This window comes from Caballeronia sp. LZ019 (genome assembly GCF_031450825.1).
Lineage (GTDB): Bacteria > Pseudomonadota > Gammaproteobacteria > Burkholderiales > Burkholderiaceae > Caballeronia.
In genome coordinates, this window is record NZ_JARTVZ010000004.1 from 1 (window position 1) to 57,671 (window position 57,671).

General features: G+C 59.4%; 43 protein-coding genes, 5 pseudogenes and 1 other annotated feature (1 of these 49 running past the window's edge). Of the genes and pseudogenes, 13 read left to right on the top strand and 35 right to left on the bottom strand.

The window, feature by feature from the left end; translation table 11 throughout:
* Positions 1–118 precede the first annotated feature (118 nt).
* The 3 genes and pseudogenes from P9255_RS11850 to P9255_RS11860 all read right to left on the bottom strand — a co-directional run bounded on the left by P9255_RS11850 (position 119) and on the right by P9255_RS11860 (position 4,371).
* Positions 119–1,360 (bottom strand): annotated as a pseudogene (locus P9255_RS11850) (IS3 family transposase).
* Positions 942–1,058: a sequence feature (AL1L pseudoknot), on the bottom strand. It overlaps the preceding pseudogene by 117 nt.
* Before the next feature lie 387 nt (positions 1,361–1,747).
* Positions 1,748–2,740, bottom strand: a complete 993-nt coding sequence (locus P9255_RS11855) for a hypothetical protein (RefSeq protein WP_309789529.1) — start codon at positions 2,738–2,740, stop codon at positions 1,748–1,750.
* 686 nt (positions 2,741–3,426) lie between these two features.
* Entirely contained in the window at positions 3,427–4,371 is a 945-nt protein-coding gene (locus tag P9255_RS11860; RefSeq protein ID WP_309789531.1) for a LysR family transcriptional regulator, read from the bottom strand.
* Positions 4,372–4,475: 104 nt separating this feature from the next.
* On the opposite strand from P9255_RS11860, the gene P9255_RS11865 reads away from it, so the two are divergent.
* The 3 genes and pseudogenes from P9255_RS11865 to P9255_RS11875 all read left to right on the top strand — a co-directional run bounded on the left by P9255_RS11865 (position 4,476) and on the right by P9255_RS11875 (position 9,579).
* Positions 4,476–5,243 carry an SDR family oxidoreductase gene (locus P9255_RS11865; protein WP_309789532.1) on the top strand — a complete coding sequence of 256 codons (768 nt, stop codon included), beginning with the start codon at positions 4,476–4,478 and terminating at the stop codon, positions 5,241–5,243.
* A gap of 22 nt (positions 5,244–5,265) precedes the next feature.
* Positions 5,266–6,342: pseudogene (locus P9255_RS11870) on the top strand (alkene reductase).
* 1,743 nt (positions 6,343–8,085) lie between these two features.
* A complete protein-coding gene (locus P9255_RS11875) occupies positions 8,086–9,579 on the top strand; it encodes a diguanylate cyclase (protein ID WP_309789533.1) in 1,494 nt (497 codons plus the stop codon).
* Positions 9,580–9,650: 71 nt separating this feature from the next.
* Here the strand turns inward: P9255_RS11875 and P9255_RS11880 are convergent, their stop codons facing one another.
* Together P9255_RS11880 and P9255_RS11885 are read right to left on the bottom strand one after the other, a co-directional pair.
* Positions 9,651–10,031 carry a response regulator gene (locus tag P9255_RS11880; RefSeq protein ID WP_309789534.1) on the bottom strand — a complete coding sequence of 127 codons (381 nt, stop codon included), beginning with the start codon at positions 10,029–10,031 and terminating at the stop codon, positions 9,651–9,653.
* Between the two features lie 113 nt (positions 10,032–10,144).
* Positions 10,145–10,357, bottom strand: a complete 213-nt coding sequence (locus P9255_RS11885) for a hypothetical protein (protein WP_309789535.1) — start codon at positions 10,355–10,357, stop codon at positions 10,145–10,147.
* A gap of 468 nt (positions 10,358–10,825) precedes the next feature.
* Here P9255_RS11885 and P9255_RS11890 point away from each other — a divergent pair, with 468 nt between their 5' ends.
* The 3 genes from P9255_RS11890 (at position 10,826) to ligD (ending at position 14,013) form a co-directional block, all read left to right on the top strand.
* Positions 10,826–11,278 (top strand): response regulator, encoded by a 453-nt coding sequence (locus tag P9255_RS11890; RefSeq protein WP_309789536.1) that lies wholly within the window; start codon positions 10,826–10,828, stop codon positions 11,276–11,278.
* Positions 11,279–11,777: 499 nt separating this feature from the next.
* A complete protein-coding gene (locus P9255_RS11895; protein WP_309789537.1) occupies positions 11,778–12,047 on the top strand; it encodes a hypothetical protein in 270 nt (89 codons plus the stop codon).
* Position 12,048: 1 nt separating this feature from the next.
* Complete coding sequence (ligD, locus tag P9255_RS11900) at positions 12,049–14,013, top strand: DNA ligase D (RefSeq protein WP_309789784.1); 1,965 nt, start codon at positions 12,049–12,051, stop codon at positions 14,011–14,013.
* A 33-nt stretch (positions 14,014–14,046) separates the two neighbouring features.
* Here ligD and P9255_RS11905 read toward each other — a convergent pair whose 3' ends face one another.
* From P9255_RS11905 to P9255_RS11915, 3 genes are all read right to left on the bottom strand, one after another.
* A complete protein-coding gene (locus P9255_RS11905) occupies positions 14,047–14,268 on the bottom strand; it encodes a hypothetical protein (RefSeq protein ID WP_309789538.1) in 222 nt (73 codons plus the stop codon).
* 129 nt (positions 14,269–14,397) lie between these two features.
* Complete coding sequence (locus P9255_RS11910; protein WP_309789539.1) at positions 14,398–15,369, bottom strand: SOS response-associated peptidase family protein; 972 nt, start codon at positions 15,367–15,369, stop codon at positions 14,398–14,400.
* Positions 15,370–15,417: 48 nt separating this feature from the next.
* Positions 15,418–15,771 carry a hypothetical protein gene (locus P9255_RS11915; RefSeq protein WP_309789785.1) on the bottom strand — a complete coding sequence of 118 codons (354 nt, stop codon included), beginning with the start codon at positions 15,769–15,771 and terminating at the stop codon, positions 15,418–15,420.
* A 300-nt stretch (positions 15,772–16,071) separates the two neighbouring features.
* Here P9255_RS11915 and imuA point away from each other — a divergent pair, with 300 nt between their 5' ends.
* The 3 genes and pseudogenes from imuA (at position 16,072) to P9255_RS11930 (ending at position 21,412) form a co-directional block, all read left to right on the top strand.
* The gene (imuA, locus tag P9255_RS11920; protein WP_309789540.1) at positions 16,072–16,794 is read left to right on the top strand and encodes a translesion DNA synthesis-associated protein ImuA; all 723 of its coding nucleotides are present in this window, start codon (positions 16,072–16,074) and stop codon (positions 16,792–16,794) included.
* A complete protein-coding gene (locus P9255_RS11925; protein ID WP_309789541.1) occupies positions 16,718–18,208 on the top strand; it encodes a DNA polymerase Y family protein in 1,491 nt (496 codons plus the stop codon). Before imuA ends, P9255_RS11925 begins: the two co-directional genes overlap by 77 nt.
* A 20-nt stretch (positions 18,209–18,228) precedes the next feature.
* Positions 18,229–21,412, top strand: a pseudogene (locus P9255_RS11930) (error-prone DNA polymerase).
* Positions 21,413–21,689: 277 nt separating this feature from the next.
* On the opposite strand, the gene P9255_RS11935 reads toward P9255_RS11930, so the two are convergent.
* The 4 genes from P9255_RS11935 to P9255_RS11950 form a co-directional block, all read right to left on the bottom strand.
* Entirely contained in the window at positions 21,690–22,055 is a 366-nt protein-coding gene (locus P9255_RS11935) for a response regulator (protein WP_309789542.1), read from the bottom strand.
* Positions 22,056–22,105: 50 nt separating this feature from the next.
* Positions 22,106–22,741: a response regulator gene (locus P9255_RS11940; protein ID WP_309789543.1), complete on the bottom strand. Its 636-nt coding sequence runs from the start codon at positions 22,739–22,741 to the stop codon at positions 22,106–22,108.
* 304 nt (positions 22,742–23,045) lie between these two features.
* Positions 23,046–23,684: a hypothetical protein gene (locus P9255_RS11945; RefSeq protein ID WP_309789544.1), complete on the bottom strand. Its 639-nt coding sequence runs from the start codon at positions 23,682–23,684 to the stop codon at positions 23,046–23,048.
* A gap of 34 nt (positions 23,685–23,718) precedes the next feature.
* Positions 23,719–24,924, bottom strand: a complete 1,206-nt coding sequence (locus tag P9255_RS11950; protein WP_309789545.1) for a hypothetical protein — start codon at positions 24,922–24,924, stop codon at positions 23,719–23,721.
* 258 nt (positions 24,925–25,182) lie between these two features.
* Here P9255_RS11950 and P9255_RS11955 point away from each other — a divergent pair, with 258 nt between their 5' ends.
* The gene (locus tag P9255_RS11955) at positions 25,183–27,111 is read left to right on the top strand and encodes an alkyl sulfatase dimerization domain-containing protein (protein ID WP_309789546.1); all 1,929 of its coding nucleotides are present in this window, start codon (positions 25,183–25,185) and stop codon (positions 27,109–27,111) included.
* 30 nt (positions 27,112–27,141) lie between these two features.
* Here P9255_RS11955 and P9255_RS11960 read toward each other — a convergent pair whose 3' ends face one another.
* The 5 genes from P9255_RS11960 to P9255_RS11980 all read right to left on the bottom strand — a co-directional run bounded on the left by P9255_RS11960 (position 27,142) and on the right by P9255_RS11980 (position 35,243).
* A complete protein-coding gene (locus tag P9255_RS11960; protein WP_309789547.1) occupies positions 27,142–29,082 on the bottom strand; it encodes an ATP-binding protein in 1,941 nt (646 codons plus the stop codon).
* 454 nt (positions 29,083–29,536) lie between these two features.
* Entirely contained in the window at positions 29,537–29,899 is a 363-nt protein-coding gene (locus P9255_RS11965) for a response regulator (RefSeq protein WP_309789548.1), read from the bottom strand.
* Positions 29,900–29,914: 15 nt separating this feature from the next.
* Complete coding sequence (locus P9255_RS11970) at positions 29,915–31,372, bottom strand: ATPase domain-containing protein (protein ID WP_309789549.1); 1,458 nt, start codon at positions 31,370–31,372, stop codon at positions 29,915–29,917.
* 337 nt (positions 31,373–31,709) lie between these two features.
* A complete protein-coding gene (locus P9255_RS11975; protein WP_309789550.1) occupies positions 31,710–32,861 on the bottom strand; it encodes a PAS domain-containing sensor histidine kinase in 1,152 nt (383 codons plus the stop codon).
* A 555-nt stretch (positions 32,862–33,416) separates the two neighbouring features.
* Positions 33,417–35,243: an ATP-binding protein gene (locus P9255_RS11980; protein ID WP_309789551.1), complete on the bottom strand. Its 1,827-nt coding sequence runs from the start codon at positions 35,241–35,243 to the stop codon at positions 33,417–33,419.
* Between the two features lie 432 nt (positions 35,244–35,675).
* Here P9255_RS11980 and P9255_RS11985 point away from each other — a divergent pair, with 432 nt between their 5' ends.
* On the top strand, positions 35,676–36,701 hold the full coding sequence (locus P9255_RS11985) for a P63C domain-containing protein (RefSeq protein WP_309789552.1): 1,026 nt from the start codon (positions 35,676–35,678) through the stop codon (positions 36,699–36,701).
* Positions 36,702–36,795: 94 nt separating this feature from the next.
* Here the strand turns inward: P9255_RS11985 and P9255_RS11990 are convergent, their stop codons facing one another.
* From P9255_RS11990 to P9255_RS12050, 13 genes and pseudogenes are all read right to left on the bottom strand, one after another.
* A complete protein-coding gene (locus P9255_RS11990; RefSeq protein WP_309789553.1) occupies positions 36,796–37,719 on the bottom strand; it encodes a XamI family restriction endonuclease in 924 nt (307 codons plus the stop codon).
* Between the two features lie 165 nt (positions 37,720–37,884).
* The gene (locus tag P9255_RS11995; RefSeq protein WP_309789555.1) at positions 37,885–39,135 is read right to left on the bottom strand and encodes an Eco57I restriction-modification methylase domain-containing protein; all 1,251 of its coding nucleotides are present in this window, start codon (positions 39,133–39,135) and stop codon (positions 37,885–37,887) included.
* Positions 39,113–39,472 carry a hypothetical protein gene (locus tag P9255_RS12000; RefSeq protein ID WP_309789556.1) on the bottom strand — a complete coding sequence of 120 codons (360 nt, stop codon included), beginning with the start codon at positions 39,470–39,472 and terminating at the stop codon, positions 39,113–39,115. The genes P9255_RS11995 and P9255_RS12000 overlap by 23 nt, the downstream gene beginning before the upstream one ends.
* A complete protein-coding gene (locus P9255_RS12005; RefSeq protein ID WP_309789557.1) occupies positions 39,459–39,656 on the bottom strand; it encodes a hypothetical protein in 198 nt (65 codons plus the stop codon). The genes P9255_RS12000 and P9255_RS12005 overlap by 14 nt, the downstream gene beginning before the upstream one ends.
* Before the next feature lie 61 nt (positions 39,657–39,717).
* Complete coding sequence (locus P9255_RS12010; protein ID WP_309789558.1) at positions 39,718–40,806, bottom strand: hypothetical protein; 1,089 nt, start codon at positions 40,804–40,806, stop codon at positions 39,718–39,720.
* Positions 40,807–40,918: 112 nt separating this feature from the next.
* Positions 40,919–41,242, bottom strand: coding sequence for a hypothetical protein (locus tag P9255_RS12015; protein ID WP_309789559.1), 324 nt, complete (start codon positions 41,240–41,242; stop codon positions 40,919–40,921).
* 87 nt (positions 41,243–41,329) lie between these two features.
* A complete protein-coding gene (locus P9255_RS12020; RefSeq protein ID WP_309789560.1) occupies positions 41,330–41,593 on the bottom strand; it encodes a tyrosine-type recombinase/integrase in 264 nt (87 codons plus the stop codon).
* 87 nt (positions 41,594–41,680) lie between these two features.
* The gene (locus tag P9255_RS12025) at positions 41,681–43,060 is read right to left on the bottom strand and encodes a site-specific integrase (protein WP_309789562.1); all 1,380 of its coding nucleotides are present in this window, start codon (positions 43,058–43,060) and stop codon (positions 41,681–41,683) included.
* On the bottom strand, positions 43,057–43,413 hold the full coding sequence (locus P9255_RS12030) for a hypothetical protein (protein WP_309789563.1): 357 nt from the start codon (positions 43,411–43,413) through the stop codon (positions 43,057–43,059). Before P9255_RS12030 ends, P9255_RS12025 begins: the two co-directional genes overlap by 4 nt.
* A complete protein-coding gene (locus P9255_RS12035) occupies positions 43,406–43,906 on the bottom strand; it encodes a hypothetical protein (protein WP_309789564.1) in 501 nt (166 codons plus the stop codon). The genes P9255_RS12030 and P9255_RS12035 overlap by 8 nt, the downstream gene beginning before the upstream one ends.
* Before the next feature lie 721 nt (positions 43,907–44,627).
* Entirely contained in the window at positions 44,628–44,810 is a 183-nt protein-coding gene (locus P9255_RS12040; protein ID WP_309789786.1) for a PHB depolymerase family esterase, read from the bottom strand.
* A 16-nt stretch (positions 44,811–44,826) separates the two neighbouring features.
* A pseudogene (locus P9255_RS12045) lies at positions 44,827–45,327 on the bottom strand (alpha/beta hydrolase family esterase); the annotation flags it as partial.
* Between the two features lie 146 nt (positions 45,328–45,473).
* Entirely contained in the window at positions 45,474–45,866 is a 393-nt protein-coding gene (locus P9255_RS12050) for a transposase (RefSeq protein WP_309789565.1), read from the bottom strand.
* A 944-nt stretch (positions 45,867–46,810) separates the two neighbouring features.
* Between P9255_RS12050 and P9255_RS12055 the strand changes: the two are divergent.
* Positions 46,811–47,018: pseudogene (locus P9255_RS12055) on the top strand (integrase); the annotation flags it as partial.
* A 239-nt stretch (positions 47,019–47,257) separates the two neighbouring features.
* Here the strand turns inward: P9255_RS12055 and P9255_RS12060 are convergent.
* On the bottom strand, positions 47,258–49,966 hold the full coding sequence (locus tag P9255_RS12060) for a hypothetical protein (protein WP_309789566.1): 2,709 nt from the start codon (positions 49,964–49,966) through the stop codon (positions 47,258–47,260).
* 173 nt (positions 49,967–50,139) lie between these two features.
* Here P9255_RS12060 and P9255_RS12065 point away from each other — a divergent pair, with 173 nt between their 5' ends.
* Entirely contained in the window at positions 50,140–51,579 is a 1,440-nt protein-coding gene (locus P9255_RS12065; protein WP_309789567.1) for a hypothetical protein, read from the top strand.
* Positions 51,580–51,606: 27 nt separating this feature from the next.
* Here the strand turns inward: P9255_RS12065 and P9255_RS12070 are convergent, their stop codons facing one another.
* The 4 genes from P9255_RS12070 to P9255_RS12085 all read right to left on the bottom strand — a co-directional run.
* Positions 51,607–53,421, bottom strand: coding sequence for a hypothetical protein (locus tag P9255_RS12070; RefSeq protein ID WP_309789568.1), 1,815 nt, complete (start codon positions 53,419–53,421; stop codon positions 51,607–51,609).
* A 1,071-nt stretch (positions 53,422–54,492) separates the two neighbouring features.
* Complete coding sequence (locus P9255_RS12075; RefSeq protein WP_309789569.1) at positions 54,493–55,296, bottom strand: alpha/beta hydrolase; 804 nt, start codon at positions 55,294–55,296, stop codon at positions 54,493–54,495.
* Between the two features lie 5 nt (positions 55,297–55,301).
* Entirely contained in the window at positions 55,302–55,604 is a 303-nt protein-coding gene (locus P9255_RS12080; RefSeq protein ID WP_309789570.1) for a hypothetical protein, read from the bottom strand.
* A gap of 110 nt (positions 55,605–55,714) precedes the next feature.
* Positions 55,715–57,671, bottom strand: the 3' portion of a protein-coding gene (locus tag P9255_RS12085) for a patatin-like phospholipase family protein (RefSeq protein ID WP_309789571.1). 1,475 nt of this gene lie beyond the right edge of the window; 1,957 of the gene's 3,432 nt are visible here — the last part of the coding sequence; the start codon falls outside the window, past its right edge — the gene reads right to left on this strand; its stop codon occupies positions 55,715–55,717.

The following is a 57,671-nucleotide window of genomic DNA, read 5'->3' on the forward strand; positions in this document are numbered from 1 at the left end:
TGAACCACCTGACTTGCGCGTACTGCATCACGGCGCACATCAGCAAGAATCTGCTGAAGTTCTGCCACTTCGGGCTCGTGAACCGCCCCGACTTTGTCGGAGACCGCCGAGTTTGGCGCTACGCCGCGCGAGCGGAGCGCACCAGATTCCGATTGTAGACTTCCTCTGCTTCCGCAGGCGATACGTACCCGAGCGGGCCGAGCAACCGATGGTGGTTGTACCAGTGAACCCATTCGAGCGTGGCGAGCTCGACGTCTTGGAGCGTAGGCCATGAACGCCGATGCACAACTTCGGCCTTATACAAGCCGTTGATCGTTTCGGCCAGAGCGTTGTCGTACGAGTCGCCGACGGTTCCGACTGATGGCTCAACGCCAACGTCCACCAAACGTTCGGTGTACCGAATGCTGAGATATTGCGACCCGTGATCGCTATGATGAATGAGCCCGGGCGGTGGCTGGCGATCGTGTAACGCCTGGTTCAGCGCGTCCAGCACGAAGTCGGTCTTCATCGATGTTGACACGCGCCAACCGACGATACGGCGCGCAAACACATCGGTCACGAAGGCCACATAGACAAAGCCCGACCATGTCCAGCAATACGTAAAATCCGCGACCCACAGCGCGTTAGGCCGCTCGGCCCGGAACTGACGTTTGACCCGGTCCAGCGGGCACGGCACCGCATCGTCGCGCTGCGTCGTCTTGATCCGGCGCCCACGCCGCACACCTTCGAGGCCCATCACCTTCATTAGGCGCGCAACCGTGCAGCGCGCGACCTTCACGCCATCGCGCAGCAGCTGGCGCCAGACCTTGCGCACACCATACACGCCGAAGTTCTCGTCCCAGACCGCCCGGATCAGGGCCTTCAGTTCAACATCGCGGCGCGCTCGTGCTGGCCATTGCTCCGGATCACTGCGCCGCCCGGCGTGCCGGTAATACGTTCGACGGCGCGATCGGCAGCAGGCGGCAGATCGGCTCGATACCGTAGACGTCGCGATGCTCTTCGATGAACGCGATCATGGCTTCGATCGGCGGTCGAGCTCCGCCTGCGCGAAATATGCCGAGGCCTTGCGCAGGATCTCGTTGGCCGTGCGCAATTCACGATTCTCGCGCTCCAGTTCCTTCAGACGCGCCAATTCCGAAGTTGTCGCGCCCGCTCGTTGGCCACGGTCGCGCTCAGCCTGAATGATCCAGTTGCGAAGCGTCTCTCGCGACATTCCCATCTTCGAGGCGATCGAGCGGATCGCCGCCCCCTGCGTTTGATACTCGTGTTGGTGCTCGAACACCATTCGCACCGCTCGCTCACGGACCTCATCCGAATATCGCGTCCCAGTGGGCTTCCGTGCCTTGCCTTCGCTTTCCATGCTTCAAATCTCCCGTTACAGCCAAGATCCGAAGTCTCCTACATTTCCGGGGCGGTTCACCCGCGATGCTCCAGGATCATCCCCGCCGCGTCGGCGTTGCTCAGAATAGCCCCTAGCGGTTGCCCAACTTCGTGCGCAATCGATGCGCTCAACTCACCGGCAGACGAGATGCGTGTAGCTCTGGCGAGCTCGTTAGCACGTACGGTTGCGGCTTCTTCGGCGAGTCTTCGCTTGCGATGCTGCCAGAGCAAGGCGGCAATTGTTAAAGCTTGCAGCGCTACCACAGCAGCCACGAAGAGAACAGTGCCTCGATATTGATTCCAAAGGGATAGAGGCACATTGATCTGCTCACAGTCGTCCGGAATCAGAGCGGAGCGAACCGCCAATTTATCGGCCTGTCCTCTGTTCGACGATGCATCGAGATCGCTGCGTCGGCAAAGTCGCACTGTGGGGCGATACCTTGCCAAGCAAGATGGATGCAGCGAGCTCGCCCGCTCGGCGTCCGTTGTCCTCGTAGCTTATAAAAGCACCGCCTATCAGGCCTTGATTCAGGTAAGTCGGATACCACCCGTAAATGGGAGCACGCGACGCATGCGCGATCGGAGCGACAACTTCAAACGGGAAATAGGTTCGGCTTTCACGGTCACGATACATCGTCGTATAGATAACTGCGGCGGCGGACGGGTCAAGTGCGCTAAGCCGAGTCTTCAGTTCCTGGAGCGTAAGTCCGCTCCATATGCTCACCTCCCATTTGCGGGATCGCCGGGATCGAGCCGCCTGTTCAGCCAGCCGCGAGGTGAAGTCGTCGAAATTGCTGTTTCCCGCCACGATCACGAGTTGTGTCGCTTGCGGCTGGAGCGCTTCGGCAAGGGCAATGGTCTTGTCCGCGTCAAAATGCCAAGGGATATAAGCAAACTCGGGAGGCATGCGTGCGACACGGCTTTCGTCGATGCTTGTGATCAGGATGGGTGTCTTGGGCCAGATGTCCCTGTGATATCGCGTGGTGAAATCGAGCGCGAAGTCGGCGATGCCAATCACAAGATCGATTCGTTTGTTCCCGTATTTCTTCTTAAGAAGCGCGAGGAACTGTGGAGTCAAGTCGTCACGATCGAATCGCAATTCGTCAACGGAGTCTGTGTAAAACTCGACGCCATCTAACGCAGCCGCAGTTACGGCGCTACGCAGTGCTCGGATTTGGATCGCTACTGCTGGCTGCGTAGGATCGGCGCCCGGGAGAATGACGACTCGCCACCGCTCGCCGGCATGAGCGGCCATGGAGAGCAAGCCAAGAAGCAATACCAGACAATATAAGCTCCAACGTCCCTGCAATTGCGCGGGGTAAGGCGATGCAACGCGCTGTGCCGCAGTTCCCTCGGGCATATCAACTCCGAAAGTTGGCGAGCCGATTTGGTCGTACGCACAATCGGAGCGGCCTGCAGTTTCTAACCTCCGATGATCGTACGACGCCCAATATAGCAAAGCTTACATTGACCTTGACGCCGTTCGGTGCTTCGTGATCATGGGACATTCGGCGCTGCGCGCGTGTGTCTTGCCTTCGACGGGCCGCTTTATGTTCCTACCGGCCATCCGCTGTTATGTGTGTTGGATGACCGAGAAGGGTCGGCCTGCGTCAGACTGCTCCTTAAAGTCATCGCCCGAGAGCGGCCAGTGGAATGCCGCTGCCCGGAAGCCGCCAGTCGGCAGTGCGTACTCCGACTCACAACGGCCAGCCGTGGTTTCCTTAAGCGGCCGTTTACGGTCTCCGTCTCTCTCAAGTAGGTTGGAGCTTGCGCACACAAAACCATAGCCGAGATCGTACGACCGTCGACATGTGATGAACGAATCCGACTCCATGCGCAAGCCGCCAGGCTCGGTCTCTCGGTCTGGGTGTCGCGATGCTGGCGCTTCGCGGCGGCTTCTATCTCAGGAAGACGCGTGTGTTCATCGACTTTGCGATGGAAATTTTCGGGAGCTTGGTTAAGGCGCGAAGATTCCATGCGACGAAGGACGAGCGTGTGACGGGTCGCATATTCAATCGATGACCGCTTATTCCTCGACGACAAGCGCTAGGAAGCGTGAGCCTGCACCAGCACGTCCCAGGGCGCGGGCGACGGAAAGATCTCTTGCAGGAAGCAGACAAACGCCTTTACCGCCGGATTGCTGCGGCGGCTCTCGGGCCACACGGCATGCAGATGGAATCGGTCGTAGGCGAACTCATGCAGCACAGGCACGAGTTCGTGCCGTCGAACGAATGGCGCCGCGATATACGTCGTCGAAATCCCGATACCGGCGCCGGCCGCCAACGTCGCGGCAATCGCGTCGCTCACGTCGATAATTAAGCTCGACGCAGGCGTGACCTCGACGAGTTTGCCTTCGACGTTGAATGGCCACGCAGCCTCCTGTCCGGTTGACTGATATCTGAAGTTCACGCAATCGTGTCGCAAGAGATCGTTAGGATGCTGCGGGACGCCTCGCTCCTCCAGATATTCCGGCGACGCGAACGCGCAAATCCGATGCGGTGCGAGACGGCGCGCGATCAACCGCGTGTCGCCGGGATCGCCGACGCGAATGGCGACATCCACGCCCTCCTCGATCAAATCGACGTATCGATCGCTCAGGCGCACGTTGACTGTCACTTTCGGATGCTGCCGGCGAAACGCGGACAACGCGGGCGCAAGGATGTTCACGCCGACGGGCAGTGGCGCCGTCACCTTGAGCGTTCCAGCCGGCTCCGCGCGCGCGGCGGCCACGCCTTGCTCGATACCTTCCGCCTCGCGCAATAAGCGTTGCGTGCGCTCCAGAAGATCGCGTCCCTCCGGCGTCAGCGTCAGTGAGCGCGTGGTCCGGCTGAACAGCCTGAGTCCAAAATGCTGCTCCAGCCGCTGGATGCTCTTGCTGATGGCCGATGGCGAAACGGACAGCGAACGCGCGGCAGCCGTATAGCTGCCAAGCGATGCGGCACGCGCGAATGCGATCAGCCCAGTCAGCCTTTCGACGACGATTTGTTCCATGATGGCATCATTAGAGCGAACGGCAGCCCGATTATCAAGCGCGGTTTCGCGAATTAACCTTCTTCCATCGACGCCACACCGGCGAAGTCAAAAAGGAGAAGGACATGAACGCGAACACGGAAGCGCAGAAAGCACAGGCCACGGAAGTCGCCAACGGCGCATTGGCAGGCAAGACCGCACTGATCTTCGGCGGAACGTCTGGAATCGGGCTCGATGCGGCTCTTCAGGCGAAGCGCGCGGGCGCGGAGGTCATCGTCGTAGGCCGATCGGCGAACACGGCTCAACGCGTCGCCGCGCAACATGGCTTCGCCGGATGGCGCGCAGCCGACGTGACCGACGCACACGCGCTGCAACAGGCGGTCCGCGACATTCCGAAGGTCGATCATCTGGTCTTGCTGGCCGGCACTTTCGTCGCGGGGACGGTGCGCGAGGCGGACGTCGCGCATCTGCGGAACGCCTTCGAGGAGCGCATCTGGGCGGCCGTGTACGTCATTCGCGCGCTGGGCGACCGCTTGAGCGCCGATGGCTCGATCACGTTCATCTCGGGCAGTCTCGCCGACCGTCCGAACGCCTACGGCACCGCGGTGCTCGCGGCAGCATCGGCTGCGATGGAAGCGCTCGCGCGCGGCCTCGCGCTCGAACTCGCGCCGGTGCGCGTCAACACGCTGTCGCCCGGTCCGATCGATACGCCGATCCTGCGCAAGGCGCTCGGCGACGCGCGCGAGGCGGTCGTCGCAAACATGGAGAAGACGCTGCCGCTGCACCGTCTCGGCACAGCCAGTGAAGCAGGCGCGGGCGTGGTGTTCCTGATGACCAATGGCTTCATGAACGGCGCGACGCTCAACGTCGATGGCGGCGCGCGCCTCGTGTAACCCGAAGCCAACGGAGAAAGACATGACCACGCTTTTCGACCCTATCCGGCTGGGTGATATCGAAGCGCCGAACCGCATCTTCATGGCGCCGATGACGCGCGCGCGAGGTACGCAGGATCACGTGCCGACATCGATCATGGCGCAGTATTACGCCCAGCGCGCGAGCGCCGGACTCATCATCAGCGAGGCGATCGGCATCTCGCAGCAGGGCTTGGGATGGCCCTTCGCGACCGGCCTCTGGTCCGACGAACAGGTGGCGGGCTGGCTGCGCGTCACCGAAGCGGTACACGCGGCCGGCGGGCGCATCATCGCCCAGCTCTGGCACATGGGGCGCACCGTGCATCCCAGCTTCAATGGCGGCGCGTAGCCGTTATCGGCTTCGGGCACGACCGCGCCGGGACACGCGCATACCTATCGCGGCAAGCAGCCGTACGTCGCGGGCAGACCCATGCGCACGGACGAAGTGCCTGCGCTCCTCGACGATTTTCGCCGCGCTACGCGAAATGCCTTGCGCGCAGGATTCGATGGTGTGCAGGTGCATGCCGCCAACGGCTATCTAATCGACGAGTTCCTGCGCGACGGCACCAACTTCCGCGACGACGCTTACGGCGGCAGCGTCGAGAATCGCATCCGGCTGCTGAAGGAAGTGACGCAGGCGGTGATCGAGATAGCCGGCGCTGGCCGCACCGGAGTACGGCTCACGCCCAACGGCACGGACCAGGGTGTGCGCGACAGCGATCCCGAGCCTGTGTTCGTCGCCGCGGCGCGGACACTATCGGCGCTCGGTGTCGCGCATCTGGAATTACGCGAGCCGCCGATGAACGGGACTTTCGGCGCGTCAGATCGGCCGCCCTTCGCGCCAGCCATCAGGAAGGCATTTGCGGGCGTGACCATCCTGAATTCGGATTACGGTCTCGATCGTGCGGCGGCGGCCATCGCCGGCAAAGAGGCGGACGCCATCGCCTTTGGCCGACCGTTCATCGCAAATCCAGATTTGCCGCAGCGTTTCAGCGCAGGCGCTCCGTTGGCGGCCGATAACGGCGCGTTGTGGTTCACGCAGGGGCGCGAAGGCTATCTCGACTATACCGCTCTTGCCTGAACAGACGAACGTCCGCTGTTGGGCGGCTTGAGGCAGTGCGGGCGGCAATTAGCTTACCCAACAACGGCCATTCAGCGAGCGCGGAGGAGGCGTCCGTAGCCGATTTGGACGACGACCTCGACCGGCCGCTCATGGCCGATTAGGTGAGGTCACCAACGGCCGCTTACCGGCATTGCAATCCGCGAATCTGAAACTGGCCTCCCGACCGGTTTGGAGCGTAGTCTGGCCGGAATGGCGTGAGTCGTCTAGTGGTCTAGTCGTCTGGCGCCGCGCGGTCGGCGCTCCGCGCGGTGATTCGGGTAAGACGCCGGCACTGCAAAGCGGCAACGACCGTCCTGCGAGCCGCGCCTGACGTGAGTGATAGGTTTTCTTATCTCCGGCGCTGTTTTTGCCAAACTGGGAAGCACGAAAACGCGTGATGATCACTTCTGCGTCCCGCGCCCGAGAGATGTGCCGCTGACGGAAAGGTGCATGACTAGATTCGCGTCCATCGACGCGGATAGTCGCCGTCTCGCCACTGCTGCGGGCGCTAGCGGCTCGCGCGTAATTGCCCTCGCAGATGGGCCAGTTCGCCCAAACGCTGCCAAGCTCGCGCCCACCTCATGGCCTGCTCGCGGTCTGCCTTCGTTTCAGCTTGAATGAAGCGGTCCACCGCGCGCCCAAAGCGGGCTATTGCATACGAATGACATCCGTGCGGCTCCCAAGCGCGCATGCCCGTCTCCAGTGTTCGTCTCTTCGACGCTCGTTTGTTGCCCAGGCAATGCGCCGTTCTACAAGTAGATAGGCACTCAGTCCCAGTCTTACTGCATCAAAGGCTAGCCTACCGCCTATCGTCCCACTTGAGCGATTCCATACACTCAAGCAGGATAGTCGCGGCCGTGGTCGGTTCCCTCCCGGCCCGCCAGTGCTTCTACCGCGGCCGAGAACTCGGGCGCTGTCGTTACCGCAGTCCGTGCCTTGTTATTCGTTGGTGGCTTGCCAGGGCTGCCGTTTAGGTCGCACGGTCAATAAACGTATTAGCCAGTTTGCTCCTCTGCGCGGGGAAACGGCGGTGGCCCGCCGAGGTGAACAGGAAGATTGGTACATCAAGTGCAGAAGCGGAAATGGAGAAAAGCGAGCGCCCGGTGCTGGGGCAAGGAGCGGACGCAACAACCGAGCGAGGGTTAGCGACCACTGCTCGGTGTTTTTGCTTACTTACCGCCCCGGGGCCTAGGCTGTTTATGCGTGCCCTCTCTCGTTGCACGCAACCTTTCGCCCGCGCCTGGTCAGCGGGCTTTTTCTTTTTCGCCCTCTGTTTCGATCATGCCGTTTCTTCCTCGCTGCGCCTGGCAGCGAAGGGCTTTTAATGACCCGTTCGGGCAGTCCTCGAACGATATCGGCGCCTCTAAAGCCGTTAGCTGTTTATTGCTTCACTTTCGGTAGCCCCAAAGTGCTCGACAGCATCGACGTAAGCAGGTTGACATCGCGATGAATTCGGGCAGGATACGGCTACGCCGCCGAGTGATCGTCTTTGCCTCGGCTGTACCGGGTGAGAGCTATCACATTGCGCTCGGTTACAGGCCGCAGCCTCAGGCATCTTGCGGGATTTCTGTCCCGTGCTACCACAATAACGGGGTGAGAGGGCAAGTGCGCCGCCAGTCCGCCGGAAAACTCAATCCAGAGTTGCATCTGACGTCTCTGCTCGGCAGGTCCGCGACATCGGCAATCCGAAGACCACTTTGGCTGGCAATCGGCGCGACCGTGATGAGCGTGCTTGTCGTGGGCATCACGAGCGTTGTGTTAATCGAAGGTCGCCAGGAGGCGATCCATCGGGCAACGCAAAACTCGGCCAACGTCGTCTCCGCCATGGCAGGGGAAGTCGCACGCAATCTGGAGGTATATGACCTGGCGCTGCAGGCGGTGGTCGAGGGCATGCAGGATCCCGCTGTCGCGACGCTCACACCCGGGATGCGTCGCAAAGTCCTGTTCGATCGATCCACGATTGCCGGCTACATCAGCGGCATCTACGCGCTCGACGCATTCGGCGCCGTTTCGGAGGAGCCCGGCGGCAGGACGATTCTCGCCAACTTCGCCGACCGCGACTATTTCATCGTCCATCGCAACCGGCCTGACGCTGGACTGTACGTGTCTGCGCCATTCCGATCGCGCTTGAGGAATGGCAACGTATCGATCGCCCTGAGCCGTCGCATTACGGCCGAAAGCGACCGGCGCTTCGCGGGCGTTGCGATGCTTGCCATCGACCTCAAGTACTTCCAGCAGATGGTGGACAAGTTGCAAGTCGGACCTCACGGCTCGGCGTTCGTGATTCAGACGGACGGCACGTTGCTGGCGAGGAACCCGGGGCTGCCTGAGGGCTTGTTGCCACCGACGCTGAATTCGCCAAGCCTCGCGACGCTGCTGACGTCCAAGAGCGGGTCCTACGTCGCCGCCTCTCCGATGGACGGGGTCGAGCGCGTCTACACGTTTGCTCGCGTGCGTGGAAGCAATCTGATCGTCTCGATGTCGCCGTCGCTGCAAGACGTGACCGCCGAATGGAAGCGGCGTTCGCTGATCGTGGCGGCCCTGGTTCTAATCGTCACGGGCTGCTTTACCTTCGCCGTCTGGTTGCTCTTTCTGGCGTTACGGCAACGTGACGCCGCGCAGGCGAAACTGTTGCACATCGCAGGAACCGACGCGCTCACCGGGCTGGCCAACCGCAGGACGCTGGACGCCGCGCTTGAAGAGCTGTGGGCATTGGCAACCCGGAACCGCTTGACGGTCGCGCTGTACTTCATCGACGCGGACAACTTCAAGGCGTACAACGACCAGCATGGTCACGACGCAGGCGATCGGGCGCTTCAGCTGATCGCCGAGTGTCTCGCGCGCTATGCACGCCGCGGCAGCGACCTCGCTGCGCGCTATGGCGGGGAGGAGTTTGTCCTGGCGCTCGCCGATACGGACGCTCAGCATGCAGCAGGCGTCGCCGAATCGATCCGCAGTGACGTCGAGTCTGAATCATTGAAGCGCGCGAGCGGATCGGGCTCCGTCGGTTTGCGGGCGCCGATGACCGTGAGCATTGGCTATGTCATATGCGATTTTCCGCCCGGCGCAGCGCTCGTCGAGCTGGTCGACCTTGCTGACGCGCTTCGATTGGCCGACGAAGCGCTCTATGCGTCTAAACGTGCAGGCCGCAATCGCGTAAGCGTCGCAGATGCCGGCCTCGCGCTCAGGGCCATGCCGCACGCTGATTCGGTCTAAGTCGGTCGCCAACGCTGAACACAAGCGAAGTCGGATCAGAGAAGGCCGCAAGTGTCCGGTGTGCCCCTGCATCATGGGATCTTTGCCGCCACACCGGGCGCAAGGTGATCGATTAGTCTAAGCAGGCACCGCAAGGGATCTCCTTTTCTGTGAAAAGCGTCGATTTCCGCTTCCTTGCCGCGCTCGATGACTTCCGTCTCATCCAGCGAGGTATACGCGATGATCGGTGTGTTTGCGAAACGGCGTGATCCGCGCATCGCTAATGCCACGCCGAATCCGTCGCAAGCCGGCATTTCGATGTCGAGTATGACAACATGCGGCGTCCAGGCAGGCGACGTCATGAGGGCAGAAGTCCCGCCATCGGCGACGATTGTTCGGATTCCCTCAGTTGCGAGCGCAGCAGCGAGCGCTTCGGCGCCCGCGATGTCATCATCGACGATGAGGACCGCCACGGGTGGGGTAACACCTGCAAATGGGCCAGGATTCCAGATTTTCAAAAGCGGAGCGGGCGCGCCAGGCATTGTCGGTAACTAAAGAGACCGTCGTCTCTAACAAGCAGCAATGCCTATTCCTTACTTTCGTCCACCCGCTGCCCTGACTTGCCGGAAAGGGCCGGTACCACAAGTCCTGCATCTTGCCGGGCGTCATCCTCAGTTGGAAACGCTTCCGGCGATTGTCTCAGTACGACGGGCTCACCGCCGCTTGCTCCGTGCAACACCGCAGCCCAAACCCAGCCGCCGGATTGCCTTTCAACCTTGATCTCGATGGATTGCGGCATTGAAGGCCTCCTGTCTATCTCACTATAGATGACGGAAGCGCGGTGCCACAGCCGGCATCGCGGCTAGGCCGATAAATAAGCTTACCAGTCCGTCACTGATTTCATTCCAAACTGGCGCGCATGAAAACGCGTGAGGCCGTGCCTATCCCCCGCTCGCGACAATGCGAGACTGATCGGTCGCGCGCATGTCACCGGGCTTGCACGCGTGCATCCGTGGGAGCTGTTCGCATTGCCGCAGATTGGTCATCGCACCAATCTCACGGAGGGGTGTGCGCCGAGACCGATCGGGTTGCTAGAATCGCTGCACGCACGATCAAGACGCTACGCGGGTGTAAGCCACGTTGTGGAAACCAACGTGGCTCTCGGTCGATCAGGGACAGTCGCGCCCGTGCTGGTTCTCCAGCACAGCGCCCCTGCTAGAGAGCAAACACAAAAGTCAAAATTACCTGTCAACTAAATTAATCTGCAATGCAACGTCCAATCCTCGTCGTTGAGGACAATCTAAATGATCTCGACCTATTGCTCCTCGCCTTGGAACGCACCGGCGCCGCCAACCCGATTGTGACCGTCGGCGATGGTCAGCAAGCGCTCGACTTTCTACTGCGGAAACAACGATTCAGTGACCGCGGTGGGCTGGATCCCGACTTCGTGCTGCTCGATATTAAGTTGCCGCGGGTAAACGGGCTGGAGGTCCTGCAAGCTATGCGCGAAGAGCCTGTTCTGCGCACGGTGCCAGTGGTTATGCTCACTTCATCAAGCTATCAGGGCGATATTGCCACCGCTTACGATTTAGGAGCTAATGGCTACGTCATCAAGGACGGCGACTTCCAAGCATTCTTGGCGGCTGTCTCGCAAATCAGCAAGATGTGGGCGCAACATAACGAGCATCCCCCGCACTTTAGACAGTCCAACCGCGATTAACTACCGGTTTCGATGAGACCAAAGCGCATTGTGCCTTGCCCCATAAACACCGACCTGTGCTGGTCCTTTGTTGCGTCAGCGTCTCGTTTGTCGGGAGACGTTCGCGCCGCGGTTCGGGCACAAGAGCTTCTGCGGAACACGAAGACGGCTGGGCCACATCCCAATCCTGATAACTCGTATTATTAGGATTAGCTTTAATGGTACGCCGTCCTTCAGATCATGAGGACTACGACGCATCCACGTCGACGGATGGTGGAGCGGCACTGCGGCTCGGTGGAAGAAAACAGGCGGACCTAAGAAAAAACCCGCTCAGTTGAGCGGGTTGAATCCATATCGGTGGACATGGAGGAGACAACCCCAGTATAAACCCTTAGCGCTCAACTGCAAGTCCTCTTCAACGTGTCTCACATAGGCAACGGCTTACCGTGCTTTCGCTCCCCAGGCGCAACGCTTGCGTAAATCCAGTGCGGGAGGCGCCGCCATGAAAGCGACTACATTCTTGGAACAAGCCAAACGGGAAGCCCAGCTCGTCGATGCGCTGCTCGTTGCCCGATACGCCCTCGTCATCCATGACGGCATGACGCTATTAGGCGACGGTGAACCGCCGTCGCGCTGGCCGATGCGCTTCGATCGCGAACTCGAGTGCATCGATGCAGCCCTTCAGATGGCCGGGATTGACACGACGCAGGCGCTTCATCCGCCGAATCTTTATTGGAAGGACGATGAGACTGATGACGGCGGTGGCTTGCCGCCGGGCGCGGACGACTGAGATGGGGCGCTGGAGCGGACCACGCGCGACACGCGTGCGCGCACCTGACGCGCTGCCAGGCGAAATGCCTGTGCTCATCGAGCCGCAACTGGCGACGCTGGTTGAGCGCCATCCTGGCGAAGGCGACTGGTCCTACGAGATCAAGTTCGACGGCTATCGCATGCTCGCGCGCATCGAACGGGGCGACGTCGAGCTGGTTACGCGCAACGGCCACGACTGGACGGAGCGCATGCCGCGGCTGCGCGCTGCGCTTGAAGACCTACCGGTCGATACCGCATGGATTGACGGCGAGGCGGTCGTCCTTGATGCGACGGGCAAGCCCGACTTCAATGCGCTGCAGAACGCATTCGACCGGCGCAGTACAGCCGATATCGTCCTATTTGTCTTCGACCTTTTGTGGCTCAACGGCACCGACATCCGCGAACAGCCGCTGCGTGCGCGGCGAGCACTACTGCACGAGTTGATGAAAAGCGTTGAAAACCCGCTCCTACGGTATTCGGACGATTTCGCCGAGGATCCGGCCTCGCTAGTGGCGTCCGCCTGCAAGATGCAGCTCGAAGGCATTATCGGCAAGCGGGCCGATGCGCCTTACCGGTCCGGACGCTCCAACGACTGGATCAAGCTCAAGTGCAACCTCAGACAAGAGTTCGTGGTCGGCGGGTTTTCGCGTGTGAAGGGCGCGAAATCCGGCGTGCGCGCCTTGTTGTTGGGCGTCTACGAGCCAGATGGCACGCTCCGATATTCCGGGCACGTTGCACCCCACCTCACGCCCGGGCGAAGCGCTGCCTTCAGCAAGCGCGCTCAGGCTTTGCAGCAGGCTCAACCCGCCTTCTATAACGCGCCGGAACCCGAGCGCGATCGCGAGTTTTACTGGCTCAAGCCTGACATCGTCGCGGAGGTCGCCTTTCTTGAATGGACGCCCAACGGTGAAGTCCGCCATCCGGTCTTTCATGCGCTGCGCGAAGACAAGCCTGCCCGTGCGGTGACGGAAGAAAAGGTCATCACCGAACCGCGGGTCGAGGGTCCCGAGCAAATCGGCTCGACCCGCGAAAGGCCCGGTCCGCGCGGGACGGTCATCGTGGGCGACATCAAGATCAGCAATCCGCAGCGCGTGATGGATCAGGCGTCGGGCCTCACCAAGCTCGACATCGTAAGTTATTACGACGCCATCGCGGAGTGGGCACTGCCCTATCTGCATGCACGACCCCTTGCGCTCGTGCGCGCGCCGGACGGCATTGCCGGCGAGCTGTTCTTTCAGAAGCACTCCGAGCGCGCCCGCATCCCTGGCATGGAAGGGTTGCCCGTCAGTCTGTATCCGGGACACAAGCCGCTGCTGGTGGCGAATACCGCGGACGCGCTGGTCGGACTCGCGCAGATGAGCGTCGTCGAGATTCACTCATGGAATGGCGCGGCACCTGATCTGGAGCATCCGGATCGCGTCATCTTCGATCTGGATCCCGACCCAGCCTTGCCGTGGTCGGCCATGTTGGAAGCGGCAGCGCTCGTGAAGGTGGTGCTGGATGAGCTGGGATTGCGCTCGTTCGCGAAGACCAGTGGCGGCAAGGGCTTTCACATTGTCGTGCCGCTCAACCGGCGACAAGGTTGGGAGGAGGTCAAGCTGTTCTCGCAGGCGGTCGCCCAGCACATGACGCGCGTGGTGCCGCAGCGCTTTTCAGCAGTCCTCGGTCCGAAGAACCGCGTGGGCAAGATCTTCATCGACTACCTGCGCAACGGTCGGAGCGCGAGTACGGTGGCCGCGTTTTCCGTGCGCGCGCGCCCCGGCATGGCGGTGTCGATGCCGGTCTCGTGGGATGAGTTGAATGACGTGAGAAGCGGCGACCAATGGACGATGGCGCAAGCCGTCCACCGACAACGCACGCTCACCACTGATCCGTGGGAAGGCTACTGGCGCACGCGGCAAGGGATCACGGCCGCGATGCGCCGGGCGGTCGGCGTGAAGCGCTAAGGATGTCGCAATCTCACGCTCGCGAATCGAACGCTAGCCCCGCGCTTCGGTGCCCTTAAGCTCGCCATGCTTATGCGAGTGCGTCGCGCCGTATTTGAGCTCATAGTGCGCGCCCTTGCCACTGCGCGTGGGCGGGAAGTGCTCACCCTCGACACACGTCACTTCGAAGGTGTCTTTGCCATCCTCGTGAACCACGGAATAGATACCGGACACCTTGACGATTTCACCGGGCTTATACGAGTTGTCACCTGCCATCGTCGCATCTCCTGAGAAAAGAACAACGACAGACGAGCAAGGAGCGTTCCGAGCGTTTTCGGCCAAACGTCGCCGGCCAAAGCATCACCGCTGGTCGCCACTACGCCACCAACGCCACCAACGCCACCTTTACGCCGCGAGTCGATGCTTGTAGTAAGGCCGGTCGCGATCTTCCAGAATGGCATCGAGCGCGGCGCGGTCGGACGCCTGCGGATTCAACCAGGCGTCAACGTGCTCTCGCTTGATCGGCACGATGCAGCGGTCGTGACCCGCAGCTTCCACCTCGGCAGGCGGTTCATCCGTGATGGCGGCGAAAGACAACAGATCCGGCTGACCGGGTGCCGTCCACCTGGACCACAGGCACGCGACCATCAGCAACTGGCCGTTGTTGGGACGAAACTCGAGGACGACGTTCTCGCCCGGCGCCTGCGGTCCGCCATGCGTTTCGAATAAGGTATTCTCGCACTTCGCGCGCGTGACGTTCTCATAGAAGACGTTGACGAGCAGCAGGCCGTGCGTATGGCCAAAACACGGCTTCCAGAACTTGTCCAGGCTGTCGCGCCGCGCGTTGTACGTGCCTGGATATTTGATGTCGTAGTTCGCAGGTTTGCCCGCGATGCGGCATTGATTGCGCATCGGCTTGACCACGTACTGCCCGTCCTCGATTACGAGGACCGGCGCGTAGTAGCCGGGAAAGATGCGCGAGTCACGGGGCTCTTGTTCGGTTCGTCCGGAGTCGGCGAGTCGCCGTAACGCCGCATCGATCTTGTCAGTCGCGATGCGCTTGCCTTCGGTCGCTGCTTTCGTCGTCTTCATCTGCAGCGTGCGCTCAGCATCGGCCAGTCGCGTTCGCTGCTTAAAAAGTTCCTGCTCGACCTTGGTCGCCTGTTCCGCGTTGTACCGATCAATCAAAGTCTTGATCTCGCGCTCGTCATCGGTCTGAGGCTCACGGAAGCCGTCTTCCATCGCTTTCGGGATTTTTACCTTGCTGCCCTCGGCGCGCTCCCAGAACAGTCGCGCGAACTCGCGGATGTCCATCTGTGCGCCGAACATCTTCACATAGCGGCGATAGTCGGCCTGGATTTGCGCTGAGTAACACATCCGTCAGATTCCCCATTGTTGTGATGGCGAACGCCAAGGCGCAGGACGTCAGAGCGCCTCTTTGCACAGCGCCAGCATCTTCTTGATGACGGTGCACGAATAGTTGAGTTGCATGTCACCCGTGAAGAGCGCCTGGATGTTCGACTGCCGCACCGCGATGCCGGCGCCTTTCAGGTCTCGTTTGGCGATCTTGAGCGCCAGTTGGCCTAGGCGCACGCGCTCGAGCCAATCCATCCAGAGGTGGTTGCGTCGAAGCCAGAGGCGGCAGCTTTCCACGAGATGGTCGATTCGCCACTCATACGTGAGCGAATGGGAGGCTGCGACGGTCGCGACCAGGAAGCACAGCAGCTCGGCGCGCGCGTCCGACCCATCCGTCACGTCGTTGATATCAGATCCGGCCATACGTCGATTCGTTTCGTCCCTGCTTCGTTTCCTGATGGCGTCGCTCACTTTGATTGCCAACGCTCGGTAGCAAGTGCGGGCGTAGGCGCCGGAATCAACATCACATCGCGTTCCTCGGACGCGGCTTTGGGTGGCGCCAAGTCCTAGTTACCGATCCGCCCCTGCCAGCGCTGGTCCTACTTTCACAGGGCAGTGCCCAGCAGGATAGTCGCCCGACCGACCGATAGCGACAAAAAGGGCGCAATACCAGTTGCGAGTTTCGAGGTAAAGTACTGTACATATATACAGTACTTATGCACAATGGCGGCCCTGCCCAAACATGTCGAGTCCATTCATCCGAACCTGTGGCTCGGATCGCAGCTCGCGCGCGCCTACGGGAAGACCGTTGACACCGGCTATGCGGCGTTGTCGGCGGAGTTGCCCGGCGGCGGCTGGCCGCTGGGTGCACTCGTGGAGTTGCTGGTTCAGCAGCCGGGCGTCGGTGAAATGCGTCTGCTGCGTCCGGCGCTCACACGCGTCGCCCACGACGCTCACCGCCCCGTCGTGCTGCTGCAGGCGCCCCATGTGCCGAATGCGCTGGCGTTCTCGTACCTCGGCGTGCCGCTGGAGAAACTGATGTGGCTGCGCGCATCGAAGACGGCGGACGCCTTGTGGTGCGCGGAGCGCGTGCTGCAGGCCGGCAGTTGCGGTGCGCTGCTGTTCTGGCAACAGCACGTCCGCTCCGAGGCTTTGCGACGCTTACATCTGGCCGCTCAGGCGACCGAGACGTTGCTGATTCTGGTGCGGCCGTTGGCCAGCGCCCAAGATGCGTCGCCGGCGAGCCTACGGCTTGGCGTGAGACCGGCAGAGGGCGGAATTGCAGTTGACATGATTAAACGACGCGGCCCCAACCGAACTGAGCCCTTGACCGTCACCTTACAACCGTCGCCGATCTTGCTGAGTCCCTATGGCCGTATTCGTCGCCATTCACTTGCCCCGGCTGTCGCTGGAGGTGTTCAGACCGAGGTGGTCGCCTCCGTCTGAGCACGGGTGCGTGGTGCTCGAGCGCGACAAAGTCATTGTGCTCGATGCGGTGGCGAAAGACGCAGGCGTGCGAGTGGGGACGAAGCGCGGTGGGGTCACGACGCTCGCGTCGGAGGCGCTGATGTTCGATCGCAGCCCGGAGCGCGAACACGGAATGCAGCGCGAGGTGGCCATCGCGCTGCTGCGTTTCTCGCCGCAGGTGGCAGTTTGCGAAGAGGAAACCATCGTCGTTGACGTCACCGCGAGCTTACGGCTCTTCGGCGGCGTTCTGCACGTGTGCAGGCAAATCAAGGACATCGTCAAGACCATCGGCGTCACCGCGCGCATGAGCGCGGCGCCCACCGGCCGGGGCGCGTGGCTGCTCGCCAAGGCCGGCCGCCGGCGGGTGCTCAAGATGCGTTCGCTTGAACGTCACTTGGGCGCCTTGCCGTTCATGGTGGTGCCGGAGCTGCGGCCGTTCGCCGACTGGTTCAGTGGACTGGGCTGCCGCGTCCTGGGTGATATCCAACGCCTGCCTCGTGCAGGTTTGAAAAAGAGGTGTGGCGTGGACTTACTCGATTCCCTGGACCGGGCCTATGGCCTGGCGCCTGAACTGCACGAATGGCTCGAACTGCCGCCGACCTTCAGCGCACGCGTCGAGCTGCCTGATCGCGTCGAGCATGCCGAAGCCATTCTCTTTTCCGCGCGGCGACTCGTCGTGCAGCTCTGCGGATGGCTCACCGCCCAGCAACTGGCGCTCACGCATGCCACGATCACGCTCGAGCATGAACGCGGACGGCAGGCTATCGAGCCGACGCTGATCGAGATCGCGCTCGCCGAACCGACCTGGCATGAGGAGCACCTGGTGCGTCTCCTGAAAGAGCGACTCGGGCGCACCGAGCTCGAAGCCGCGGTGATCGCCGTGCGGCTGACGGCCTCGGACGTGCGCGCGGCTGAACCGCCCAGCGATTCGCTGTTCCCCGAACCCGGTGGATCCGCGCAAGACCATAACCAGCTGCTGGAGTTACTGGCTGCGCGCCTCGGCCCCGAAAATGTGCTGCGGCCCGCGCCCGCGCCCGATCATCGCCCCGAACACGCCAATCAGTGGGTGCCCGTACAAGGCAGCCCAAGGACGCACGCCGCGACCCTCGCGCCCTCCACCCTCGCCGCGCCTGATGATCTGCCGCGGCCCACCTGGCTGCTGCATGTGCCGTTGCGGTTGATGGTCAAGAACCATCGTCCGTTCTACGGCTCGCCGCTCAAGCTCGTTTCGACCGGCGAACGCATCGAGGCCGGATGGCATGACGGCGCACTGGTGACGCGCGATTACTTCGTCGCGGAAGCGGACGACAAGAGCTGCTACTGGATCTACCGCGAACGCCCGAGCGTCAAAACCGAGGAGACGCGCTGGTTTCTTCACGGCCTGTTCGGCTAAGCGGATAAGCAGGTGGCATTGTGGAGTTTCCCTCATCGGCTCTGCCCGACTACGCCGAGCTTTTCGCGTTTTCCAATTTTTCGTTCCTGCACGGCGCGTCGCACGGCGAAGAGCTGGTGCTGCGCGCGTCGCAACTCGGTTATGCGGGACTGGCCATCACCGACGAGTGTTCGGTCGCGGGCGTCGTGCGCGCGCACGTTCAGGCCAAAGAAGAAAAGCTGCCGCTCGTCATCGGCTCGTACTTTCGTCTGGTTCATGCGAATCACAGTGTGGACGAAGCCGACAAGCGCACTGCTTTTGGCCCCGCATTTGGCCTGATCTTGCTCGCGCAGAACCGCGAAGGTTACGGCAACCTGTGCGAACTCATCACGCTGGCGCGCATGCGGGCGGCCAAGGGTACCTACCTGCTGACACCCGACGATCTCGCGCACCCCGAAGCCGAATACGCGCATTTGAAGGGCGTTCAGAATTGCCTCGCGATCCTGGTGCCGGACTTTCCGGCGAATGAAGAGACGCTGACTGCGCAAGTCGACTGGCTGCGCCAGACCTTCCCGGCGCGTGCGTGGATCGGGCTCACGCTGCATCAGCGGGCGATGGACGACATCCATCGCGGCATCGTCGAACAGGTTGCATTGCGAGCCGGGATACCGGTCGTGGCCACCGGCAACGTCGTGATGCACGTCCGCTCACGAAAGCCCCTGCAGGACACCATGACCGCGATTCGCGTCGGCAAACCCGTGGCCGAATGCGGGTATGAGCTCGCGCCGAATGCCGAGCAGCACTTGCGCTCGCGGTTGCGGCTCGCCAACCTGTATCCACCGCATGCGATTGCCGAAACGTTGAGAATTCTCGCGCGCTGCAGCTTCTCGCTCGACGAACTGCGCTACGAGTATCCCGACGAACTGGTCCCCGAAGGCTATACGCACGAAGCCTATCTCCGACAGGAGACGTATATCGGCGCGCACCGGCGCTTCCCTGGCGGCGTTCCACACAACGTACAGCAACAAATCGAGCATGAGCTGCAACTCATTCGCGAGCTGCGCTATGAGGCGTACTTCCTCACCGTCTATGACATCGTGCGCTTCGCGCTCAGCCAACATATCCTGTGTCAGGGCCGAGGGTCGGCCGCCAACAGCGCGGTGTGCTATTGCCTGGGCGTCACCGAAGTCGATCCATCACGCGGCAACATGCTGTTCGAGCGCTTCATCAGCAAGGAGCGCGGTGAGCCGCCCGACATCGATGTTGACTTCGAACACCAACGGCGCGAAGAGGTCATCCAGTACATCTACCGCAAATACGGGCGCGATCGCGCGGCCATCGCCGCAGCGGTGTCGACCTACCGACCGCGGGGCGTTGCTGCGGGAAACCGGCAAGGCGCTCGGCATTGATCCGCAGATCGTCGACAAGGTCGCGAAGAGCCATCAGTGGTTTGATCACTCGCAGGATCTGCTGCGTCGATTCGAAGAGTCAGGCCTCGATCCTGCCAATCCGCTGATTGCCATGTGGGCGAATCTGGCGGCGCAGATCCTTAACTTTCCTCGCCATCTGTCGCAGCACTCGGGCGGCTTTGTGATCAGTCGCGGCAAGCTCACACGGCTGGTGCCCGTTGAGAATGCGGCGATGCCGGACCGTAGCGCGATCCAATGGGATAAGGACGACCTCGAAGCGCTCGGCTTGCTGAAGATCGACGTTCTCGCGCTCGGCATGTTGTCCGCGATTCGACGAACGCTCGATATCGTCTCCGAGCAACGCGGTGAGCGCTTCGAGATGCAGGACATTCCGGCGGAGGATGCGGCGACCTACGAGATGATCTCCCGCGCGGACACGGTCGGCGTCTTCCAGATCGAGTCGCGCGCCCAGATGAGCATGCTGCCGCGCATGCAGCCAAGAGAGTTCTACGATCTCGTGATCGAGGTGGCGATCGTGCGGCCGGGGCCGATTCAGGGTGGTGCTGTCCACCCCTACTTGCGGCGGCGCCAGAAGCTGGAACCGGTCACCTATCCCAGCAAGGAATTGGAAATCGCGCTGGGCCGTACGCTCGGCGTGCCGATTTTCCAGGAGCAGGTCATGCAGGTGGCGATCCTGGCTGCAGGCTTCACGCCGGGCGAAGCCGATCAGCTGCGGCGCGCGATGGCGGCATGGAAGCGCAAAGGCGGACTGCAGCAATACTACGATCGGATCGTGGGCGGCATGCAGGCACGCGGTTACGACAAGGCGTTCGCCGAAGCCATCTTTGAGCAGATCAAGGGATTCGGCGAATATGGCTTCCCGGAGAGTCACGCGGCGAGCTTTGCACTCCTCGTCTATGCGAGCAGTTGGCTCAAGTGCCATGAGCCCGCCGCGTTTTTGGCCGCCATGCTGAACTCTCAGCCGATGGGCTTCTATTCGCCCTCTCAGCTCGTACAGGATGCGCGGCGTCACGGAGTCGAGATGGCCCCGATCGACGTCACCATCAGCGGCTGGGATTCGGTGCTCGAAAATCGCTTGGGTCGGCAGGAGCCCGTCGTGCGGCTTGGGCTGTCGTTGCTTAAGGGCATGCGCGAGGGCGCCGCCGAGCGGATCGAAACGGCACGCGCCGTGAAGCCGTTCGCAAGCGTGAGCGACTTGGCGCGTCGCGCGCAGCTCGATCGCCGCGACCTGCAAGTACTCGCGGCAGCGAACGCGCTCCGGTCGCTGGCAGGGAACCGTCGTGAAGCGTTGTGGCAGTCTGCGGCCGCGGTGCCCGACCGCGACATTCTGGCCGATACTCGAATAGACGATGACACGCCGACGCTCGGAGCGCCGTCGGAGGCGCAGGAGATCGTGAGCGACTACAACACGGCGGGACTGACACTCGGGCGCCATCCGCTCTCGCTGCTGAGGCCGGCACTGCTCGAACAACGGTTAATGCCCGCTTCGACCTTGCGGACCTATCAAAACGGCCGTCTCGCGCGAGGCTGTGGGCTGGTGACCGTACGGCAACGACCCGGGACAGCAAAAGGCGTCATGTTTGTGACGCTCGAAGATGAGACGGGCAACGTCAACATCATCGTCTGGCCGTCGCTGCTCGAGAAGCAACGCCGTGAAGCGTTGGGCGCGGCCTTGCTCGCGGTGTACGGCACCTGGCAATGTGAGGGCGAAGTCCGTCACCTGGTTGCGCAGCGACTCGTCGATATGTCCCATCTGCTTGGCGGACTGACGACGGTCAGCAAGAACTTCTGCTGACGCGTAGCGGTGCCGCTCACGACTGGCAAATTGCGACCCACTCCGGTCAGACGGCCGTCTCCAAAGCGGTCAGTCAGCCAAATTCAGGTTTCGCGAAGTGGAGTGCCGATAAGCGGCCGTTGGCGACCTCACCCGATCGGCCATGATCGGCCTTTCGGGTGCGTGTGCATATTCGTTCTTGAAGGGCCGCTGAGCGTACGCAATGAGTCGTTCGACCGTGGGCCAGAGCGCGCATAACTTCAATGCGTGGACGGCTGCAGGACAACGTTTGTTTCGCTCATTGCGCCCCGAACATCGCTATTAGTTCTAGCAAGTCTGTGCCCGCAAAGGGCTTGACCAGAAAGTGCACACCGCCCGCGTTCGCAACAGCCAAGCGCGTCGTCTCATTGTCGTGCGATGTGATGAAGACTGCTGGAGGACGCGGTTCGCCGAGTTGTGCGTAGAGAGTCGGCCCTGACGCGCCGGGAAGCTGGACGTCCAGGACAAGGCACCAAGCGCGGTCTATACAGCCTGTGGCATTGAGTACTTCGACACTCTCGTATGCAAGCGTGTTGTATCCCGCCAGTGTGAGCAGGCGTTGTAGCGCACGCCGCATGCCATCGTCGTCTTCGACAATGACGATCGTCTGTTTGATATCGCTCATGGCCGGCCACGGGGAGATACCTCAAGTGTGGTACCGAGCGAGTTGCTTGACTATCCGGATGAGGGGCAACGACGTTGCCCTTGGGGGCAAGCAAGGTTCTCCCACGCATCCGCCGCGCGGGTAATCGGCTCCGCGCGTCGAATGAGGTCTGCAAGTGAGTGTGCGTCAAACTTGCGCATGAGTTCGGCTCGACACGATTTGATTGTTCGTTCGCTTAGATCGAGTTCTGCAGCGATCTGTTTATTCAACTTTCCGGTGATGATGCCGCGTAAAACGACTTGCTCGCGCTCGCTGAGGGCAGCATCACGAGGCAACGGTAAGGCATGCACCACCGCAGTGGCCTCAGCTGCGGCGAGCGCACTTTCGATAGCCGCAAGCAGCGCTTGCGAGTCGATGGGCTTCAATAGAAAGTCGCTGGCACCGGCTTTTATGGCAAGAACCGTTTTTGGAATGTCTTGATAGGCGCTGATGAAAACGATCGGAATCGTGTGCGCCCTGCGATGCAGCGCGTGCTGCAGGTCCAGGCCGCTGGGACCAGGAAGTTCCAGGTCCAGGAGCAGGCAGCCCGGAAGCGGGTGGGGTTCTGCCACAAGGAAGTCGCCGGCGCTCGCATAGGCTTGCACCAAATAGCCGGCGTTCTTCAGGAGCCGTGACAGTGCGGTGCGCATGGCTTCGTCGTCATCCACGATGTGGACTACCGCTTCGGCATGATCTATCAACTCTCGTGTCCTCGCTTTGTCGCCCTTTCGTAGCATGTCAGATCACGATCGGAATCAGCGAGTCGGCGCACGGGGTGTCGTTGCGTCATCTCACACTCACACAAATACCACAAGTGTGGACGAGGCTGTGCGCCTCTCCGATGCCGCTACTGGCTGGGAGTTAAAGCCGCTGTCGCTATCAAGTTTTGCGGCTTCACCCGGATGAGGCCATTCCGCGGGCTATCAATGTCCGCGATGAGCGTGAACGAGATCGAGACAATCAAGGGCATGATCATGAGGAAGCGTTTCCCGGTCTTGAACTTCGCGTGCCGTATCCGATCAGGACATTGCAGAAGAAACCGATGATGACCATGAGCGCCCATGCCGAGGCTGGGATATGGTTCCACCAGGCGGCTTGTGTGTAACCCTGCGTATTGATGACATCATTCATTCCGGCGATCGCAAGTGCGGTGAGCGGACTCGGTTGCGCGTTCGCGCCGGTGCGTGCGGCGGTCCAAAGGTTCGATTGCAACTGAGCCGTCGTCGTGTTGATTTGCTGCAGTTCATCGCCGTCACCGGTCTGATAGAACTTGATTCGTTGAGCGATGTACTGTCCCAGAAGCGCACGGATCTCTGAACCCTGGGCTGCCGGGAGGAGTTCTGCACGCAGCAACTCCGTCCCGATAGCGTTCGCTTCCTCTTCTTCAAGGTTTTTGCGCTGGTCGTAGCGTCCCACCGCCATCGAAAGGCTGAAACCGATGACCAAAGCGAGAAGGGTCAGAGCCGCCGACTGCACAGTTCCGAAGTCCTCACGCATGTCGTCTGCCATCGGTCGCGCTCTGCGTAATACCGAGCCGAGGTAGGCGGCTACCGACATCAGCAACAAAGCGAGCACTAGAAAGGTAATTGGATGGCTAACCAGCTTTGGCACGTTTGCCTCCTTCCGGGTCTGTGGCAGTTAGCGCTCAAAGAAGCGCCTTCACAATCTTTCCCATCACGGCGGGAAGGGGAAGCTGCATGGCGGCTATGAAGAGCATGGGTGCCGCGGCAGGCACCATAATCGCCAGAACCCCGAGCTTGGTAAATGGAAAGGGCTTGATGCGCCGCACTGCCTCATAGATGCTTTGCACGTCTGCGACGGGGCCGAGCTCCGGCGCGTCGAGGATCTCTGGCGACCCAACATCTTCTCCGGTGATCCAGCGCCGGTGTACAAGCCGACCATGCCGTCCGACCAAGGACCCATACTCGAGCATGGCCCGACGTTTAAGGCGCGTGAGCGTGAGCACAAGCGGCGCGAACGGAAGCAAAAGGACGAGCGAGACAAGGGCGGCGGCACCAATCAACACGCCCTTCATGGTCATCGGATCGACGCCATGGTAGACAACGTCGTGGGCGAACGCCGCGGCGACGACCGCGGAGACTGCGAAGGCGACAGGACTAAACACGAAGGCAAGTCGTTCAACGAAGGCCAGTCCTCCGGCCCGATCGGGATGGGTCGGGACGAGCGAGAGTGGAAGTCTCGCCAGATTCAGCATCAAGATGAAGACGATGCAAGCCCGCCAGATCCACGCCAGCACAAGAGCGGTGAAGATCGGGCGGACAACGAGGATGAACCACCAACCCGCGAATGGAATTCGGTCTGATGTGCTGATCCAGCCAACGTCCTCGTTGGGGGCGAGGAGAACGCCGGCGCTGGCCCACGCCACCGCACAGCCCAGAATCAAGACCCACGGCAGGATGCGACGCTTGAGGCGAACGACGCCAGCAATGGCCGTGTCGAATTTGGGCACGTCGGCAGATGAGACGAGGCCGCTCTCGAGGAAGTATTGTAGGAACGGCCGAAACGATCGTTGAGCCGTATGCTCGGCGACGACGAGCAGCGGTATCGCAACCAAGCAGCGGACATGGATGCCGAAGTGTGAAGCGAGCGAGTCCTCGCCATGAGTCAGTGATGCGCGGCCAGTCGCAACGGCCCATAGAGCGATGGGAAGCCAGCAAAAGGCGGCCAGGACGAACGCGCGCCGAGCGACGCCTAAACCGTCAGACGGTATCAGACCGATTCGTCGCTGTAATCGAAATGCTGCATCGTCGCGGACGAACGAGAATTCCAACGAAGACTGCTCGAAGCCGGCGCTCGGGGCACCATCCGGCCTTTCGTCTGATGGCCGCATCTTTGACTCTCGATGAACGGTTTGTCGTGGAAAGATGGCATCAGACGGCCATTCGCGCTATTGGGAGAACGGGCAAAGCGATTGCCCGAAGGTGCAATTCAATTCGCGGTGCGAAAGCCATTGCCCCGAGGGGCAATGGCAGTTGCCCGATATCCCTATGGCGCGCACGGGCGCTGGCGTGAATGATTCCTAAATCGTTCATTCCACCGGGGGTAGAACATGTCCAGGAAACTCAGATGGCTAGCCGCGATTGCCATCATGGCCTTCGACGCTGCCGTCAGCGCGACGAGCGCCGCGCCCAATCCGGCGACCGACGCTACACGCAAGGCCAACCAGGCGGTCGCAGACTATCTGCCATTCTCGAACACGCAGGATTTCGAGGACGTACGTCGCGGCTTTATCGCCGACCTGCCGAGTGCCGTGATCAAAGGCACCGCCGGCAACACCGTCATCGATCTCTCCCAGTATGATTTCCTGCATCAGAACGGTCCTGCTCCGGCCACAGTGAATCCGAGCCTATGGCGGCAATCGGAACTGCTAAGCACGCGAGGACTCTTCAAAGTGGTCGATGGAATCTATCAAGTGCGTAATATCGACCTCGCGAACATGACGTTCATTCGCGGAAAGACGGGCTGGGTCGTCATCGATCCGCTGACGTCAACCGAGACCGCGAAGGCCGCGCTTGATCTGGTCAACGACAAGGTGGAGCGCTTGCCCGTGAGCGGCGTAATCTTCACGCACTCCCACGTCGATCACTTCGCAGGCATTCGAGCGGTTGTGGACGAAGCGGACGTTCGCTCGGGCAAAATCCCGGTCGTCGCGCCCGAAGGTTTCATGGAAGAAGCCGTCAGCGAAAACGTCTTCGCCGGCAACGTGATGAGTCGGCGCGCATCGTATATGTACGGCAATCTGCTGCCGAAGAATCCCGCAGGAACCGTCGGTGGCGGCCTCGGACTTACGACAGCGGCGGGCACGATCACGCTGTTCCCGCCTAACAAGATCATCGACAAGACCGGTGAGAAGATGACCATCGACGGTATTGACATCGTATTTCAGATGGCGCCTGGGACCGAAGCGCCCGCCGAGATGCTCTTTTACTTCCCGCAGTTCAAGGCAATCGACCTGGCAGAGGACGCCAATCACACGCTGCACAACCTCCTCACGCTGCGCGGCGCGAAAGTGCGCAGCGCGCAGAAATGGACGAGCACGCTCGATGAAACCATCGACATGTGGGGCAGCGACGCCGTAGTGTCATTCGGCAGTCACCATTGGCCGCAGTGGGGCAATCAGCGCGTCGTCGAACATTTGGAAAAGCAGCGCGACCTGTATAAGTACATCAACGATCAGGTGTTGCGCATGGCCAACCAGGGCTTGACGATGAACGAGATCGCCGAGCAGTTCAGGCTCCCAGACAGCCTCGCGAAGGAGTTCTATAACCGTGGCTACTACGGAGACCTGAAGCACAATGTTCGGGCGACATACCAACTTTATCTCGGTTTCTGGGACGGCAACCCGGCGAACTTCAACCCGTATCCGCCGGCGGAAGAAGCTAAGAAGTACGTCGCGATGGTTGGCGCGGCCAAGATGATCGACACCGCGAAGGCTGCGTACAGACAAGGGGATTATCGCTGGGCTGCCACAGTTGCGAACAAGGTTGTCTTCGCTGACCCGCAGAATCGTGAGGCGCGCAGTGTCGAAGCGGACGCGCTGGAGCAACTGGGCTATCAAGCCGAATCGGGGCCGGCGCGCAACTTCTATTTGTCGGGCGCGCAAGAGTTGCGCGGCGGTGTACAGAAGGCGGCGACACCTAATACAAGTTCCCCCGACATCATTCGCGGCATGACAACGGACATGTTCCTCGACTTCCTGGCCATTCACCTCAACGGACCGAGAGCGGGAGACAAGTCGTATGTCTACAACCTGAGTTTCCCGGATACGAAAGAGCAGTACGTGTTGACGGTGAAGAACGGGGTGATGAACTATCGGAAGAACAAGCAACTGGACAAGGCGGATGGCACCGTCACGTTGAATCGCGCGACGCTTGACGACATTGCTCTCGGGAAGATAAAGCTCGGCAATCTCGCCGAGAGCGGTCAGGTCAAGATCGATGGCGATTCGGCAAAATTCAAGGACATGCTCGGAAACTTCGATAAGTTCGATTTCTGGTTCACAATCGCCGAACCTTGATATCAGTTGCCGACCCGCGATATCGTTCGATCACGGTTCACGCGCCGCACTGCCAATATGTAGATGCCGCGCGTGGACACGACTGCGTCCTGCTGACGGAAACCACACGACAAATGCGCTTCCACCGCCTTCCCTGGATCGGGACGTGATGGAGCCGCCATGGCATTCGACTATCGTCCGGACAATCGAGAGGCCAAGACCCATGCCGTGGACTTTAGTGGTGAAAAACGATTCGAAGAGCTTCGGTCGAATTGCTTCCGGGATGCCGTGACCGCGATCGGCAACGGTCAGCTCGACGCCGTGCTCGCAGGGTTGAGTCGTTATCGTGAGAAGACGTTCTAAAGGCTCCGTCTCATGCATTGCGTCCATCGCGTTGACTGAAAGATTGAGAAGTACCTGCTGAAGCTGAATCCGATCTCCGACGACGTCGGGACATGTCGCACAGAGGTTCGACTCGATGGCGACACGGCGACGTCGAGCTTCAGGCGCCAACAACGTCAGTGTCTCGTCGATAGTGAAATTTAAGTTCAGTTCGACGAACTCGACGGGGTGCTTTCGCAGCAAATCGCGCAGGCGTTGAACCACCTGACTTGCGCGTACTGCATCACGGCGCACATCAGCAAGAATCTGCTGAAGTTCTGCCACTTCGGGCTCGCGGTGCTCCAGGATCATCCCCGCCGCGTCGGCGTTGCTCAGAATGGCCCCTAGCGGTTGCCCAACTTCGTGCGCAATCGATGCGCTCAACTCACCGGCAGACGAGATGCGTGTAGCTCTGGCGAGCTCGTTGGCACGTACGGTTGCGGCTTCTTCGGCGAGTCTTCGCTTGCGATGCTGCCAGAGCAACGCGGCAATAGTTAAAGCTTGCAGCGCTACCACAGCAGCCACGAAGAGAACAGTGCCTCGATATTGATTCCAAAGGGATAGAGGCACATTGAGTTGCTCACAGTCGTCCGGAATCAGAGCGGAGCGAACCGCCAATTTATTGGCCTGGCCTCTATCGACGATGCATCGAGATCGCTGCGTCGGCAAAGTCGCACTGTGGGGCGATACCTTGCCAAGCAAGATGGATGCGGCGAGCTCGCCCGCTCGGCGTCCGTTGTCCTCGTAGCTTATAAAAGCACCGCCTATCAGACCTTGATTCAGGTAAGTCGGATACCACCCGTAAATGGGAGCACGCGACGCATGTGCGATCGGAGCGACAACTTCGAACGGGAAATAGGTTCGGCTTTCACGGTCACGATACATCGTCGTATAGATAACTGCAGCGGCGGACGGGTCAAGTGCGCTGAGCCGAGTCGTCAGTTCCTCGAGGGTGAGCCCGCTCCATATGCTTACCTCCCATTTACGAGATCGCCGGGATCGAGCCGCCTGTTCAGCCAGCCGCGAGGTAAAGTCGTCGAAATTGCTGTTTCCTGCCACGATCACGAGTTGCGTCGCTTGCGGCTGGAGCGCTTCTGCAAGGGCAATCGTCTTGTCCGCGTCAAAATGCCAAGGGATATAAGCAAACTCGGGAGGCATGCGTGCGACACGGCTTTCGTCGATGCTTGTGATCAGGATGGGTGTCTTGGGCCAGATGTCCCTGTGATATCGCGTGGTGAAATCGAGCGCGAAGTCGGCGATGCCAATCACAAGATCGATTCGTTTGTTCCCGTATTTCTTTTTAAGAAGCGCGAGGAACTGTGGAGTCAAGTCGTCACGATCGAATCGCAATTCGTCAAGGGAGTCTGTGTAAAACTCGACGCCATCTGGCGCAGCCGCAGTTAGGGCGCTACGCAGTGCTCGGATTTGGATCGCTACCGCTGGCTGCGTAGGATCGGCGCCCGGAAGAATGACGACTCGCCACCGCTCGCCGGCATGAACGGCCATTGAGAGCAAGCCAAGAAGCAATACCAGACAATACAAGCTCCAACGTCGCTGCAATTGCGCGGGGTAAGGCGATGCAACGCGCTGTGCCGCAGTTCTCTCGGGCATATCAACTCCGAAAGTTGGCGAGCCGACTTGGTCGTACGCACAATCGGAGCGGCCTGCGGTGTTTCACCTCCGATGATCGTACGACGCCCAATATAGCAAAGCTTACATTGACCTTGACGCCGTTCGGTGCTTCATCATCCTGTCAACATTGGGCGCTGCGCGCGTGTGCGGGCCGCTTTATCTTTCCTACCGGCCATCCGCTGTTGTTTGTATTGGATCACTGAGACGGGTCGGGAGTACGCACTGCCAACTGGCGGCTTTCGGGAAGCGGAATTCCACGGGCCGCTTTCCGGCGATGAACTTTCGGAGCGGACCGACGCAACGCGACCCAACGCCGCCATTCCCGTGACCCAGGGCCGGCAGGCAGGAAGCTGGCCACTTCGGTCATCCAGCTAGTTGGCTGAGCCTGGCGTCCATACATCCATTTCCCGGGGGCTGAGAGATTTGATCGCCTTCATCGGCTTGATGCCAGCTCCCTGATTAAGCGTAGAAGCTCGTCCAAAGGATACGGCTTATCCAAAACCGCAGCGAACAACGTTGCGTTAGATCGCGCAATCGCACCTTGAGCAGCCGTCGCAAGGATGATCGGAATTTCTGAAAACGCGTTGTCTGCTTTCAAAGCGCGCGCAAGGTCTAGTCCCGACATGATTGGCATCATAAAGTCAGTCACGATGAGATCGGGCTTGGTCGATTGGATCAGGTTCAGGGCTGCCCTGCCATCACTTGCCGCGGATACGTCGAAGCCTTCTTCCTTCAACAGGTAGCATAGGAAGTCAGTAATAGTAGTTTCATCATCGACGACGACAATTGTGGTCATTCTCCTCGCCTCTCGTTATTCTGCTGCGGCGTCGTCGCTGTTCAGTGCGAGACTTGCTGAGGGCGAGGAGGCGGTGGGTGACATCTGACCTGCTATGCGGATGCCGCCCGTCGAGATTTCAATTTCCGCTATCGACGGATCAAATGTGCTGTCGCGAAGTTTAACGACTACCATGCCGCGACGAACTGTCAACTCGTCTAACGCGTGATGCATGCTAACCAGGCCATCAAGCATACTGACCAGCCGGGGGGACGGGTTGCTCATTGCGGCACCGAGCATCTGACGCGTCTCCCACGTGCAGAGAGTCGTAACTTCCATGGCTCTCAGCTGATTCGTCAAAGCGGCAAAGAAGTCGATGAGTCGGTCGGGAACGACTGCCGCACTTTGAAATCCGCCCATTCCGTCGATAAACAAGCGCTTAATTCCGTGCTTATGAATCGCCTCCAGGAGCTGGCTAGCAAGCTTGTCGAGGATGTTTTCCGTGAGCGGTGTCCACATGACGTGCACCGCACCAGACTCGACCAATCGCTGTAACTCGATCCCTAACGCCGACGCTTTTGCCTTCAGTCTTTCTGGCGTCTCATAGAAGCCAAAGTGCAGCGATGGCTCGTGCACAGTACTGGCTTGCAGAAAGTTCAACCCGAAGGTGGTTTTTCCGCTGCCGGCCGGGCCCGTGATCAATGTCACGGAATCGGCCGGCAGCCCGCCTTGGATCCGCTCGTCAAAGCCGGCTACTCCCGTTGGCACCCGCCTGGCTGCTGCAGCCTCCATCTTGGACGGGAGAGCGAGAAGAGCCTCGAGGCGCGGATAGACCGTAATGCCCCGATCAGCGATCTCGTAGGCATGCAACCCCCCGAGAGAAGCGCTCCCCCTTGATTTAGCCACTCGCAGCCGACGAACCGTGCGCGAACCGAACAGCTCCTCGCGCAATTGGATCACGCCATCGACCATGGTGTGTTCCGGGCTTGCGTTCTCTGCGTCGGCGCTTGTCAGAAAAAGAACCGTACAGCCGGTAAACGACGCGTGCCCTTGCAGTTCAGCGACAAATGACTTGACATCAAGTGCATCCGACGAACGTTCGCGAGCGTTTAATAGACCATCAAGGATCAAGAGCGATGCGCCTTGGCGTTTCAACTCCAAACGGAGCGCGTCGACTAGCGCTTCTAGTCCTTGTTCGCGAAACACTTTGAGCAGGCTAATATAGCTTGCTTCTGCTCCTATACGATCAGCTTCATAAAATTCGAGCGTGGATAGGGACTGGAATAGCCGTTCATGCGACTCGGCGAGCAGAGTGACATACAGGACCCTCTCGCCCTGCTTCATGTGCGAGAACGCTATCTGGTTCGCTAGGATCGTTTTGCCGGACCCCGGCTGTCCCTGAATGATGTACGACGAACCGGCCACAAGTCCACCGCCTAAGACGTCATCGAGCCCGGGAACATTGCTTTTCAGCCTGATCAACGTTTTCTTCATTGTGAGGGTCTGTCAAGTCGAAATTCGGCGTCGGGCCACACCTGTCTGCAGGCGCACGCACTGGCCCGCCTTGCGACGTGCTGCATAGGCACGCGCCGCTCTACCTAAGGTCGGCCATACGTTAGTGCACGGAAACACACGGTTCCAAAGCGTGTGTTTCGGACGACGCTGAACGATAACACGCGTTACGGGCATGCCGAAGCAGTTCGCTACTTGTCCGCGTGCCGCGCAGTGCCCCGACGACCGAACAGTGTCACCAGAAAGCGCTCGAGCTCCCGATGTCGGCGGCCATCCTCATTAGGCAGTTCGGCCCATATGATCCGTTCGCTGGCCTTCGTTAGGCCATGGACGGCCCCATCGGCAGCCTACAAACGAAATTGCTGCCGTGCCCGCGGCCGGCACTTTCTGCAACGATGTTTCCATCATGCATTTCGACGAGCCGTTTCGTCAGTGCCAGGCCAATACCGAGCCCGCCAGGATCACGCGCGCAAGCCTGCTCGCCCTGGGAAAACATTTCGAAAATCGACGGGAGTTTTTCCGACGGTATCCCGATGCCATCGTCAGAAACGCTCAGGACAGCAAGATTGTCTTCAACCGTCAGGCTGACGCAGATGCGGCCACCAACGGGTGTAAATTTGGTCGCATTTCCGAGCAAATTTCCGATGACTTGCGTCAGCCGCATAGCGTCAGCAACTATACTGACCGGCCATCGCGGAACCTCGACGACGAGTTCCTGATTCGCCGCATCTATCTGCGGTCGGATCAGTTCGACACCTCGGTCAACTATGTCCCGCAGATCCGTGCCACACTTTTTCAATTCGATCTTTCCTGCCGTCACGCGCGCGCCATCAATGAGATCGTCGATCAGGCGGGTCATGTGGGCCACCTGTCTTTCAATCATGGCCCGCATGGGCTCGGCGTCCGTCCCGGGGCTGCTTCGGCGCATGACCTCCAAAGCGCTGCGAACAGGTGCAAGCGGGCTGCGCAACTCATGTGCAACGGTAGCAAGAAATTCAGATTGGCGTTGCAGGCTGCGATTCAGTTCATCGATTCGCAACTTTTGCTCTTGAGCTAACTTATGCTCGGTGACGTCCTGGAAGCAATTGATCGCTCCGACAATGGTGCCTGCCTCGTCGCGCAGGGGATCGATGTTCACCAGCACCCAAAGGCGTTGGCCGTTGGGCTGTTCGATCTGAAACTCGAGATTACGAAACGACGCTCCAGACCGTAGCGCCTCCACCATGGGAGCGCGGTCTTGCGGAAGAATCATCCCGTCCGGTAAGTGAAGCTTGTAAGCGCCGCAGTAGAGCATATTGGCATCTGCTGGCCCCAGCGACCTACCCCACAACTCTTCCGCTTTTCTGTTGTAGCGAACGATTACGCCGTCAAGATCGCAAACATACACCGCGACGGGAAGCGCCTCAATAAGCTCCTCGTCCAAAACGGGACGAGGCTTGATTTTCGACGAGATGGGGACGATCGCTGGCATTTTCACATTCCCGAACGCAAGGATGCCGACCGACCTTTAATGTCGGCAAAGATGCCATATTATCCTTTTCTAACAACGGCCGTCGGCAACATTGACCGGCACACGTCCCGTGGGCTTGTCGCTACGGCCGCTTTCGGTGTGCCACGGACGATTGAATGTCCATTCACGGGGCGGAGCAATTGTCCCTTCATGGCCGACTCCGGAATTCGAGAAGGTCGCTGTCGAACCGGTCGGGAGGCGCGTCCAGTCTGGCGCGTGGCTGCAGGGGGCTGAGTTATCCACAGATTACGTGGATAACCGTGTCGATAACGCGCCGATGCGGGCGCTATGTTATTGACGGGAAACACTAAACAGATAGTGATGCGACGGGCGATACGACCGCGTTATGTCAAGCAAGTCCAAGACGAGGATATTGGTAGTCGAAAGAGAACGTTTGATAGTTCGCCGTTTCATCCAGACACGTCAACGTTCCTGTTCACGCCGTCAAAAGCGATGCGCCTTTTTATAGCTGGCGCGCTTTTGCGCCAGCCACAGTAGTCCTGACGCGGCTAAACGTCAAAGCATTCCAGCAATGCGACGAAACCAACCTTCGACCTCTGCCGCGGGATCGCGTTCTGCCAGGCGGGCTGCCGTCATCAGCGGGAATGCTCTATTCGCAAGGCGAAGCTTGGCTGGATTGTCTTTCATAATCCCGTCGTACTTCTGCTGCGCGGAAAACGCCTTGGCGAAAAGTTTTGGGACGGCATTTCCATCGTCGTCCGGCTTGTCGCCAACGACAATTTCTACGCCGAAGGCCTCCTTGATGGCGTCGGCGTGCAGGTAGCACTCGATTTCGTACTTCGCGGTCTGAACGGCCCATGACCCGTCGGTGCGCTGATTGACCTCGTTCACCCAGTTCGCATAATCCGCAACATCGCGATCGTAAATATGTACTTCCCGGCGGTTGAGCGGCTTCAAGTAATGGTCGTTCACCCAATGTTTCAGCGTCGATCCGCCTAATGGTACGAAGGCGATGCGCTCGTCCGTCGTCAGATCGGGAATGGACGCGTCAGCGACATGTAGCGCGCGGCTGAGACATTTCAGGGCGATGATGTCCGTTGGCCCCTCCACGCAAAGCAGCACTTTCACTCGGCTGTCGGGAACTACGCCAAGTGTTTCGGCAACTTGTCCAAAGACATTTACGCCCTCTAGAATGACAGGCTTGAGAGCAACGTCGCGCGTAACGAACCGGATGCTGTCGGTTGGTAGTTCCGACGCGAAGCCTGGACTATGGGTCGTTAGAAGGACTTGACATCCTGGCTCGGCAGCCAGTGCTTTGAAAGACTCGATAAGGATGCGCTGATTGTTCGGATGTTGCGCGGTCTCCGGCTCTTCGATCGCGTAGATGATGCTGCGGCTGACGCTTGTTCGAACCCGGCGCTCCGCTTCGGCCTTGAAAAAACTGACCAGCACGAGGCGTCGCACGCCGCTGCCTCGCTTGTTAAGTGGAATCCCGTCGTCCGTGTCCATGCCGACCGAAAATAAGCCTGTCCATTTCGTCGCCGACGGCGGCGTGAACTGCGGCGTCAGTTCTTTGGCGAGGTTCGGATCGATCGTCTTCAACGCGTCGTGAGTGCTCTTGGCGATCATTTCGGCCTTTTCTTTGACCTTTGCCTGGATGCGGTTGATATCGTCCTGCACTTCCGCGATCGCGGCGGCTACGGCCGCTTTCATCGGGTTTTGCACCTCACCATCCGAATCGCGGCTGCTGCGATCACTTTGGAAGAGCGCGAACATCGGCAGATACGTCTCAAGCTGATCCCAGATACGCTTGCTGTCTTCCTTTGGTTTAGTGACAGGCAACTCGACCTCCTGCAGTTGAAGATCCGACGCAGCCTGCCACAGAGCCTGCCGCATACCTGGATTGCCTTTAAGCGCCACGTCGAGCTTCTGGTCCTGGACGCGCTTCTGAAGGTCTCTCTCCTTCAGATCGAGTAGATCTGCGACGCCAGCGGCAGTCGGATGGTTCGCGAGAAGAAAGACTTCGGCGGAAGGAGTCTTTTTACTGCAGTCGAAGACTTTCCGGATCTTCAACGTGCCGGCGGCGGAAAGCAGGTATTCTGACGCCAGGGAAGTTTCCGCGCCGGCGTCAAGCGTCAGCTTCGGCGGCAAGTCTAAGAATTCGCAGGTGATGGTCACCAACTGGTTTCCAACGTTGTAGATATTCGCATCGCCTTGCTCGAGCTTCACCGTCTCGTTATTAAAGAAAATTTCCAGTGCTTCAAGCGCCGAAGATTTGCCAATATCGTTTTTGCCGACAAAGGTGGTCAGGTCGCCAATTGCAACCGTTACTTCTTCGCGGTAGCAACGAAAGTTTTTAATTGAAACCGATTTTAGTCTCATTCTAGTTTATCGTTATATCAATGTGTTTGTTGTTTCCTGTGCCGTGGCGCATGTGAACCACGACTGACAGGTTCGATTAGCTGTCTAGCGAATGTTCCCTCTGCAGTCTGCCCGGATAGTACGAACGAAAGAATACCCATTTTTACCGATGAAAGGCACGGTGTGTCAGAATTGCCACAGAAGCTGGGAATCCCGAGGAAATGCGCCCTAGGCTGGCGCACGGCGTGACTAGGTGCGTGGCCCACCCTAACCCTCGACAGGACCCGAGACTCATCCCGTGGCGTGCCTTCGAAGAACTCCGCGAAAATGCCGTTGCGCACAGCGACGGCGGTCCCGGGGGCATACGTGCACCATCTTTAGCATTTGCCTTGCTTGCACAGTTAATGCAAGCAAGCTATGCTTGCATCATTTACATGCAAGCACGGGTTTGCTATGAAAGATGAATCGAAAGTGTCGGGCGGCGTTGCGCGGGCCAAAGCTTTAACGCCACAGGAACGAAGCGCCATTGCCCGGAATGCGGCACTTGCCCGTCATGGAAAAGCGTTTCCGAAAGCTATCGCAGAGGGCTACCTTCAGATGGGCGACCTCAGGCTTCCGTGCGCTGTGTTGGACGATGCCGACAATACGCGTGTTCTTACGCAGGAAGGTTTTCTTAACGCTATCGGACGTGCAGGTAAGGCGAAAGGAGGAGAAGGCGCCTCGATTGACGGAAAGCCCGCTTTCCTTCGCGCGAAAAACTTAGAGCCGTTCGTTTCTGATGACTTGCTGGCCTCTATGACGCCGCTAGAATTTGCGCCACTGCGAGGACCCGGCTATGAAGGAAGGGCTTTCGGGTATCGTGCCGGTTTGCTTCCTGGCGTCTGCTGGGTCTATCAGGATGCGATGACCGCCGCACAACTGCTGCCAAGCCAAATGCATATCGGCCAGGCATGCAGGGCATTGTTGAAAGCCCTTACCAACTATGCCATCGAAGATCTTATCGACCAGGCGACTGGCTTCGAGGATCTCCGCAAGCGTAATGCGATCCTTAAGATTATCGAGCAACACGTCCGCAAAGACGCCTTGCCTTGGGTCAAAATGTTCGACGTTGATTTTTATCGACACATTTATCGGCTCAACGGCTGGAATTTCGATCCGGCAAAGACTGCACGGCCGGGCGTCATCGGTCATTGGACAAACGACATCTACGATCGACTCGCACCGGGAGTTAGGCCGGCCCTTCACGATCGAGTACGTCGCAACGCCAACGGTCGGCCGACACAAAAGCTGACGCAATACCTTACGCCCGAAGAGGGAAAGCCCCGCCTTCGCGAACTGCTCGAAGGCGTGAAAGCTCTCATGCGCATATCCACGACGTGGGAAGATTTCACCCAAAAGCTCGATATAGCATTTCCTAAATTGAATAGTACTCTTCAATTGCCGTTCGACACTGAACCGTTGAGATTAAGCAAGCAATAATCGACGTTAAAGAAGGTGGGAAGGCCTCACCTCAAATGGCGGGAGCGTCTTACTTCACTTTCTCGAGCCATTGTTATCGCGGCGGAATGACTGACTACTTCGCAGCCTCGACGAAGGCTTTCAGGTCGTCGAGGCGATGATCCCAAAACAAAGCCACTTCCTTGTCATTCTGCACGATCTCAAGGTTGGTGGGGCTGAAAACACCATTCATAACGGCCGCCGCGATCAAGTTAGCGCGGCCAATTTCGCGATGCCAGATTGTCGCTTTCCCGCCGGTGTCGTGAACGATCCTCTTATAAGAGTTCACGGACGAATTTGAGACTTTGCACTCGATTGCCATTATCCGGCCATCACGCAGCGTTGCTACAACATCGGCTCTCGCGCCGGCTAGCGGGGTCTCGCCCATAAACTGTCCTGGCTTCGGGGCACGGGACGAGTTGGGGATGTCATGTTTTTTGATCTGCTCGAAACCGATCGACAATAAAAGGTCTTTGACTTTGTTTTCCTGCCGATCCTTGGCGTCATTGCGGCGGAACGTCTCAACCTTCCGCGCGGCTACCAGAGCGGACGATGCCACGATCGCTGCCGCCCGCTCCTCGGGCAGCGGATCGCGATTTTCTTCGATCCACGGGAAGCGATGCGGATCGAGGATCCGAAATACGATGTCGCGGATGCGCGTCGCGCTGTCCGGGTTCGACTTCAATGTGCCTGGTGCAAGCGACGCCTCGGCAAGCGTCTTGAGATCATCCTCTGAGATCGGCGGCGCCGTCAGATAACAAAATGCGCGGCGTGAATCGCCATCTCGCATTAAATCGGCGATCACGTTCACATCAAGCTGCGGCTCTTTCAGCTCGGGCAAGCGATCGACAATCTTCGCGAAGATGCCGGAAAATGTCTTGAAATGCTGGGAATAAAGTTCGAGGGGTTCGTCCAACCGTTCTCTGCGGAATGCGATCGTCGCGGTTTCTGCGTCGTCTCTTAGCTGCTGCACGGTCCATTTCTGCGGTGATGACGTCATTCGAACTCTCTAGCCGGGACCGTGTCCGCTTCAATCCTTCGGCTCTCACTTATGAGTCCGCCGGCTTCGGCCGCCCCCTTTATGGAGCCGTTATTGTGCGGGAAAGCGACGACTTGGTCCAGCGCCTCTCGCGGCCAAGCGGCCAAGCGGCCAAGCAACCGCCGATTAAATGAATTGTTCCTTTGGGATGAGGATGCGTTCAACTTCTTTGGGCTCAAACTTCGTCAGCCCACCCGCATAGGTGCGGCCGCTCTCGACTTTAACGTTCTCGCGAAGCCACGCGCCCAGGCGATCCAGAGTTTTATCATCAAGCGCCTGGCGCGGATAGACGCCATGCGCGATGTTGATATGCCGCGCCCCACATAAATTTCTCACGAAGGCCGGCGCGCGCCGGGCCATGTAGGTACAGATAATCGGCGCGGGCTCTTTCAGGCCCACAGCCCACCAGGCGCGACGATGCTGCGCGATATAGGATTGATCGGCGCCATGTTGCTTCGCCCATTTCAGGAAACGGCAGACGGCCTTCAATTCTTCAGGATCGTCGAGCTCGTCGAGATCGGCCGGCAGGTCGATGACTTTGCGCAGGGCGGACGCATCCTTCAAAACCTCGCCAGCATTGAGCAGATCCTTTGCCTTGGTGATCGTCGCTTTCAGCACAGACGCGGGCATTCCCGATACGTTTTGCCCCGCTATCCAGACGGCATTTCCACCCGTCACCTGGCCGCGATGCACACGACACAGTTCGCCCAGCTCGATATAGCCGGCTGGCACCGCAGCGCTCGGCCGGATGATCGTCGACCAGCGTTTCGATTGGGACACGACGTCCCACGGCACTTCGTTTCCCGCAGAAAGGCAGTTCAGGCTCGAAAGCGTTTCGACCTCACGCACCTTCAGCGTTTCCGGTCGGCGACCGACATTGAAGCAGGCAATAGCGCCCGTCGTCGTAGCGTCGGAGAACGGCATCGCTTTCGGATTAAGAATATGCAGGCCGACGCCGCCCAACTCTTTTGCCAGAAGCGATCGAAGGGCTGAACCGTAGTTCACGTCGAGCCATTCAGACGACGTAATGAACGCGCCCACGTCGCCATCCTTCGCCAGCTGCAACGTTCTGACGAAGAAATGAATGTGCAGGCCGGCCAGCTTGCTCGCCTTGACTCCAAATTCTGCAGCGGCATCCCCGAACCAGTTTTTCCAAGCCGTGCCGATATTGTGGTGTCGCACATAGGGCGGATTTCCGATAAACAGACTTTGCCCTTTGACGGCGGGAAGCAAGGCCTGCCGATAGTCGTTGACGATGACGGTAGACCGCTTCTCCAGGCCACGCACCGCCAAATTTGCGCGCAGCATAAGCGCCGCCAGCGGGTCCATCTCGATCCCGATCAGCTTCGCTTTCTTAAACCGTTCGCCCGCCTCCAAGAGGAAGCGGCCGCTGCCAGCTCCCGGATCGACGATCCGAGCGGGCGAAGACGTTGAACGCCGCCCAATTAACCATCGATTGGATAATGGACAAAGGCGTGTACGTTGCACCCTGGCTGCGGCGTTCTTCAGGCGATCGAATTCCGGAGAACGCATCGCCGAGAGGATCTTCGCCGTCCTCAATCCGGGCGCGGACGGACGCGATCAGCTGCGCGTCAACGACCCGTTTCGCCACACGCTTCAGGAGCGCGGCTTCGTCTTTGGACAGCATCGTTGCGGAGCCGATCAGCGCGGCGGAGATCGCGACCAGGTCCTGCTCCGTTCTAATTTCTTTCATCTTTTCGCTGCCGTTTGTATTGCTCCCACAGCTCAACAAATAAATCCTTGAGAAGAACGCCCCGATGGGACGCCTCCGTTTTCACCTCGCGCGCCATCGCTTGCGGCAGGCGAAACCCGACAATTTGGGTGTCTTCCGGCTTTACGCGGTTGCGGCGGGCTGGCTTTTTTGATGAGGTATTCATGGTCCAGGATTTTGTTCAACTAGTTCGACAGCTTGTCAACTTTTCGATGCGGGAGGACCGATCAGATTGTAGTGGCAAGGCCCCTTGCTGCCGCTGCATCATCCCCGTCCACTTGAAAATCCGGATTTGGCTGCTGCACGAGTCGCCAAAGGGGCAAGGCTTCACTTTGGTAGTCTTCCGGGATGCAGAGCGCGAAGGCGGCGGGATCGGCCGCGACATCGAGCGCGATAGGGCGTCTATCCTTGACCGTCATTTCTGCATAAGCTGAGGTCACCAGAGAGCTCAAATGGCCGATTATCTCGAAGTGCTGCCCTTCATTGGTCGTCTCCGGCCGTGCCGTGATGATGACGCCAAGCAGCTTTCCGTCTTCGACGATGGCCTCACTGGTGTCAGGCCACTTCCCTGACCGCATCAGCCTAAAGGCGATCTCTTGCTCGGCAGAATCGACAATCTCTTTGCCGGCGCAAAATAATTTGGCGCTGCGGATGATGAACCGCGCCCGGCCACGTTTGTCGACCGCATGCGCCTCCGCAGGATCAGCGAGCAATTCAATTTTTAGTTCCGGCAAGGTTGCGATCACCACATCCCCGATCGAGGACATCTCATTCCTTGCCATAGCGTTCGGGAAGGTAATGATGTGGTCATCGTCTTCTTCCTGGAAAGACTGCCGCGACAATAGGCACCAACTGCGCCAGCTTGAGAAAAAGACGGCAAACTTCAACGACGCCCCGTTCATGTCCGCGTATCGATCCAACTGGTCGACATAGTCGCGTTTTAACGAGAACGGCCGCTCGATACCGTCGCCGTGACAGTTCTTGACCTCGACCAGTAGCTGGCTCCGATCCCGAAGCACTAGCCGGTAATCGGGGATCTTCACTTCCCCGTCAGCAACGAAGATATCGCCGGCATCCTCTGCTTTCACCATCAGACACCGCCCGAGCGCGCCCGCTACGTGCGCGAATAGAGCTTCGATACGCTTCCCGTGCAGCATGTTGAGGTTGGCTTGGGAAGCTTTGAGTGACTTCTCGACCGCATTGATGAAGTGGTGATAATGAGCCTCGCTGCCTAGGCGATATCCTGCTTCACGGCTGATGGCGGTGAAAAGATTAAGAGGTTCAAACTTTCCGGGGTCTCTCGCGATACGCTTCATCTTCAACCTCTAACTTATCGGCTTGTGCGTTCTATGGCCATCGTGGCAAATTGAGCGGTCACACTTCAGATCCATTTTTCGAGAGCCATACCGTATCGGCGCGACTTTTTTGTCAGCGTGCAAACCGTCCTGTCGCAATGTTCCAAGCCTTCACATCTTCGTCGTCAATCCAGCTCGCCGCGAGTTCGCATGCGGCTCGTGCCGCGGCGGCAACGGCATCGCCTTGAATCGCCACCTCAAAGCTGCTCTCGCTAATCTCGGCAGCGATAATGCCCTCGCGCGGACGGGAAAACGAGATGCCCGTCTCGACCAGCAACTTGATCAGATCGTCGCGGGAGTTCAGCGGGTCGAACTGCTCGGGGTTCACGGCCACCACGCGGTCCGCATCGGAGAACGCAGCCAGGCCGGCGCGCAGGTTGATTTCTTTATCCGTCATCTGTCTTCCTGTGTTCCTGTGTTCGGACGCAAGACGCGCCGGGATGTGTTTAATTTTGTCAGATACGCCTGCAGCGAAACGCGCTTCTCATCGCCCCGTCTTATGCGCAGCGGCGTCGGCATAGTAGCGCGCCACTTCTTCGACCACGCGCTGCTTTTCAGCCTGGACATAGATGGTCGTCGTCTGCAACGACGCGTGGCCGAGCACCTTCTGCACGACGTCGACCGGGACATCATCGGCAACCGAATGGGACGCGAAAGTATGTCGTAGGGCGTGCGCGTTGGCCTGTCCGAGCTGCCGCCGCTCATCGAGGCTCAAGTCGTCCATCGTCTCAACCAGTTCGGTGACCATTCGACTAATCAGCCGGTTCAGTCCATCCGCGGTATAGCCCGCCTCATTCGCCGGCTGCCCCTCCCCACCCTCCGCGCCCTGCCCCGCTCAGTGTCGCCGGCGTGACGCGTCGGTCCATGGAATGATGACGGGGCCAAGCAGCGGCCCGCTCTGTTCGTCTTTTTCGCTCGCCCCGTTAAAATCCTGCCCCCGGTCGCGCCAATGCGCGCGCAGCGCGGCCAGCGTCGCGGCGCTCACCGGCACCGTGCGTTCGCGCTGGCCCTTGCCGACGAGGGTCAGCTCCCAGACTGGTCGCTCGGGCGTGCCAAAGGATGAAGGGCGCAGAGCCTCACGCCGGGCGCTTGCGGCTTCTTCACGCCGCAGACCCGAATCGCCCATCAACAAAATTGCCGCGCGCACGGCGCGCCACTGCACGCCGGCTTGACGCGTGTTCGTGTCCATGCGCCACTGCGCACCGGCCGTCCCCCCGCTCTCTTCTGCTGAGCGCACATCGAGCTCGTCGCGCAGCTTGCGCCACAAATCGGCCGGCAACGCGCGCTCGATCTTTATTGGCCGCTCGCGCTTGATCACCACCGGATCGTTGACGGCCTTCCATGGATTGCCGGCGAGATAGCGCACATCGACCCACCAGGCGAAAGCCGTCCGCAGTACCCGCACGGCATATCGCTGCGAGTCGGGTGAAAGCGTCCCAGAAAGCGAAGCTTTCCCGTCGCCCGCGACAAAAGACGTGGGCAAGGCGAACGGACGCCAGCGCAGCGAATGCCGCGGGAAGCGCTCCCCGACGAAGCGCTCCCCGACGAAGCGCGGGTCCGGGGCTTTCAGAAAGTCCTTGTAGGCCTCGCAGTCATCGACCCGTAGATCGCTCAACGCCTTCCCGCGCAGCACCACTGCCCACAACAGAAACCGCTCGAGCTCCTTGGTGTACGCGCGCAGGGTTTTCGGCTGATCGCGAAAGCGGTTCAGATACGCCCGCACTGCATCGAGATCGTGGTTGGCCTGGATATAACAGAACGCAGCCGAGCGGTTTTCCCCGTGGGCGCCGGAGAGCGCATGCGGAACGGCAAGGCGCTCGAGCGGCGCCAGCGTCAGTTTGGCCGCGGCGCCGTTTTGGCCGCTGCTGCTCAAGCCGCTTTCCGTCACCTTGGCGGCCGACACAATCTCGACCAGATCGGCCGCGATCAACGGCACGCCGTCCCGCTCTTCGGAGTCGACGTCGGCGTCGATCGTTAGTTGCAGGGACACCTGCTGCTTACGTAGCCAGCTCACGATCGCACGTGCCCGGCCCGGGCCGATCCGCGGAATCGAGCGCCACCAGCTGCCGCCGCGCCGGTTGCAGAACGCGACGAGTTCGCCGAGCGTCTGAATGCCCTCGCCTTTCAGTCGCCGCGCGACGCGTGGGCGCAGCCAGGCGCCGATCGGATGATCGGCCCGCGGCGGCAGCGCAGCCAGTTGCGCCGCCTCGGTCACAAGCGGAACGTCACGGCGGTGAGCAACGGCCGCCCATGCTGCCTCATTGACGCGCGCAGGTGATCGGCGAGCGCGCTCGAGCCGTGCGCGAGCGCGAGCGCCACCAGCGCGTCGAGCATCGCGGTGAGATATCCCTCCATCGCGCCGGGCGTGGCCGCGTGCGGATCGTCGTCCGGGTCATAGTAAGTGCGCGCGATCACCGCGGGCGGAATACGCTGCACGTACGCGCGCAGGGCGGTGAAATCCTTGGTCGTGTAGCGGCGCTCGAGGGCAAGTGATTCGCTGAGCTTCTCCGGGGGCCGCGTTGTCTTGGCGGTGAGCTTTTCCGGGGAAGACGAAGTGCGCTCAGGCATCGTCGCCCTCCTCGCCTTGCCCATTGTCCGACCGATCGCCCGGCACATCACCGTATCTACGGACATCCATCGACGACGGCGCCGGGGCGCGCAGCCGCGGCAGGCCAAGTTGGTCGAGCGCGTCGCTGGCCTGCGCCATGAACGCCTCGGGCCAGGTCGCGCACAGGAACTCGAACGCCGGTCGGGCCTCGCGCAGCAGTTCCGCGAGGCGCGCATTCTCCGCGGCGTACGCGGTGACATCAAAGTCCGTGGTTGGGCGCGCGCCGTACATCACGCGCTGCACCAGCTTCACGGCACCATAGTCCGCGATGAAGTCAATCACCGGCAGGAAGCGCGGCAGTGTACTGAGCGCGGCGCCATAGGTTTCAGCGAGCGCGATCACGACCGCCAATTCGAGCCGCGAGGGCTTGACCGGTAATGACGGCACCGCATCGCCGTGCGCGGTGAGCCACGCGGCGGCCGCCCGCCGCTTGAGCACGATGGCTTCGTTCAACTGCCAGCACCACCTGCGCGACGGCCGCAGTCGGCGCCTCACCGGGCCACCGCTGAGCTGAATTCAATGCGTCGTTCGAGGTGTCGTCCGATCTTGCCCGCGAATCGGCCGGCTCAGAGTCGGAATTGGAGTCATCCGGCGAAAAACCTTGCGCCACGGCCCGCTCCTGTGAGGTGTAAAGGTGAATTCTCGAATTCTACCCCTGAAACGCTATCCCGATAATAGACATTATCAGGCGTGCTAACTACTTGAGAAGGGGAAACGGTCGCGACGTTATCCTGTTGCGATGCCATTGCAGCTATCTAAAAACGAGCGGCGAGAGTGCTGCAATCTCCGCTACCTTCTACACGCGAGAACGCTCGTGTTGGCTCACATCAACAGGGCCATCTCGCTGATTCTCGAACGAAAACTGGCTGACGAATCGAACTATCTCTGTGGTTGCGTCAGGCCCGCGACAGTCCGTAAAACTGCCGTCAGGATGACCACCCGACCACGCGTGACCAAGACCGTGGACGACCGACCCATCGCTCAGCAAGCAACGATCCGTCTTCGTCACGCCAAACGTCGCGGGTGTAGGCGTGGCGTCCCGACTCACAATCGACTCGTGTCGTTGCACACACGCGCGTGTCGGTCGCCTGACGGTTCAACAACTGGCTCATCTCTATGATCTGCTCGCCGTTAACGGGTTGCACGGTGTCGTCAGCGTCACCGTGGAAAACGATCAACGCACGGTGCGCGTCCGAACCACGTGCTCTTCTCGTTTTGGCAAACAGATCGCGCTTCGGCCATCGTTCATCGAGCGCAACGCTGAGAGATGCTCGCTGGCTACCCCGAATGCTATGCCTGAATGGATAGCGGCTGCCGCGTATAGGTCTGGATGCGTGACGGCGAGGTTGATCGCCATGGCGGCCTCCTGCGGGCAGGCCCGCTACATGCACCCGCGCACGATCTACGTTGAAGCGGATAATAAGCTCATTCGTGAGGGCGGCGAGTGCCGCGGCCTCCCCGGTGTCGCGGGCCTGATACGACCGCATAAACCAGTTCCAGCAACGCAACAGATTGGCGCTTTCCGATTGCTCCGGATACACAACAATGAACCCAGCGTCTTCTGCGGCCACGTTCATCTGTATCCCAGCCGCGAAGTCATCAGGGTGTTGCTGCGCGCCGTGGAGCATGGCCATCATCGGTAACGGCCGCCCGTCGTAACTGCTTGGAACGTAGGCCTTCGCGTAATGCGCGTGCCCGCAATGCTCAACTGTGTGGCTCAACCACTGCGATTCCTTGATCGCCGGCTGCTGCGGTTCATCGGGCAATGTGGCGGCAGAAGTCGCGGGCGTTCGGGCGCGCACCGCCGAAGTCAAATAGTCACCCCTGCCCGCTGGATCCGGTGACCGGTTCACGTCGCCGCTCGCCTGCGTCATGGGTGAATCTTGCGCTGCGCGGTCAAGGGCCGCATAGTTGTGTGCGTCAAGTTGTGCAGAAACCGGATGACGGTGGTTTCAGTTGATCCATCTGCGCTGAGTGCGGCGCGGAGGGCGTAGCCCGCAGCGCCGAACCCGCGCGCCCGCTATGCAGCCGCGCGCAAGAACTCCTTCTTCTGCTCGGCCAGCAAGGCCATGTTCAGATAACGGCTGTCTTCCAGCCACGTTTCATGCGTTTCGCTACACAGGGCCCTGATCAGCCGAAGGCACGACGCTTCGTTGGGAAAGATGCGCACGATACGCGTGCGCCGCCGGATTTCCTCATTCAGTCGCTCCAGCATGTTGGTGGACTTCAGGTGCTTGTGATGCGCGCGCGGCAATCGGTAAAACGTCAACGTCTCAGCGATGTTGCCTTCGACCCAGTCCACCAGCTTCGGATATTTTCCCTGCCACTTGCTGATCCACGCAGCCAGATCCCGGTCGCCGGCAACCAGCGCTTCCGCTGACCGCCGGTTCGTACTACGCTTGGTCGTGGCCATGGTGCAAGCCCTCCCGAGGGCAGGTTGACGAACTGGACATTCATCAACTTACACCACGGCCACCCCGCCTCTGCGCTCCTGACGCCTCAGCGTTTTTGCACATCGTTCAGCACACTACCGGCCGCATCGTCGCGGCACGAGAGAAACTCTCCCGACATGAAAGCGCCTGGCATGGCATACGATCAGAACCCGTTATGCGCGAGGAAAAGTTTAGCTGCGGTCGAGTATGATCGGGCGAGTCATGCCGCTCCAGGTGAATCTGCTGCTCACAAAGGCCTGGGCTCTTCACTGCCGCTTTGACGCTTCCTTTTACTCCTTTTTTGCGGCTTTCTTTTCCTTCGGCGTTTTCGTCGCCGCCTTCTTGTGTGTCTTTTTGCGTCTTGTGATTTACTCATCGCATGCTCCTCATAGGCTGGCTGTCTTCAACAACAGTTAAGGGCGGAGCAATACCCCCTACGCCAGTGGCAGGCCCGTCCCCAAGGCGCTCTGTCAGCAAGTCGGCCAGCGTCTTTGCGTCGGACTGATCTGCGGCTGCGCTGCCGGTCCAGTCGTTGTACTGAACCGACGCTTCTAACGTTCCATTTTATTTCCTCTGAGGAATTAGAAGGCATATCTTGACGCGCCCGGTGCGACGGCGCAATCGCTCGGTACCTTCAAACCGCGTCGGCACCACGTTCCGCCGCCCGACGTCTGCGCTGATGCAATCCGTGATAAAGATGCGTCCGCGGATGAGCTGCCTTGCGCTCCCGCGCGTACGGCTTCCGGCGATCGTCAATGGTAAGGCTTTCGCACAGCGCCAAAAGTTTGATGATCGGCTTTTGCATATTGGTTTTTTCCGGCGACTACGCCGCCATGTCAGCAGCGTCTCTGCCTTAAGCCAAGTCCGATCAGGAACCTCAGAACAGCGACGATGACCGAACAATCGCGCCGAAAACACATCAATCGTTGCCGCGATCGGCCTCGATCCGACCGCTTACGGCGCATACTCGATGCGCCGGACGAAGGCGACTTTGATTTATAGGCGGACGAGAACCTCAGAGCGGTACAACTTCTGCACTTCTGCGTGGACATCGCAAACTTGAAAGCACCGTTCGATACCTCGGCATAGAGTTCGACGACGCGCTCGAGATTCCCGAGCAAATGGAAATCTAAAAAAGTCGCGGCCGTAGGACAGGCTGTTTGTCGCTGCGGCCGCTGTCGCGTTTGGGGTACCGCTCCCATTAAGGGTACTCGATGCCTGCCATCGGTCACAGGAATGTGACGGTGCCTCTTCGCGGGTTGGCAGGCGTCGAATGACCCTTGACGAGGTCCGAAGCGGTCGCGCACGAGTTCGACGTGCTTCACACGCGTGCAGTGCGGGAGAAGGCTATCTGTGCCCAGCCGTCCGTGCCTCACCATCTTGGCCAGTAGCTTTTTTCCCGCCAACGGTAAACGCCGATGTGCTGGTCGTCGATTTGTGCTGCAAGCAGCGTATCGTCATTGGAAAACGTCGGTTTCGGCGTACGCGCGTCGCGACCGATGCGCCTGAAAGGCCCGAGTTTCTGTTCACGCGGCTCGCCTGTCGTGAGATCGACGACCCAGATAGCTCCACTGCCCGTAACGGCCAGCAACGTACCCGCGTTGTTAAGCGACATCGAGCGTACTGCGCCAAACTCAAGGACGTGCCACGAACCGGCGTTTTGCGCACGGCCGAGTCTGACCGGGGTTTGACCATTGAAGAGTGAGTTATCCGGAGCCTGACGTCCGATCCTCTCCGCAAAGGTACGGCCTTCGCCGCTCAACGCGGATTCGTAGCCGGACCAGCTATCTTGTACCCCTTCAGGACACTGCACGGTGACACTGCTATCCCCGGCCTGTTTCAGCTTCACAGACCTGGGACCGCGTTTGTCGAAGAATTTGCAGAGGACCACTTCGAGTCCCGAGTCGAGCAGATGGAACGGCGCATCGGAGAAGTAACTGTAGTTGGCAACGGTGAACGCGCCGACTGCCCTTCCTTGCATGTCAAAACTCGTGATCCAAAGATCGGCGGCGAGACTGGTTGACGTAAGATCGCTTGGCGCTCGGTACACGCGGGCCCCCAAAGCAATGAAACGGCCGTTCGCAGATATGGACGCCAACATGTCGCTCACAAGGCCGGAGTCGACACCGAGGAGAAAACGACGTGGGCTCGGTTGAACGCTGCACGTGTTTTCGACACGGTACGTTTGAAGCGCGACGCCCTTCAATGCATCTTCTTCGCCGATTGCACGGACGAGCAGCACCGTTGTGTCCTTGCTATCCGCAAAGCCGGCATCCAGAAACGGTCCGACTTCGAGGACACAGATTCGCCGGCCCGATTCGACATCGAATATCTCGATGGCTGCATGTCCGCTGTTGACCATCAGGAAACGGCCATTCGGACTAAAACGCAGGTTCGCCGCTTTCCAGTATTTTGAGGTGATGGAAGGCGTGATCTTGGCGACTTCATCCCACTGATAAGGTACATGCCAAAGGCATCCGATGCCGACAACGGCCAGTCCGGCGACCACCAGAAACCGGTAGCGCCGTCTGCTGCTTTTGATCTCCTCGATGTGCGGCTTGGCGAGCTTGGAGTGAAAGCGTCCGAGCGGAAGGAAGTCTCCCGGGCCGTCGCAACCGAGTACGACACGAAAGTACGGACGTATGAGGTAAAGGCAAACGATAAACGGAAGGGCGTACGTCACCAGATTAGATGAAACCCGGCCTCGCGAGGCAAACGTTACGGAGAAGCAGAGGGCGCACAGCGCGGCCAGCAACGTGGCGAGCGTCCCGCGCCGGCTCCAGATTTTCGCTCGGAGCGAGCCGGTCGGCGCCCACACATGCGCCGCCGACCATGGCGCCATACAATGCGCCGTACATTCCGGCGCGACATGTGCTGCCCCGCCAGCGCCCGCAATGTGCTCCATGATCATTTTGCCCACTTGGGCATCCCCCCAGTAGCCGCCGTGGGCGAAGATGGGGTTGCTTCGGTATGTGTTGGACGGTGCATCCAGAGAGGCATGAGTTTCGGTGTCAAGCCCAAGGGTCGTGCCGACGAAATCCCACACGCGATAGATATTGATCCAGCGCAGGTTAGGTAGCGTGACGGCAAGGTGCCGCTCAATGTCGCCTGCAGGCGGAAACATCTCTGGAAAAAATCGTGCGAAGAACCGATTGATGGGCGAGCCCATCGTGACCCAGGTGATCGAGGGGGCGTGGCGAAGAAGATCGGGATGAGCAATCAATAAATCCGCTGCAATGACCGTGCCGAGACTATGAGTGAGCAAGATTATTTCGGCATCCGGATGTCTTGCCACGATCCCTTCGACGAAGCGATGCAGCGCAGTTACAAGCCGCTGCCGGTAGGTCCGCAATGCGATATAACGAATAAAGTCCGCTGTCATCTTCAGGCAGATCGCTATGACTTTGTTGAAGCGGTAAAGCATCGACAGACACAATGTGTACGTCACGAGCATCAGTCCTCCGCGCATTGCAAGAGGGAGCGATCCGGTCAGGTTGCTGACCAGATCGTTCAACATGAAACTTCCGATGACTAGAGCCGTGATGTACGTACCCAGCAAAACAAGCGCAACGGGCCATGCGACGATCAGGACGATTCGCCGGAGTACCGGGCAGAGCCAGGCCCGGCTCGTGCCAGTTAGGCCAGACAACACGCAGGCAGCGGCGAGCAAGGCCATCATGTGCACATAGATTGAGCCAGTGGCTTCCGCAGACGGGAATAATAGCGCTCTGTCGATATTAAGAAGAAAAGCGAAAGTGATGGTGAACAACAGAAAAGGGAACAACAGGACGGGTACGAGCGCGCCTACATGCAAGGCAACGGCGAGCACGTTGTTGAGACGAAGTGACCAGCCGGAGAGTCCGGCATACGCGCCATCTGCCTTGAAAAAGCCCAGATGCGGTGCGAGAAAGTGCGCATGGCATATCTGCGCGACTGGCTGAAGGCGCGGTTCATAGAAGTCGTGAAGACTGAAGGGCGCGGCAACCAGATGATCCCAGTCGAAAATGCAAACTTCGGTGTCCGAAGATCCATGCGCCCGGACGATCTCGTCGGTCACGCGATCCTTGTCGAAGTAGTTCACTCCATGCACGACGATCGCTTTCGTATGCATCCTGGGCCTCGCGGACGAGCCTCGGCGTTGAATGCCCGATCCGGAACATCGAATCGTTTGATGTTTCATATTGCCTTTCAGAGGTTTACATCATAGAAACAAACTAAGCAAATTGCATTATCGACTCGCGCTGGAATGACCCTATGACCAGTCATCTATCGAACGATCGGCTTCTGGTGGTGGTTCTGGGCTCCGACTGTTGTGCCGGGTACGGCCCTACAGGAAGCGATGCACGCACGTCCGGGCAATCGGCGGAGTACTTTCGCAACTATGCCCTTTCGAAGGACGGCCTCGACGTGGGAGAAGACCGGCTGCTCTGGTTATTCAACAGTCCGTTCAGCAGTACGTTGATGATCGAGTTGATTCACGAGTTCGCCGAAAAGCATCGACAAGAAGCGTCGGAGGGCAGCCCATTACAACTTCTCTTCTATTACAGCGGCTTTGCCGGTTTCGATCAGCAAAGTGCCGGCGCAGTGTTTCTAGGAGTGCATTCCACGAGCGCCATTCACCCGTCAGGCTCCAGTCTGTCGATCGGCGCGCTGCGAAAGGCAACGCAAGCGTGCGGCCCGAGCGAGCGCATTCATATAATCATCGACGCAGTCCTTCTGATGCAACACGCCGAAGCCGAACGAATGCCGACGGTCCCGACATCGCTTGTCGACCAGTTTCTACAGGAACCGATGACGCGTCCGACCACCGTCTTCGTCAGCCTGTCCACGGGTGCGCCGTGCGCGTCCGGAGCCGCACCTCCGACCTATTTTGCGCAGGCCTTGTCCGATGCGTTGACGCGAGGTGTGGCGAATCGGTCGTCCCATCTATCCATCAACGAAGTCGCGCGGCTGGTGCGTATCGAGTATGAGCAGACGTCCGCCTCGTCCGATGTGCGGACGCTATTGACGACAGCGGAAGCGGATAGCCTTATCGCGCTCTTTCCCAATGCGGCGCGTAGCGGGTTTTGCAACGTAGAAACGGACGAGAGTGCGGCGACCGAATCGGTTCGGTTATTCAAGGACTACCGCAATCGTGAGATTGAGTGGCCGGAGATTCCGGTGCCGGTCCGCCTTTTGCTTGACGAGCGAAACGCCGTGTCGCAAGGTGACCTCTGGCTTGCCGGCCTGCACTTTCGCACGAAGCAGGTCGGCATGTATGTGACTTTTGCGCTCTGCCTGCTTTTTTTCCTCGGCCCTGTCGCGATCGTGTGGGACCTGATCAAGGACTTCGCGTGCGTATCCGGATTCATCACTTCGAGTGTGATCGCGCTCGGTGCATTGTTTGCCGCCTGTAGTATTGATGGCGCGATGCTCAATATTCGCATACTGAGGCGCGGAGGCAGGCTGTTGCGTCCGCCGTCAATCAGAAGCATCAACGAATTCTCGCCGGAGTGGGAGGAACTGCTGCTGGTCAACGCGCTTCGTATTCCGGCGGTCCTGATATCGCACGAAGGCGCGCTGTATACCTTGCGAGCCGTCCGTCTGCAGATTCTGATCTATTTGGTCCTTGTTCTGGCCTTCGGCACGGTTTGCGTGCTGGGCGCGTGGACATTGGCGCTCCATATGATTAATGCATCTCATTGCGCAAGGTAAGCGCCGAGGCGCAGCGTGCGAGCGCGATCATACCCATGTCGCGATTTTCCAGATGACCACGACATACGCCGCGAACGCCAGGGCCCATCTGGAATGCTCCCATCCGCGTCCGGCCAGATCAAGCAGAACGGCTCCGATGGCCAGCAGAACGGCGACGACCATGAACGAGATCAACGGCGCGCTGCGTCCCAATCCGACGACGAACGAACTGCGTTCGTCGAGCAGGTCGCATGACTTGGGCGCTTGCCCATCGAGAATGAACTGGGCTATCACGTCCCAGTGTTCTTCCTTCAGCGCGGCGCCGTGGGTGCCCTTGACGTAGTGATCTTCCCGCAGCCTCGGACCCGGGTGGTCCTGTATGGTGCTGTCCGGCTTTGCCAAATATTCCTGCGCATTGTCCTGCTTCGCCTGTGCGAAGCCGTCATGACCGGCGCTCCCGAGATCTTGCCAGCCGAGCATTTGAAACGTACGTGGAAAGGTCGCCACAACCCAGTCCGCACTCGCGACAAAGTTCAGTACAGCGCGCACGCGTCCGGCACGAATCAACCCGTCCCAGTCATACTGCGTGCGAACGACGCTGCCGGCGAAGGCGACGTGCTTGAACCTTACGCAGGGATACGTTTCGAGCGCGCGAGCGAGCATGTACGTGCCGTGACTGTGACCGACGTAAGAAAACCGGGCGTTCGGGTAAGTCGCCTTGTTCTCAGCGTAACGATCCATCAACCATTCGACCCGTTTGCGGCGCACATTGGGCAAAAGAAAGGGCAGCATGGCGAAGTAACCGTAACTCGACGTTTCTGTCTTGACGAAACAGGGCGCGCCTGCGCGCGACCGGCCAGCGCCGGGGTGCGCTCGTTCGTCCCGCTGCTGCTCGCGGAGGCGCGCGAGCGTGATGACGCGGCGCGCGATTTTCTGCGTCCAGTAACCTTCGTCTCTAATGCCATGAATCACGAACACGACGTCAGTGACCGTTTCGTTGACAACCGGCGAGCCGTCGTCGCCAGGAAGAATGGAGCATCGGCCGAGACGGTCCGCATCCATCGTCAGTGCGTCCGTAAGTACAGCGGCGCGCGCGCGACCCGCGTCGCTCTGATCCATTTCGATCACGCTTCGATGTCCGGAATGCGGTACGTCGAGATAATAGAAGTCGTGCCCCGCGACGAGATCGATATTGTCCTCGGGTGAAACGATATCGTCGATCGAGCCGAGTAATTGTATGACCATCGGCGATGATCCACCGGCTCTATTACGGTGCATCGACATCCATTGCAGGCGCAGCATCGTCAAGAACGGCGCGCCACGGTGTACTCGGAACACGAGGGGCGTCTTTCTTCCGAGTGTCAGCCCCATGATGAGGTTGCCGATCACAACGCCCATTCCCCATTGAATCAGCCTGTGAGGCATCACTTGCGCAGACAGATGCCAGCCGCGATTCATGCCCGCTAGTAATAGGATGCGCTCGACATGTTTCGCCCATGCTTTGGGTGCATCATATTTGGACGCTTCGAGATCCTCTGCAGCGCAGTCGCCGCATGCATAGACATAGGCCTTGCGCGCAATCAGCGACCCGAAGCTGTATCCGATAATGACAACGTTCCCGGGGGCCGGAATGCTGGCGTATTTCCTTTCGATGACCTCGCTCAGTCGATGCGCGATCTGACACGGATCGTCGAACGAAACCATCGAGAAGTCCAACTGGGGGACGAAGATACGTGGTTCGCTCTTGCCCCGCTGCTTCCACGCCTTGCTGACCACGTTGGCGACGGGTTCCATTCTCTCGGCCCGACCGCCCATACCGTGGATGATCACGACGAGGTCTTGCAGATTAGCGGCCTGGTTCATTGCGTAGAGCGCCTGCACGGTTGACTGGCGCACCGCGATCCCGGCGCACCTAAGATCTCGCTTCGCAATCCTGAGCGCCAGTTACCCGATTCGCACGCGCTCGAGCCGGTCCACCAAAGGTGGTTGCGCCGAATTGAGATACGGCAGCTTTCGACCACATGCTCGACTCGCCACTCCTGAGTGAGCGAGTGCGACCCGGCCATGGTTACGACCAGGAAGCACAGCAGCACCGCACGCGCTTGCGCGACCTCGCTGGTATCTGCTCCAGCCATTCGGCGAATTGTTCCTTCGGTTGCCTCCTCGTACCTTCGCTTCTTGACGACGCCGCGAGGCGCTTCCACGCCTCGTTCGTGGCAAGTACAGACATGGACGCGAAATCAACGCTAATTCCAGCACGGCTTCGCGGAGTCAAGCATATATGTCTATGCCTGGAAGTTCTGGATGACGATGGCCGCGAGGCCCTTTCCCTTACCATAGACAACGTGACTATATGTACCGTCGCAAATCGTTTGACTGAGCCCAAGTTGGCTCATATGAACGCCGGGAGTAGCTGGTTTGCCCTTTTCCTGATCGAGGGCCCCCTCTGCGTGGGCAACTTGCGCCGGGATCGCCGTAAACTCTGCCGTCTGCAAGAACGGTCAACGGTTAACAGGTCACACTGCTTTCTCCAGATGGTCAGTTCGATTTTTCGGACCCGGTCGAAGAAAGGCCTCCGTAGTTGTCCGAGCATGAACAGTCGATCAGTCGATCGGCACGCTGTCGGCTTCCTACGATGACCTCGCTCCGAGGCGTTGTACATCCGGCGTGTTCATCCGCTCAGGATTGACGATCGCGTCATTTTGATCAAGGCCACGACGAAGTCAAGCAAATTGGGATTATTGAGGTCGGAGTGCCCTGTCATAATTGACCTGTCCGTCTCGATGTTCCGAACGGGATAAGACGCATATTTGCTGCTGCAAACATAGAGCACGCTTTGCTCGCCGAAGAGTCTTGGCCAAGCCCCCGCAGCGTTATTGACGTTCCCCGGAGGCGTTGCATCGAAGTGATGCAGATAATGCGTAAGGTACGGCTTCATGTGTCCGATGGTCTCGAGCGTAGCGTCATGCTGCTCCTTGCCATCCTTTTTTTCCAGGAAAGTACTGAAGAACCGGCCGAGCGGAAAAAAGTTCCTGTCGCAACATCGGCACCGGTCGTGACCATGACCATGAGAGCGGCTCTATATTGCTTGGGCTTGTAGGTTGCCACCGAACGAAAAAGTGGCTGGAAGCGGACAGCCTCGATGGCTTGGTTGATCAGCAGTACCATGTCGTCGAACCTTTCGACATGTGAGGGCCCTTTCTCGCCGCCATCCACCTCGCCATCTATGATCGAACTCAGGACCGCTGGCGCGATAGCCTCATACAGAATCAATCCTCCAAAACTATGTCCTATTAGGACAGAAACGACCTGACACCCCATCGAGGCCTCCACGCGATCGCATTTGCGTCCGGGTACATTGTTTTCTCTTTTCTCGTAGGCGTTCAGATACGCGACCACCTCGTGGATGGCACCCTTGCTGACTTTGTCGGCAGTGCCCTTCCGATCATAAAACGTCAGAACGGATTTAAGTCCATCCGGAACATTGAGAGAGTCGCCGCGCCACCCGAGATATACACCGACCACACGCCTGTGGGTGCCCGCCTCTTCTTCGAGGGCCGCCGTATTCTCCAATACCTGCCGAAATAGTCTGACATGGGCATCGTCGGTCGATGCATTGTGTTTCCATCCGTGGACGAAAGTGATGATCAATAACCGTTGATTCTTCTTGCTCTGATCATTCAGAAAGGATTTCAAATTTCCGAACTCTTTCGCCGAATCTCTCGAACTTGCTTGCATGGTGTTCAGGATGGGATCGTCCGTTTTCTGCAGTTATTCGCCCAGCCCTGATCGTCGAACTCCGCGAAAAGCAGATCGTAGTGGGTTGCGCGTTCCCGCACGTATTTCTCGCATGCAGATTGGACGGTGCCGTACTCGTCGGGGTCGCATATGCCCTGAGATTCTGCCGCCGCAGTCAAGCGGTATGGCTCGGTCTGAACGCAGCCAGAGATTTCGACAAAGAGCGCGAAAACAAACAAGGCCGCGCATGCTCTCTGAACGGCCTCCAGTGATAGCGCATCGAAGCCCACCCCACCAAAAATCATCATCGGTTTACCTAAGTGTCGAAGAATCTTTGTATGATGTCCTTGCCGACATGCAACCCTCTGTACATACAGGAAGCTAACGAAATCCTGCTGCAGGTGAAATCGAGACACGGTCAAATGGTCTCTGGCCTGTGCCAACGAACAATGAAGCTCGGTAAAAGCACAGCCGAAAGCCATACGAAGCCGATGAGGAAAAGGATGAGAAAGATCGGCTCGAACATTTTGAGCGTAATCACGCGCTCTATGGCTGCATTCCGTTCGGTAACCGCGATCAAGGCGGCGAGCATGGCGGCGTTTCCCGCGCAACCAATCACGGCAACGAGAGGTACGAGGTAAGAAAAGGTCTTTTGAAGCCATCTCGCCGGCCCCTTAACCGCAAGCGATGGAGACGCCTGGGTGTACGCGGTCGCGACCGCGCCTGCGCATAACAGAATCACGAGGTTATCGTAGAATAGCTTGGCAAGCGTCAGGCCGAAAAGTAACTTCGAGGCGGAACTCTGATTGATGAGGACGAGAGGGGACGTTTTGCAGCTATCGAAAACCTGGCACATGAACCACGGCGCCATTCTGAAAAAGGCTATGTCGATCATCCAAGATACGAGCAGGCACACAATCGACAAGAGAAAAAAGACCGCAGCGAAGTCGATCAGGCTCCCTTCGCGCGGAGCCGGTTTTTCGATTCGCCAAGTCGCGGGCAAGAGAGCATGGATCATGCAACTCGCGAACGTCGGTGCTTCGTCCTGCCTCTTTGATAGCTGGATTTTTGGCGGGCACTTCTCCACGCGCTGGAAGTGTCTCAGATAGTCTTTGTCCTTCAGGCACTTGTCCGTAATGAACAGGCCCAGTCGCCGGTAGCTCTCAAACTGACTTTCGTCGAAGAACTGATCTGCCGTGCTTTGCTGGGGAAACGACGCGTTCTCGGCCGCGTAATGAAGTAAGTTGACGGGCTCGTCGCGCGCTGTGCTCAGCGTGGGCTTGATGACGATGAGCGCCCCGTCTTCGCCGGGATCTTCGGGTACGTAACAAATTCTGCCGATGCAAAACCCGGACTGATTGAGGGGCGACGTGCTTTGATTCAACGAGGTATCGCCGGGAAACGTGATCTCCACGCCGAGATCGATGCGGCATTTACGTATCGTGTCGCCCAGATCGCGGAAGGCGCGTGTCGGATCCGCACCGGCATCGATCGCGAGAATCACCTTACAGCGACGGCGGACGAGTTCATACACGCCCAGGTTGTCGAAATGGCCGCCGTCGGAAAGATAAACGTAGCGACTCGTTTCCCTGCTGATCCCAAGCAACTCGGTCAACAAGGCGATCAGACCAACGCGAGGACTCGGCCGCATGAAATCGGCCTCCGCGGGATTGGAGCTCCAGCGGCCCAGCCTGACATTGAACATTGTAAGGACGAAAGCACGCGCCGGCTTGCTTGCATAACCCATATTGGGGCTGACCGCCGCGCCAGACGTTGCTAGGGCCATCCCGAGCTTGAAACCGCGTTCTTCGCGGTCGGCCGTAGCGTACACATCGGTGCGACGATAGCTCGGTGTATCCCAAACGTCGAAGGCGTCGATCGATGTCGAGTCACCTTGAGTGCGCGCCAACGAATAACCACAGTGCAGTGGTGAAAAAGTGAACGATGCCGCCTTGCGCTCCTGCCAGGCTAGGTTTTTACCCTGCGTAATATTCAAGGTCGTGTTGAAAAGATGAAGCGGGCGCTGAACGACGCGCTTTCCATCGTTGACGTAGGCGAGGTCTTTCAATGCAATGTCATCCCGGTCGTCGAGACCGGTGAATGGCTGCTCATTGCGCGATCGACCATTGCTCGCTCCGAGATAGCAACGCACAAGCCGGTTTTTGTACATGTTGTGCAGCGAAAACTTGTTTATATCCACACGCCATCCGAAAAGCAGCGTGATCAGCGCTATCACGATCAGCGAGATCACAGGTATGCTCGCGCCAACGGGCGGTATAGACGTTGCGTTCAGCATCCCAAGGGCGCTCGCATGCGCTTCAATACGCGCCATGAAGGAGGTGTCGCTCATCGGTGCGCCCAGCGAAACTCCATGG

Excerpts from the sequence above, each read along its gene's own strand:
- P9255_RS11855 (WP_309789529.1), bottom strand. The coding sequence starts at position 2,740 with ATGCCCGAGGGAACTGCGGCACAGCGCGTTGCATCGCCTTACCCCGCG.
- P9255_RS11860 (WP_309789531.1), bottom strand. The coding sequence starts at position 4,371 with ATGGAACAAATCGTCGTCGAAAGGCTGACTGGGCTGATCGCATTCGCG.
- P9255_RS11865 (WP_309789532.1), top strand. The coding sequence starts at position 4,476 with ATGAACGCGAACACGGAAGCGCAGAAAGCACAGGCCACGGAAGTCGCC.
- P9255_RS11875 (WP_309789533.1), top strand. The coding sequence starts at position 8,086 with ATGAGCGTGCTTGTCGTGGGCATCACGAGCGTTGTGTTAATCGAAGGT.
- P9255_RS11885 (WP_309789535.1), bottom strand. The coding sequence starts at position 10,357 with ATGCCGCAATCCATCGAGATCAAGGTTGAAAGGCAATCCGGCGGCTGG.
- P9255_RS11890 (WP_309789536.1), top strand. The coding sequence starts at position 10,826 with ATGCAACGTCCAATCCTCGTCGTTGAGGACAATCTAAATGATCTCGAC.
- ligD (WP_309789784.1), top strand. The coding sequence starts at position 12,049 with ATGGGGCGCTGGAGCGGACCACGCGCGACACGCGTGCGCGCACCTGAC.
- P9255_RS11905 (WP_309789538.1), bottom strand. The coding sequence starts at position 14,268 with ATGGCAGGTGACAACTCGTATAAGCCCGGTGAAATCGTCAAGGTGTCC.
- P9255_RS11910 (WP_309789539.1), bottom strand. The coding sequence starts at position 15,369 with ATGTGTTACTCAGCGCAAATCCAGGCCGACTATCGCCGCTATGTGAAG.
- P9255_RS11915 (WP_309789785.1), bottom strand. The coding sequence starts at position 15,771 with ATGGCCGGATCTGATATCAACGACGTGACGGATGGGTCGGACGCGCGC.
- imuA (WP_309789540.1), top strand. The coding sequence starts at position 16,072 with ATGGCGGCCCTGCCCAAACATGTCGAGTCCATTCATCCGAACCTGTGG.
- P9255_RS11925 (WP_309789541.1), top strand. The coding sequence starts at position 16,718 with ATGGCCGTATTCGTCGCCATTCACTTGCCCCGGCTGTCGCTGGAGGTG.
- P9255_RS11935 (WP_309789542.1), bottom strand. The coding sequence starts at position 22,055 with ATGAGCGATATCAAACAGACGATCGTCATTGTCGAAGACGACGATGGC.
- P9255_RS11950 (WP_309789545.1), bottom strand. The coding sequence starts at position 24,924 with ATGCGGCCATCAGACGAAAGGCCGGATGGTGCCCCGAGCGCCGGCTTC.
- P9255_RS11955 (WP_309789546.1), top strand. The coding sequence starts at position 25,183 with ATGGCCTTCGACGCTGCCGTCAGCGCGACGAGCGCCGCGCCCAATCCG.
- P9255_RS11960 (WP_309789547.1), bottom strand. The coding sequence starts at position 29,082 with ATGCCCGAGAGAACTGCGGCACAGCGCGTTGCATCGCCTTACCCCGCG.
- P9255_RS11965 (WP_309789548.1), bottom strand. The coding sequence starts at position 29,899 with ATGACCACAATTGTCGTCGTCGATGATGAAACTACTATTACTGACTTC.
- P9255_RS11970 (WP_309789549.1), bottom strand. The coding sequence starts at position 31,372 with ATGAAGAAAACGTTGATCAGGCTGAAAAGCAATGTTCCCGGGCTCGAT.
- P9255_RS11975 (WP_309789550.1), bottom strand. The coding sequence starts at position 32,861 with ATGCCAGCGATCGTCCCCATCTCGTCGAAAATCAAGCCTCGTCCCGTT.
- P9255_RS11980 (WP_309789551.1), bottom strand. The coding sequence starts at position 35,243 with ATGAGACTAAAATCGGTTTCAATTAAAAACTTTCGTTGCTACCGCGAA.
- P9255_RS11985 (WP_309789552.1), top strand. The coding sequence starts at position 35,676 with ATGAAAGATGAATCGAAAGTGTCGGGCGGCGTTGCGCGGGCCAAAGCT.
- P9255_RS11990 (WP_309789553.1), bottom strand. The coding sequence starts at position 37,719 with ATGACGTCATCACCGCAGAAATGGACCGTGCAGCAGCTAAGAGACGAC.
- P9255_RS12000 (WP_309789556.1), bottom strand. The coding sequence starts at position 39,472 with ATGAAAGAAATTAGAACGGAGCAGGACCTGGTCGCGATCTCCGCCGCG.
- P9255_RS12005 (WP_309789557.1), bottom strand. The coding sequence starts at position 39,656 with ATGAATACCTCATCAAAAAAGCCAGCCCGCCGCAACCGCGTAAAGCCG.
- P9255_RS12010 (WP_309789558.1), bottom strand. The coding sequence starts at position 40,806 with ATGAAGCGTATCGCGAGAGACCCCGGAAAGTTTGAACCTCTTAATCTT.
- P9255_RS12015 (WP_309789559.1), bottom strand. The coding sequence starts at position 41,242 with ATGACGGATAAAGAAATCAACCTGCGCGCCGGCCTGGCTGCGTTCTCC.
- P9255_RS12020 (WP_309789560.1), bottom strand. The coding sequence starts at position 41,593 with ATGGTCACCGAACTGGTTGAGACGATGGACGACTTGAGCCTCGATGAG.
- P9255_RS12030 (WP_309789563.1), bottom strand. The coding sequence starts at position 43,413 with ATGCCTGAGCGCACTTCGTCTTCCCCGGAAAAGCTCACCGCCAAGACA.
- P9255_RS12040 (WP_309789786.1), bottom strand. The coding sequence starts at position 44,810 with ATGGCGATCAACCTCGCCGTCACGCATCCAGACCTATACGCGGCAGCC.
- P9255_RS12050 (WP_309789565.1), bottom strand. The coding sequence starts at position 45,866 with ATGGCCACGACCAAGCGTAGTACGAACCGGCGGTCAGCGGAAGCGCTG.
- P9255_RS12065 (WP_309789567.1), top strand. The coding sequence starts at position 50,140 with ATGACCAGTCATCTATCGAACGATCGGCTTCTGGTGGTGGTTCTGGGC.
- P9255_RS12070 (WP_309789568.1), bottom strand. The coding sequence starts at position 53,421 with ATGAACCAGGCCGCTAATCTGCAAGACCTCGTCGTGATCATCCACGGT.
- P9255_RS12075 (WP_309789569.1), bottom strand. The coding sequence starts at position 55,296 with ATGCAAGCAAGTTCGAGAGATTCGGCGAAAGAGTTCGGAAATTTGAAA.
- P9255_RS12080 (WP_309789570.1), bottom strand. The coding sequence starts at position 55,604 with ATGATGATTTTTGGTGGGGTGGGCTTCGATGCGCTATCACTGGAGGCC.